Below are 56743 nucleotides of genomic sequence, written 5' to 3'. Positions count from 1 at the left end.
GCGCGGCGTGCTTCGCGGTCCATGGCCCATCCGGGTGCGGCGGCGCGGGCGGTTGCGACCGCCAGCTCAACATCCTGCTCGGTGTTCTCAGGGGCCCGGCCTACAACCTCGAGCGTCGCCGGATCCAGTACCTCGTAGTGGGCTGCCGTCATCGTCCATCCTTTCGGCGCGGAGGGGAATTCTTATCCCAGTGTCATGGCAGCCGTCACACCCCGGTAGACGTTTTCCATCCAACGGAAAGTTGACCCGGATGTGGCAGAAGGCTTGCCACCATGGAGTGAAGCACATCATGCACAACGAGGAGCGCCCATGACCCAAGAGCAACTGCCTATCGTCCTGACCGGGGTTTCGTCCGGCATTGGTGCCCGCACAGCGCAGATCCTGGCCGAACGCGGAGTGCCGCTCATCGGCATTGACCGCAACGCACCCGCGGCGTTCAGCGGCACCTTCGTACAGGCGGACCTGTCCAGCCAGGACGGCATCGACGCGGCCGCGGCCGCCGTCGCAGCGGCCGCACCGCACGGCATTGCCGGTTTGGCCAACATCGCCGGTGTCCCGGGCACGGCACCATGGCGTGTGGTGCTTTCCGTCAACGTCTGCGGCGTCCGCGGTCTGGTCCGGGCACTGGCCCCGCTCCTGGGAGAGGGCTCCGCCGTCGTGAACCTGGCGTCCAACGTGGCCGTGCAGTGGCGCACTGTCAAGGCCCGCTGCGCCGCGTTCGCACTCGCCGAGGACCAGGCTGCGGCGCTGGACGCGCTAGCAGGCGATGCCGAAATCACCGGGGAGTCCTACCTCTTCTCCAAGCACTGCGTCCGGTTCCTCACCGAGCACCTGGCCGCCGAACTGCTGCCCAAACGCATCCGCGTGAACAGCGTCAGCCCTGGACCGGTGGCCACTCCCATCCTCGAGGACTTCAAGAAGGACCACGGCCGGGACAAGGTTGAATGTGCCGGTGCGCTGCTGGGCCGCTTCGGGGACCCGGACGACATCGCCCCCGTCATTGACTTCCTGCTTCGCCCCGAGTCCCGCTGGATCAACGGATCCGACATCCGGGTCGACGGTGGCCTCGCAGCCTACCGCGGCTCAGCCCTCACGTCGGCCACCACATAGCTTCATGACGCACGATGCCGGGACCTCACCTTTCGTCAGTGAGCAGGTCCCGGCATCGGGCATTAAAATGACAGGAGACGGCGGCCGCCGTTGGTGTTCGGTTCCGGGGCAGGAGGATGGTGCTGCATGGCCAACGCTGCGCCCAATGGACGAGAGCCCAGGACGCCCGGCAACGCTGCCGTGCCCGTAGGGGTCAAAAAGGGCGACAGCGTTGCCGCTGACCGGCAGGCGGCCAGCGTGACATCACGCGCACTGGCACTGCTGGGCACCTTTGACGTCGAGCACTCCGTCCAGACCCTCAGTGCCATGGCGCGCCGCGCCGGCCTGCCGGTGGCCACGGCGCATCGGTTTGCGGGCGACCTTGTTGCCTGGGGTGGGCTGGAAAAGGTCCCCGGCGGGTACCGGGTGGGCCAGCGCATCTGGCGACTTGGCCTGCTGGCCCCTGCACGGCAAAACATCGCCGAAGTGGCGGCCCCATTCATGCAGGACGTGCTCTTCGTCACCCACAACGTGGTCAACCTTTTCATTTTGGACGGGACGGACGTCCTGCTGGTGGAGCGGATGTCCGGCACTGGTGCGGGCCAGCCTTTCAGAAGGGTGGGCGCACGCCTGCCGCTCCACGCCAGTGCCGCAGGCAAGATCATGCTGGCCTACGGCGCAAAGGAGCTTTTGACCTCCGCCGCCCAGCGCCTTGATCCGCATACGCCCCGGACCATCACCAACCCGACCGTGTTGGCGGCCGAAGTCGAGCGGGTCCGGACCAATAGATACGCCACCACGGAGGAAGAAGCAGGCCCGGACAACTATGGCCTGGCCGTCCCGGTGTTTCTGCCCAACAACCAGTTGGTCGCGGCGCTGGGCATCGTCACCCGCGGCCGGCCCGCACCGGTCGGGACCGTAGTTCCCGTGCTCAACATTGCCGCCCGCGGCATCGCGCGCAGGCTCGGTGTCGAGCACCTGCCTCAGTAGCCTTCGTTTGGGCGGACTTTTCAAGTTTTCCATTGGACAGAAAGCGTCCCGTCTGATGTGTTGTGGAACACCTAACCTGAGGTAAGTCCTTATTCTGGCTTGACCGCCGGCCGCGGCCTGTGCGGCATGCGAGCTTTTCCAAAGGAAGTGAAGACCTTCATGACTGCACCTGCAGGAACCACCATCGACGCCGTCGTCGACCATGTGGACGTCGTGGCGGACCAGGTGGTCTCCCTTGTCCTGCGGCGGGTGGACGGCCGGCCGTTCCAGCCTTGGCAGCCTGGAGCGCACATCGACGTCCATGTGGGCGACGGACTGGTGCGCCAATACTCGCTGTGCTCCTCGCCCGAGGAGCTGGACCATCTGCGGATCGGTGTACTCCATGTGCCCGATTCCCGCGGTGGTTCAAAGGCCGTGCACGCGCTGTTGGCCGGCTTCCAGCTTGCCATCTCGGAGCCGCGCAACAACTTCCCACTGCGCGAGTCCCGCCGCTACCTATTCCTCGCCGGAGGCATCGGGATCACCCCGCTGATGCCGATGATCGAGGCAGCCGAGCGTGCCGGGAAGGAATGGACGCTGATCTACGGAGGCCGCAGCCGGGGCACCATGGCGTTCGCCCGGCAGTTGGAAGACCGGTACGGGACGGACCGCATACGCATCTTTGCCGAGGACGAGGTCGGGCGACTGGACCTTGACTCGATCCTCGGCATGCCGCGGGCGCACATGCTGGTTTATGCCTGTGGTCCCGGTGGCCTGCTGAACGCCGTGGAGGAGCGCTGCATGGGCTGGCCTCCCGGTGTCCTGCACACTGAGCGCTTCGTGGCGTCCACGCTGGGTGCCGCTGCGGCCAATGCTCCGTTCGAAGTGGAGCTTGCACGCACCGGGAGCACGATTGCTGTGCCGAACGACAAAACCATCCTCGAGGCCGTCGAAGGGATTGGCGTGCGCGTCCTCTCCTCCTGCCGCGGAGGACTGTGCGGTACCTGCGAAACCCGGATCATCTCCGGGGAACCGGAGCACCGTGACGCGGTGCTGACGGAGGAAGACCGGGAAGCCGGTGGGATCATGCTGGTCTGCGTCTCGCGCGCGGCTGCCGGCTGCCCCCGACTTGTCCTGGATCTCTAGCCCAGCTTTCCGACCGTGACCTTCCCGGCCGTCCGCCACGGCCACGCCATCCAACCAGGAGCACTGCAATGACCGCCACCACGCATGAAGCCAACGTCCTGGGTGACGACCCCTTCGCTACCGAAAACCTGCTCGACCCGTACCCTTTCCTTGGCCGGCTCCGAGAGGCAGGTGCCGTCTCCTACTTGGAGAGCACAGGGAGTTACGCGGTGGCGGGATACGAGGAGGTGTACGAGGTCCTCACTGATTTCGAAACCTACATTTCCTCTGGCGGCCTCGGCCCGCGCGACATCCGGAAGGACTCGGGGTGGCGACCGCCCAGCATCCTCGAATCGGACCCGCCCATCCACACCGTTATGCGCCGCGCGCTGACCGGCGTGATCAACCCCGGCACCGTACGTGCCCTCCGGCAGCCGTTCACGCCGCCGGCCGTCGAACTGGCGGAGCAGCTGGCGCGCCGGGACCGCTTCGACGCGGTTACTGACCTCGCCGAGAAATACCCCCTCCGTGTCTTCCCGGATGCGGTGGGGATTTCCGACGGCGGCCGCGAACACCTCCTGCCCTACGGCAACATGGTGTTCAACGCCTTTGGCCCGGAGAACTATATATTCAAGCAGGCGTTCGCCCAGGAGGACGAGCACGCCGCCGCGGTGATGCGGAACTGCCAGCGGGAGAATCTGGACGACACTGGTTTCGGGGCGCAGATCTGGGACCGCGTCAACGAAGGCATCATCACAGAGCAGCAGGCCACTTTGCTGGTCCGGGCGCTGCTCTCCGCCGGAGTGGACACCACCATCTTCGGCATCGGCAACACGCTTTCGGTGCTGGTCCGACACCCCCAAGCCTGGGCCAGGCTGCGGGAGAACCCCAAGCTGGCAAAATTCGCCGTGGACGAGTCGCTGCGCCTGGAGTCGCCGTTCCAGAAGTTCCACCGGACTGTTGCCGTGGACACAGTGTTGGGCGGCGTGCACCTCCCGGCCGGCGCGAAGGTGTTGGTATTCCTCGGCGCCGCGAACCGGGACCCGCGCAAGTGGGGCGACAATGCCGACGAGTTCGATCTGGACCGCAATGCCTCCGGTCACGTGGCCTTCGGGATGGGCCTGCACCAGTGCGTGGGGCAGCCCATCGCCCGTCTCGAAATGGAGATCATCCTGCAGCAGCTGGCCGAGCGGGTGGCCGCGATCGAGCCAGACGGTGCTCCCGTGCCCATCCTGCACAACGTTCTCCGTGGCTTCGAATCCTTGCCGGTGCGCATCACCGGGGCATAGCTGCAGCAACTGCGGCACTAGTGTCGCGTTTTGCGTCGTTGCCGCGCGCACGGCAATGATGTCATTGGAGCCAGCGCTAGGGTTGGATGCGGTTGACGAAGCGACCGGGCAGCACTTTCCACCCTTACACATGCGAAAGGATCCCGGTGACCACGCCGTCAGGCACTCTCGCGCAACCGGTTCTCGTCCCGGGTGCTCACCGGAGGCACCGAGCGTGGCGGCCGATTCACCCGGACCACCGAATGTACTTTTCTGGGTGAAACCCGCTCGCCCGCAGCCTTCCTGGCCCGCGGCCTTCCTGGCCGGCGGGCTCTGGCAGGTTGCCTCCGCGATCGAGTCCACTTCCGAGCCCTCGCACAAGGGGTAAATCCGGCCGGCTGCCTAGGCAACCGTCGGGGTGCTCGGGGCGTCCACTGCGGGTTCCTTGTCAGGGTGTGGGCGCGTTTGATTCGTTGCGAAGTTGTTTGGTGAGTTCGTGGGCATGGTGCATGAGCAGCGTTCCCATTTCCTGGCGGCGTTCGGGCGTGAAGCGTGATTCGATGCCGGTGAGGCTTAGTGCCCAGGCTGGCTGGGCGGCCTGATCGAAGACTGCTGCTGCCATGCCCCAGCTGCCTTCCACGATGAGTCCGGGGTTCAGTGCCCAGCCGCGTTCGCGGGTTTCGGCGATGCGGTGCCGCAGCGGGGCCTGCCCGTGGGCGTTGCCGTGTGTGGCGTCCAGGTCGTGGTTTTCCAGGTATCGTTCGATGCTTTTTTCGGGCAGGAAGGACAGGATGGCCAGTCCGGCCGATGCCACGCCCAGGGGGAATCTTTTGCCCTCGTAGAGCACGAAGGAACGGATGGGGAAGGCGCCGTCCAGGCGCAGCAGGCACACCGTTTCATCTCCGCGCCGGACCGAAAGGAAGGCGCTTTCGCCGGTGGCGTTGGCCAGGGCGGCGACATGGCCGCGCGCAAGGTCGGTAATGTCGTAGCGTTCCGCGGCCACAGTGCCCATGAGGTACAGTTCCGGGCCGAGCATCCAGAACCCGGTGGCGTGGTCGTGGTCGCAGAAGCCTTCGTTTGTCAGGGCCGCCAGGAGGCGGTGGACGGTGGGGCGGGCCAGCCCGGTGGCCCGTGCCGCGTCGGTGGTGGTGATGCCCCGGGGCATTGCTGTGCTGACCGTGCGCAGGACGGCGGCCATTCTGCCGACCATCTGCGCACCGGGAAACGAAGTGTTCATGTTCATATTATGGACGATTATGGTGATCCGGGTCATCATCCGAGCAATCAAGCTTCATCATCAATGTTTCGTTGACCTGGAATCGGCGGAATGGTTACCGTCGGGATCAGGAACGGCTGATTTCATATTGTGAACGGGAAAGGACGGAATTGTGGTGACAAAAGTGTTGGCAGATGCCGCGGGGGCACTGGCTGAGTGTGTGCGTGACGGCATGACAGTGGCCGTCGGCGGCTTCGGCCTGAGCGGGATCCCGAGCCGGCTGATCACGGCGCTGCGCGACTCCGGCGCGAAAAACCTGACGATCGTGTCGAACAACATGGGAGTGGACGGCAAGGGGTTGGGCCTGTTGCTGGAGAACCGGCAGGTCTCCAAGGTGATGGCCTCCTATGTGGGTGAGAACAAGCTTTTTGCGCAGCAGTTTTTGAACCATGAGCTTGAGGTTGAGTTCGTTCCGCAGGGCACGCTGGCTGAACGGTTGCGGGCTGGCGGGGCCGGGATTCCGGCCTTTTACACGCCGACGGGTGTGGGGACCCCGGTGGCTGAGGGGAAGCCGGTCATGGACTTCGACGGACGTCCCGCGATTTTGGAGCGCGGCATCGTCGCAGACATTTCGCTGGTGCGCGCCCATGAGGCCGATCCGGAGGGGAACCTCCGCTACCGGATGACGGCCCGGAACTTCAACCCGTTGGCCGCCGCGGCGGGCCGGATTACCTTCGCCGAGGCTGAAATCATCCATGAGGGTTTCCTGGATCCCTCCCTTGTGGAAACCCCCGGCATCTTCGTGAAGCACGTGGTGGCAACGGACGGCACCAAGGACATCGAACAGCGGACCGTGCGCGTCCGTCAGGAGGCATGAGGACCATGTGGACACGTGATGAAATGGCGGCCATTGGCGCCAGCGAACTACAAGACGGCCAGTACGTCAACCTGGGCATCGGCATCCCGACGCTGGTGGCCAACAACCTGCCCGACGGCGTGCGCGTCACCCTGCAAAGCGAAAACGGGCTACTGGGCATGGGGCCGTTCCCCTACGACGGGGAGGAAGACGCGGATTTGATCAACGCGGGCAAGCAGACCGTCACCCTGCTGCCCGGGGGCAGCTACTTCGACTCCGCCACCTCCTTCGGCATGATCCGGGGCGGTCACGTTGCCACGGCCATCCTCGGCGCCCTGCAGGTCGCGGCCAACGGGGACCTGGCCAACTGGACCATTCCCGGGAAACTGGTCAAGGGCATGGGAGGCGCCATGGACCTGGTCGCCGGGTCTCCTCGCGTCATCGTCATCACTGACCATGTGGCCAAGGACGGCACCCCGAAAATCGTCGAACACTGCAACCTGCCGCTGACCGGTGTCGGCGTGGTGGACCGGATCATCACCGACCGGGCCGTGTTCGACGTCGTTGACTCCGCCCTGGTTCTGCGCGCCGTGGCGCCGGGCGTCACCATCGAATCCCTGGTCGATTCCACCGGGGCCGCCTTCAGCATTGGCTTAGAGGAAGAGGAAGCAGCATGAACGCATTGATCGCCGGGTACGCCCGCACCCCGTTTGCCCGGTTCAACGGGGCACTGGCCACCGTTTCCGCCACGGCCTTGGGAGCCCACGCCGCAGCTGCCGCGCTTGGCCGGGCCGGGATCGACGCCGGGGAGGTGCAGCGGGTCTTTGCCGGGCACGTCCTGCAAGCAGGTGCCGGGCAGAACCCTGCCCGGCAGTCCGCCGTGGGCGCCGGGATCGGCTTCCACGTCCCGGCCCTGACGTTGAACGCCGTCTGCCTTTCGGGCACCGAAGCCGTGGTCGCCGGTGCCCGCATGATTGTCGCCGGCGAGGCCGACGTCGTCGTGGCCGTCGGACAGGAGTCCATGTCCCAGGCCCCCCACGTGCAGCGCGCCCGGGCCGGGACGAAGCACGGTGCCATCGAGATGCTCGACACCCTGGAGTTCGACGGGCTCACCGACGCGTTCGAGGCCCGCTCCATGGGGTCCTCGACGGAGGAAGGCAACACCGAGCTGGGCATCGGGCGGGCGGAGCAGGACGCGTTTTCCGCCCGCTCGCACCAGCTCGCCGCGGCGGCAGCGGACTTCCACGCCGCGGAGATCGCACCGTTCACCATCACCTCCCGACGCGGGGACACCGTCTTCTCGGCGGACGACGGCGTGCGCGCCGAGACCACGGTGGAGTCCCTGGGCAGGCTGCGCCCGGCCTTTAGCCGGGACGGCACCATCACGGCGGGCAACGCCTCCCAGATCACCGACGGTGCTGCCGCCCTGGTGCTGGTCAGCAAGGCGGCCGCCCAGAGGTTGGGGGTCACGCCGCTCGCCGAGATTGTTTCCCACGCGCTGGTCGCCGGCCCGGACGTGCGCTTGCACGAGCAGCCGGCCAATGCGATCCTCGCCGCCCTGGATGGCACCGGCCTGGCAGCGGCGGATTTGAGAGCCGTGGAAATCAACGAAGCCTTCGCGGCCGTGGGCGTGCGCTCAACAGCCAAGCTCGGCATCGACCCGGGAATCGTCAACACCAAAGGCGGAGCCATCGCCCTCGGACACCCCATCGGAGCCTCAGGTGCGCGGATCGTCGGCACGCTCGCCCGCCAACTGGCCGAACTCGGCACCGGAGCCGTGGGCGCCGCCGGCATCTGCGGTGGCGGAGGCCAGGGCAGTGCCGTCATCCTGCGGGCACTCTGAGCAAACAGCCGTAACGCCCGCACGACTGTGAAGGCACGACGCAGGCCTGGGTCCCTCCCCGGCGTCCGGGCCTGCCCGGCCATCCGATCCAGACCGGCCATGTCATGAGATGCCGCCGGTCATTTCCGGATGAGACTCGAAGTGGTGAACGACTGGCCGTGTTGACAGTGCCACCACGCTGTCGTGAACACATTTTCCTCCGGACTGGCCCGGGCCGGGGCCAGTCCGGGCCGGGTTCCATATGGTTCGGCGGGAGGCCAGTGTCTGTCCAAGGGTTGCCCGGGTTTGAGCCTCGCTTGTGGCACATCGGGCACAGTGTTACAGATGGCCGGCGCACTTCGAGCATTTAGTTGGTGTGTGCGCAGCCTACGCGCCATGGACAGCGGACCAGGCGGGTATCCAGCGCAGGTTTAGCGGTAGCTCATTCGCCATGGGTCCATGATGCCATCTACGCCGAACCGCCCCTGAGGCGGTGCAGCAGCAGGGCCACGTGGAGGGAGGTGCGGGATTCGGCGTCGTCCAGGTCCACGGCGAGCAGTTCTTCCAGCTTGGCGAGGCGGGCGTACAGGGTGGGCCGGCTGAGGTATCCCCGGCGCGCCAGGGCAGCCTTGTTGCCGCCGGATTCAAGGTAGTGGCCGAGCAGGTCCAGGAGCCCGCCCTGTCCCTGTGCCTCGGCGTCAAGGATGCCGGCGAGTTCGGATTCGGCGAACTGCTGGACGCGCGGGTCATTGCGCAGGAGCGCCAACAGCCCGCGGAGCCGAACGTCCGTGGCGTAGTAGTAGGGGCGCCCGGGGCCGCGCAGCGTTGCTGCTGTTTCGGCCACGTGGGAGGCTTCCTCGATCCCCGCTGCGGCCTCCAGAAGCGTTGCCCGTACGCGCCCGACACCGATTCTCCAGCGAGGGGTTCCCCCGCCGGCGTGGGCAGCGAGCGTGTCTGCCAACCGTTGCAGGGTGGCGTCCTGAAGTTGCTTGGCCGGCAGGGCCAGGACCATGCCGACCGAGCCGGATTGGATGCTTGCTGTCAGGGCGCTTCCGGAGATGGATTTCAGGGTCCGCGCCAGCAGGTCGAGCAGTTCCCGCTCTTCCTGCTGGCGCGCGAGCGGATTGCCGGCGTCGGCCGTGGTCCCGCGGCCGGAGCCCAGGGGCTGGATGGTGCGGAAGACTGCCGGCAGGTAGAACGGGGCGCGTTTAAGGCCGAGGGATCCGGCGCGTGCCAGGGCGTCGGCTTCGCTGAGGCCGCGCGGGTTGCGCAGGATGTTGAGCAGGCCTGCCTGGGCCTGGTGGGCGAGTTCACTGTGGTCGCGTTCAGCCAGGCGGTTGATCGCGAGGGTCTGGGCGGCCCGTTCCAGGACCGTGGCGGTGAAGTCGTCATCTCCTGCGGCGGACGGTGCCACGAGCCGGCCCCAGAGCTGGGTGCGCACGCCGACAGGGACCTGCAGCCAGCCTTCGGGGCCGGTGCGGGCTGTGCGGGCGGGGCTGGGTGTGGTGCGGGAGCGCCGTTCCCAGTCGCTAAGCAGTTCCGTGGTGGCCAGGGGGTTGGCGGCGTAGGCGATCACCAGGTGTTGGAGGTCTTCGAGGACGACCGGCGCGCCGATCATTGCCGCGGCCTGTTCGACCACTTGCTGGGTGTCGGCGCTTTCCAGGCTTAGCAGGGTAAAGGCCTCGTGGACGTCACGGGCCCTTTCGACCTGTTCAAGCTGTTCGGCGACGATCCTGCGGTGCACGGTTTCGGTGATCTCCACGAAGCGCACGCGGTGCTTGAGCGTGATCACGGGTAGTGGTGAGTGCCCGGCTGCCGAGCGCAGGGCCGCAAGGCTGCGCTCGCGCGGGCCGGCCAGCTCCACGATGAGCCCCGCCGCACCTGCCTTTTCAAGGGAGCGGATGTATGACGCCGCCCGGGCGGGTTCCTTTTCCAGCTCCAGTCCGGTGGTCAGGACCAGCTCGCCGCCCGACAGCAGGTCGGTGATGTCCAGCAGTTCGCTGACGTGAACCCAGCGCACCGCCGTGTCCAGGGAGGCGGGCCCACCCAGGAGGGTGGGCCCGGCGTCGTGCACGATGGGGAGGGCGAGGATGGAGTGGAGCGTGGGCAGCATTTACATAGTGTAAATCTGATCACCGTTTTATTTACAGTTTGCCAATTACGGCCCGGCGGCCCGGCGGACAGACTGGGATCAATCGTTCCACCAACCACAGGAGAAGCATTGAACACCATCGGGCACTGGATCAACGGCAGCTACGCTAGGGTTGGGCCGCGCACGGCCCCGGTCACCAACCCGGCCACGGGCAAGGTCACCGCCGAGGTTGCCCTGGCGGGCGTGGAGGACGGCAACGCTGCCGTCGCCGCGGCCAAGGCAGCCTTCCCGGCCTGGCGGGACACGTCGCTGACGCGCCGCACCCAGATCCTGTTCGCCTTTCGGGAACTGCTGAACGCCCGCAAGGGTGAGCTGGCCGCCATCATCACCTCCGAGCACGGCAAGGTCCTCGACGACGCCCTCGGCGAGGTCAGCCGGGGCCAGGAAGTCGTCGAGTTCGCCTGCGGCATGCCGCACCTGGTCAAGGGAAGCTACACGGAGAACGCCTCCACGAAGGTGGACATCCATTCCGTCCGCCAGGCCCTGGGCCCGGTGGCGATCATCAGCCCGTTCAACTTCCCGGCCATGGTGCCCATGTGGTTCTTCCCCCTGGCCATCGCGGCAGGCAACACCGTGGTCCTCAAGCCAAGCGAGAAGGTCCCCACCGCCGCGAACTGGATGGCTGAACTGTGGAAGGAAGCCGGGCTGCCCGACGGCGTTTTCAACGTCCTGCAGGGGGACAAGGTGGCCGTGGACACCCTCCTGACGCACCCCGACGTGAAGGCCGTTTCGTTCGTCGGCTCCACTCCCATCGCCAAATACGTCTACGAAACGGCAACCGCCCACGGCAAGCGCGTCCAGGCCCTGGGAGGGGCAAAGAACCACATGATCGTCCTGCCCGACGCCGACCTGGACCTCGCCGCCGACGCCGCCATCAACGCCGGCTTCGGCTCGGCAGGGGAGCGGTGCATGGCCATCTCGGCACTGCTCGCCGTCGGCGGGATCGCCGATGAACTGGTCGCCAAGATCGCCGACCGCGCCAGGGCCCTGCGCACCGGCGACGGGCTGCGCGGCTGCGACATGGGCCCGCTGGTCACGTCGGCACACCGGGACAAGGTCGCCGGCTTTGTTGATGCCGGCGAGGAGTCCGGTGCCACGCTCGTCGTTGACGGGCGCACGATCGATGCGGATGCCGAAGGTGAAGGCTTCTTCGTCGGCCCGACCCTGTTCGACCATGTCACCACGAACATGTCCATCTATCAGGAGGAAATCTTCGGCCCGGTCCTCTCCGTCCTGCGCGTCAACAGTTTCGACGAGGCCCTTGCCACCATCAACGCCAACCCCTATGGCAACGGCACCGCCCTGTTCACCAACGACGGCGGGGCCGCCCGGCGTTTCCAGAACGAAGTCGAAGTGGGCATGGTGGGCATCAACGTTCCCGTGCCCGTCCCCATGGCCTACTACTCCTTCGGCGGCTGGAAGAACTCACTCTTCGGGGACACCCACGCCCACGGCAGCGAAGGCGTGGCCTTCTTCACCCGCGGCAAGGCCGTCACCACTCGCTGGGTGGACCCCAGCCACGGCGGGATCAACCTCGGCTTCCCGCAGAACGCCTGAGCGGCATCCCTTGCGGACAATTACAACGAAGGAAACAGCCATGACTTCCATGATTGACAACGCGGCCCTTCCCTACGCGTTCGACGGCGCTCCCGCCATCGACGCTGCCGCCGCCCGTCGGGCCTACGAACTCGACCGCAAACACGTCTTCCACTCCTGGTCCGCCCAGGACCTGCTGGACCCCATGGTCATCTCCGCCGCCCGAGGCTCCTACGTGTGGGACGGGGACGGCAAAAAGTACCTCGACTTCTCCTCCCAGCTGGTCAACACGAACATCGGACACCAGCACCCGGCCGTCGTGGCCGCGATCGCCGCCCAGGCCGCCAAGCTGTGCACCATCGCCCCGGGGTACGTCAACGAGGCCCGGTCGGAGGCGGCCCGCCTCATCACCGGGCGCACCCCGGGAGACCTGAACAAGATCTTCTTCACCAACGGCGGAGCCGACGCGAACGAGCACGCCGTGCGCATGGCCCGCCTGCACACCGGCCGGACCAAGGTGCTCTCGGCCTACCGCTCCTACCACGGCGGCACCCAGCTGGCCGTCAACATCACCGGTGACCCGCGGCGGTGGGCCAACGACACCGCCAGCACCGGCACGGTCCACTTCTTCCCGCCGTATCTTTACCGGACCAGCTTCCACTCCACTACCGGGCAGGAAGAAAGCCAGCGGGCCCTGGAGCACCTCGAACAGCTCATCTGCTTCGAAGGACCCGAAACAATCGCGGCCCTGGTGCTGGAATCCATCCCGGGCACGGCCGGCATCTACGTCCCGCCCGCCGGGTACATGCAGGGGGTGCGGGAGCTGTGCACGAAGCACGGAATCGTCTTCATCGCCGATGAAGTCATGACCGGATTCGGCCGCACCGGCAAGTGGTTCGCCGTCGAGCACTTTGACGTCATCCCCGACCTGATGACGTTCGCCAAGGGCGTCAACTCCGGCTACGTGCCATTGGGGGGCGTAGCCATTGGCCCGGACATCGCGGCCACCTTCGGCAAACGTGTCTACCCGGGCGGTCTGACCTACTCCGGACACCCCCTCGCCACCGCCGCGGCCGTCGCCACCATCAACGCCATGGAATCAGGGAACATGGTGGAGCATGCCGCGACCCTGGGATCCGACGTCATTGGCCCTGCCCTGCACGGATTCGCCGAACAACACAAATGCGTAGGCGAAGTCCGCGGCATGGGTGTCTTTTGGGCGATCGAACTGGTCAAGGACCGCCAAACGCGCGAACCGCTGGCGCCGTACGGCTCCTCCAGCCCCGAAATGAACCAGCTCATCACAGCCTGCAAGTCCCGCGGGCTCCTGCCCTTCGCCAACTTCAACCGGATCCACGTGGTCCCGCCCTGCAACACCGGCGTCGCGGAGGCCACGGCAGGCCTGGCGATCCTCGATGAGGTCCTCGACATCGCCGACGGGTTCACCGCAAACCCTTGACCGGCCACGGCGGGTACCAAGGTGGCCTCGGGGCGTCACAACAGGGCCGGGGATGGCGGTCACTGACCGCACCTCGGATTCCCCGGATCGGACCCGATCAGCGGCTGCTTCGACCGGCTGCGGCCTGGGACGGCGTCGTCAGTGCCTTTGCCGAAGCCGCCCGATCGCTGGGGAACCGTTCACGTCGAGTCGCTGCACCGCTGCACCGCTGCAGCGTGCCGGCGCTGCTTCAGCGGCCTTCAGCGTGTGCAGGCCGGTGGTTCTTCCGCATCGTGCGGGTCTGTACGCCCGTGCCGGCCCGCGCGATGATGGGGCCATGCGGAAACTTTGCTTTGGCATGAACGTGAGCCTGGACGGCTACATCGATGCACCCGGCGGCGGCCTTGGCTGGAGTGTGCCGAGCGAAGAGCTGTTCCAGTGGTGGTCCGACCGGGTCGGCGCGACGGGCCTGGCGCTGTACGGGCGAAGGCTGTGGGAGGCGATGGGCTCCCACTGGCCGACGGCGGACCAGCAGCCGGGGGCCACGGCGGCGGAGATCGTTTTTGCCCGCCGTTGGCGGGACATGCCGAAGGTCGTGTTCTCGTCGACTGCCAGGGCGGTTGATTGGAACACCCGCCTGGTCACCGGCGACGCGGTCGCGGAGATCACGCGGCTCAAGGCCGGGGACGGAGTCCCCATGGACATCGGCGGTGCAACCCTGGCAGCGGCGGCCATGCGGGCCGGGCTGATCGACGAGTACGTGCTGGCCACCGCACCGGTCCTGGTGGGAGGCGGCACGCCCTTTTTTACGGCCCTGGACAACTGGGTCAACCTGCACCTGGTGGAAACCCGGACCTTTTCCGGCGGTGTGGTGCTGACCAGGTATGAAACCAGGCGCTGAGTTCCACCCGCCGTACTTGGCCCCTGTCAGCCCCAGGGTCCACTGACGGTATCGGGCTGTAACAAAGCCCTACCGGATCTATTGGGGGACGATCCGGTAGGGCTTCTGAGTTGATAGTACACCGCCATCTACAACTGCGCAGGTGGTGCACGCGCGATGCCTTGGACGGGACGCGCAGCCAGCTGCGCCGACTGCCCATTCAGGATATCCGGCAAGTAACCAGTCGGGACAAAGCCCTGGAGACGAAGGACCCCCAATGGTCCTTCGTCTCCAGGCAGGATTGGAGGTCGCTAAGGTTTGTTGTTTGAGACGTGTGCCGCTCGCGTGGGCCGTCCACGGCTTAGCGGATCAGGCGGGCGGCCCCTGGCCGGATGGTCCTCCAACGCAAGGACCTGGACCCGACGTGGATGAACCGGGGTGAGTAGAACTCCCGCCGCCAGGACCCCGCCAGGCCCGTGAAAGCGGACTTTCAGGCGGGAGTTGTCGATGATGGAGACCTGGCAGCCATCCGGAGCCAACGGGCCCACGTGTGTTTTCAGGTAGGCCAGTTCATCCCGTCGCTCCTGCCACGACCTGTCGAGGGCGACACAGGGAGAGAAGACCCCGGCGGTGACTTCGCCGTGGAGCATGAACGATCTGACGCCGGCGACGATCCTGTCCAAATTGTGGATCTCGAGGGATGTGTCCAATGGCCGTTTTAGAAGGGATTTGAGGGCGAGGCCGGCCGGGGCGCTTACGGGGGCGTAGGTGCTGCCGCCCAATGCGATGACTCCGGTTCCGGATGACTGGTGCCAGCACATGTGGGCCCCATATCCGGGGTAGCCACCGACGTGATGGCTGATCAGCCCAAAGTCCGGGTCCTGTTCGATGAAGATGCCGAGTCCGTAACTGGAGATTCCCCACGGGAAATCCCTTGAAGAGGGGAGACCTGTTGCAGGGTCAACGGTGAACGGAACTGGCGTGATGGGTTGTTGCATTCGACGCCGGAGCGTCGAGGGCAGGGGCCCGTCATCCGTCAGCGTCGACGCGGCCAGGGTGCTGACCCACTTGCCCATGTCGGAGAGACTGCTGAGGACGCCGCCAATGGCCGAAAAGGCGCCTGGGGCGGTCGGTTTTTGTAGTTTCCAGCCGTGTTCAGTGAGCCGGTAGCCGTGGGCGAATCTGTCGTGGGGAACGGTGCGGTGGTCAAAAGTTGTTGACTGAAGTCCCAACGGGCCAAAAAGCAGCTTCCCCACCACTTCCGGGTAGGGCTGTCCCGTCACGGTCTCGACGATGCGCCCAATCATCGCGTACCCCAAATTTGAATATTGGAAGGTTTGCCGCGGACGGGTGGTCCTTACTGTGCCTCCCGCCAACAAGCGGTCAAAGGCTTCGGACGTCATCGTCTCTTGGCGGTCGGCCCAGGCATCATCGGACGGAAAACCTCCGGACATGGACAGGACGTCGTTAAGGGTGGGCAACCTTCCGGACGGTCCCGCGTCCACGAGCCCCGGAAGGTAGTTGGCAACTGGCGCTTCAAGGTCCACGAGCCCGTGGCGCTCCAGGAGCAACGTCGTTGCGGCGGCAAAGCTCTTTGACAGCGATGCGATTCGAAAAACCGTATTCACGTCCGGTCGATGTCCATTGCCGAGCGCGGTTTCTCCGGTTGAGCAGACATGGACCATGGCCCCCTGGCTGACCACGGCCCACGCCAGTGCGGGAGTTCCCGTGGTGTTTCCGGCGATTTCGTTCGCTGTGTGCCTGAAACTATCGTCGATATTCCAGTACGTCCTCCGGGTTTCACTGTCGGGGGCTGTTTCAAAGTGGCTCTTTGGCATTCTCGCCGGCCTCCTTATGCTGGGGACCAGGCGGAGTGGTGGGGCGGACGGGATCCAGCATCAGCATGTGGGTGTGACGCCGGGGACGGAGGTAGATGAGATAGTAGGCCAGGGATGCCGCGACGATGGCACCCGCAATGAAAAGGTCACTTGAAGTCTGCTGTGTCAGAACCACAACTGACATGACGATCGCCAGGACCGGCGCTGCGGGCCAAAGAGGCATCCGGTACGGCCGGTCCGTCGTTTTGTCCCTCAGCCGGCTCACGATCGCGGATGCCGCGACAAGGATAAATTCCACGCAGAGTACGGCGCCGACGCATGTGCTCAATGTGGCAACGTCCGTGAACAGTACGAGAATTGCACCGGCGACGCCGACGACGATCGTTGAAATCCAGGGCGTGCCCCATTGTGGATGAACTGACGCGAGGGCCTTGCTCAGGGGCGCAGGCCAGGCCATGTCCCGGCCGGAACTGTAGAGAATCCGTGCGAAGAACGGCATGAGTGCCACCACGGCATTGAGCACGGCAACGGCAATGCCGAGGCTGATGATCGTATTAAAGGTGTCTCCACCCATTGACGTCAGAAAATACTGCCACGGATTAGGGCTGGCCGAAAGGTCAGCCAGTGACGGCGAGGCAAGGATTGCCATGGCGACCGGCAGTACCTCGCACGCTACCGCGACTCCCAAGGCTATAAAGACCGATCGGGCTACATTGCGGCGGCTCCCCGTTGTTTCCTCCGAGTACAGGAGCGCCCCCTGGAATCCGTTGTAGGCAAAGCTCGCAACGGCGATGCCGGCAACGAGTGCGCCAATGGTCAATGATTGCGTGGTGCCATTGGCATTGGTGATCAACGGATGAAAGAGCGTTCCGATGGGACGCTGGATGTGAAACAGGCCCAGCGCACCCACAAAGACGACTGACAGAAGTTCTATGGCGAGGAGGACGCCGACGGCGATCGCGCTGAGCCGCACACCCAAAATCGCGACGGCCGCACCGAGCAGGATGATGACGGCAGCCAAAATATTGGTATTGACGTTGACGATGACCCCGACGTACTGCCCGATGCCGAGGGCGACGACGGCCGGAATCAAGACGGCTTGGATGGGACCGCTCAAAATGAGCGAGACGAACCCGGCGGGACGGCCAAGGATGCGGGCGACGAAGGTATAGTCGCCGCCCGCAATGGGATACGCGCATCCCAACTCTGCCCAACAGAAGGCCAACGCCAGTCCCATGACGGCCGCGATAACAAAAGTTAGCGGCGCCCCGGTTCCGGTCAGCGTGAACAAGACCGGGGCGATAATGAAGGCGCCCGTCGCGGGTGTTACGGCAGAGACGACCAGCGAAATGTTTTCCCACAGGCCAAGCGAGCGGTGAAGCTCCTGCTTGTAGGCGCGACGTTGCACAGTCACACCGATGTTTTTGACATTCATCGCGTCCTCCACGTGCGGGCCGAAGTTGGGATTTTGACAATCGCTTAGGCAAGCAAACGTCATTGTCCACGGTGATGTCAACAGTGATGACTGAGTTTTTTTGAATTGTTTGTTATGAGACGATGACGTGATGGATCAATCTCGGCTCGACGACGGCGGTCCGGTTCCTGGGGCAACGCCGGCCCACCACGCGCGGCTGGACCGCGACATGATACTTGAGGCATCGCGGGAACTGTGCGATCAGGAGGGTTTGAGTGCCCTGACGCTCCGCCGTCTCGGGAAGGAGCTCGGTGTCGATTCGACTGCCATGTACCGCCATTTCAAGAATAAGAAAGACCTTCTCTCGGCGCTGATCGATCTCCTCTTTGCAGATGTCCCGGAACCGGATCCTGGCCGGCCCTGGCGTGAAAACCTGACGACCCTGATGCGGGCATGGTTCGACATCTATAGGCGCCACGTTGGGCTGGCCGAGGCAATGGCAGGCCAGGCCGATGACCAGCCACGGCTCTTCTCCTTGACGGAATGGACTGTTCACGAGTTGCGGCGTGCGGGAGTTCCTTCCACGGACATCGGATTGTTTCATCAGGCCATCTATAACCACACGGTCGGGTACGGGTTGGTGGCGGCGCTTTCACCGTGGATGACCACGCCCAGCCTCCGTGATGAACAGCGGCGCATTTACTCCGCCTTGGATCCTGCCAAGTTTCCGGACTCCAGTGCGGCCGCTGGATCCCTGTACCCGGACACCGATATATTGTTCGACTTTGGGATGGAACTGCTCCTGGATGCCATTGAAGAACGGGTCCGGGAAGTAGCAACGGAAGCTGACCTGCCAAGGTAACCAAGCCCCAATCGACGTCGGGCTGGCGCTCAACCCTGTAGGATCGCGAAGCACGGACACCACCGTCGAATGCCTTGAACTGGCACCCTTCGCCAGGCTGCTGTATTCCTCCGACGCCTTCGGCCTGCCGGAACTGCCCCTCCTTGGCGCCATCCTGGTTGCAGGGATGACCGCTTCCGGAAAATGCGCGACGGACCTACAAAAGCTGAACCGGCATTAGGGAACTGCTCAGGAAATGGCCGGGGCACAATCGCCGCTTTTTGGAAACAAGGACGGCGGTGTCAAACCCGGGACGGGCCGGCGAGCGGGACCGGTCCGTCACCCGCGTCGAGGGGACCATCCGTCCCCGGCCGCCAGGGACTGGAGAAGCCCGGCTTCCAACTCACGCACGGAGGCCAGTATGGGGGCCAGCGACGCTTTTCCCTTTTCCGTCATCACAATGACTGCCCCGCGCCGGTCCTTGGGGTTTGTCTCCCGGCGGACCAGGCCGGACCCGAGCATTTTCTTCACCCTCTTCGTGCTGGCCGGCGCCGACGTCAGCAGGTCAGCGGCCCGTTCCGTAGGCGTCATGGGTCGTCCGGTCCGGGCCAGCAGGGACAGGATGTCAAATTCGGCCCATGTGACTCCGCGTGAGGCAAGGACCACGTCGCTGCGCATTTGGATGATCCGGGCCAGCCGGCTGACCCGTCCGATCACCGCGCTGGGTGCCGTTTCGATCTCGGGGTACAGCCGCATCCACTGCCCCTGAAGCTGATCCATGTAGTCCTTCATCATCCCAGACTACTTGCGCCGCCCTGTTCCGATGGGGCCGGCTTTCCAGGCCGGCTATTTACTTTACGGGTAAAGTAAATGCAGGGGGACTGGAAGGGTTCGTTGGCCATGGAAGTGTATGTGCGCAATTTCGTCCACGTTCCGCCTGGTCGCGGGCATAGGGTTCCTGCCTTGCGGGTGGCGGCAGGGATCATTGCCCCGCTTCTCTTCGTCGTGGCCATCGGTCGGTTGGATCTGACCGTCTATGGGGCCTTCGGGGCCTTCGGGGCCTTGACGGGCGTCTATGGGCGCATGGAGCCGCACTGGCTTCGCCTCAGGCACCAGGCGGCGGCCGGCACCCTCATGGCTGCCAGTGTCACCGTCGGCGTGGCCTTGTTGGTCGTGGGCCTGTCAGCGTGGGGGATTGTCGCGGCAGCCGCTGCAGCTTCGGGCCTCCTCTCGAGCGTTGCCGATCACCTCCGGCTACGGCCCTCGGGGCCGTTCTTCTTCCTGTTCGCCTTCACCGCCAGCGCAGCAGTTCCATACCCAGGGTGCATCCTCGATGCGGCGATGACAGTGGTGGGAAGTGTCGTCGTGGTGCTCCTGGTCGGTTTTTCGGGCAGGCTCCATGCACGCCGGCGCCATCCCGGTCGGGGCCTGGTTGAGCCGCCCCGGTTCCCGGCGGCCAGGATCCTCAAGCATGCGGGCCGCTATCTTGTCGCCGTGGGCGTCGCGGGAGCGGGCCGTGCATAAGGATTGTTCGCACCTATGGCGGACTGGTCCTCACCGCCCTGCTGTTGCCGGTGTCCCGGCCGCCGGTCGGGCTGGTGTTCCTGCTGGCCGCGCTCCAGTTCTTCGGTGAGGTGTATGTGATCCGGAATTACAGCGTTGCACTTGTGTTCATGACTCCCGTGGCTTTGTTGATGACGGAATTTGTGGCGGGGCAGTCCTCATCCGGGTTGATCCTGGACCGGGCCCTGGGAACCACGGTGGGTGCCGTGACGGCAATTTTGGTCATCTGCTCCACCACCCGCACGCAACGGACCCGGACGCGGCTGGTGGCGTCGAGCATGGTCCCCGGCAACGTGAAACTGCAAGGTGGCGGTGCCGAAGCAATCCTGCGCGCTGTTGCCGTGCCGAACGTCACGACGCGACGCGATCACCCCGGGGGCCTTGGGCGCCATGGACGCACCGGGGAACGCCGATCACACTGGCCGCGGGGCTGTCGGGGCACCGGTGCGGGGAGCATAATGAATGGGTGGAACGTGGACTGTCCGTCCACGGCACCTGAGGAGGTTGCCATGACCGCCAGCTACACCTTCGATGTCTTTACCAGCCTCGACGGATTCGGCTCCGCCAGCCGCAATTGGAGCGGCTACTGGGGCAAGCAGGGCCCCGAGCTTCTCGCCCACCGCCTTGCCCTGTACGGGCCAGGGCAGCGGATGGTCTTTGGTGCCACCACTTTTCGGCAACTCGTGCAGATGCTGGCCGGGAGCACCGACGACCCGGCAGTGCGCGACCCCTGGGTCACCCGGATGGTGGGCATGCCGGCAACCGTGGTGTCGACGACGCTGAAGGAACCGCTCGACTGGCCGGATGCGACCCTCGTGAGGGGCGACGCCGTCGACGTCGTTGCCCGGCTCAAGGAGGAGTCCGAGGTGCCGCTGCGCTCCCACGGCAGCTTGTCGATGAACAGGGCCCTGATGGCCGCCGGCCTGGTGGACCGCATCCAGGTCACGATTTTCCCTGTGATCACGGGACAGACCGGGGAGGGCCCGATCTTCCAGGGTGCGGCCGACTTCGATCTCGAACTGCTCGAGAGCACCACGCTGGACGGCCGTACCCAAGAGCTCATTTACCGGCCCATCCTGCATGCCTGAGGCCGTGCCCCGGGACAGGGGCCGGCGCTGCCGCGTGGACGGCCTGGTCCGATTCTGCGGTAACGAGCGGGTCGGATTCGAGGCGGGGGCCCGTACCGGCCGTGATTACGGGGAATCCGTTCCTTACCCAGTATTCGTAGCCGCCAAGCATCTCACGCACCTCGAAGCCCGCAGCGAGCAGGCGGCGTGCGGTGTGGGTGGCGCCGTTGCAGCCCGGTCCCCATCCGTAGACGATCAGCGTGCGGTCGCGGGGAAGGGCAGCGGGCAGGGAATCGAGTGCGTCCTCGGGCAGGTGCATTGCCCCTGCCACGTGTCCGTGGTCCCAAGACCGGCCTTTGCGGGTGTCGACGATGACCGCGTTGCCGCGGGCTTGGGCCCGGGCGGCAGCCACCACATCGATTTCGTAGGCCAGTCTGGCGTCCACAAAGGCGAGCAGCTCGCTGCGGGGGGCCACTACCGTGCCCCCGTCGTGCCCAGGCCGTCGTTGCCAAGCAACGCTGCGAGTTGGGGCAGTTGGGACGGGTCGTCCAAGGCGGAGCCGACGGCGGCGACGCGCGCTCCGGCGAGCAGGAACCCGCCGGCGTTGCCTGCATCCATGCCGCCGGTGGTGACGAACTTCGCCTGCGGGAAGGGTCCGTGCATGGCCTTGATCCACGAGGGGCCAAGGACCGATGCGGGGAATGCCTTGAGCCAGGTCAGGCCCGTTGCCAGGGCCAACTGCACCTCGGTGGCCGTGGCGACGCCGGGCAGGGGAGGCATGCCGGCCTGGGCTGATGCCCGGACTACCTCAAGGTCCAGGCCCGGGCTGACGGTGAACTGCGCTCCTGCCTGGGCGGCGCTGCGGACGTGCTCGACGGAGACGACGGTCCCGGCACCGACAACCTTGCCCCTTTCGCGGCCGGCTGCGGCGACCCTTTCCAAGGCCCTGAGGTCCTCCGGGGTCTGGATGGGGAGCTCGACGACGTCGATGCCCAGGTCCCAGGCGGTGGTTGCGACGGCAAGACTGCGTTCGGCACCCATTCCGCGAAGGATGGCCATGAGGGGTGCCGCGGCAAAAACCTCGCTGAACTGTTCGTTCCCAATCATTGTCTTTTCGGTCCTTTCAGACGGTGGTGGCCGCGTCCACGGCGCGCGGATCCGGGTCGGTGGGGGTGGCGACAAAATCGCTGGTGGAGAGCAGGACCAGGTGTGCCCGTGCGTGGCCCGCCCGCAGGCGCTCCCGCGTGCCGCCACCCTGAATGGCTGCGGCGAGGTAGCCGGCGGCGAAGGCGTCGCCCGCGCCGACCGCCTCGACCACGTTGGTGGGGATTGCCGGTTCGAACACGGCTGGTCCCGCGCCGAATTCGGTCGCGCCGACGTCGCCGTCCTTGACGATGAGCCGTCCGGGGCCCGGCAGCAGCGTGCGTACTTCTTCCGGCGTGGTGCAGCCCCAGAGCGCACCCGCTTCATCCAGGCCGACAAAGGTGATGTCGGCGCGATTGGCGAGGGCGTGCAGTGCCGGTGCCGCGACGCCGTCGGGCCACAGGGGCGGACGGTGGTTGACGTCGAAACTCAGTGCTGCGGCGCTGGCGGCAACACGTGTGGCCACGGACCCGACCAGCGCGGCGCAGTTTGCCGAGAGCGCCGGCGTAATTCCGGAGAGGTGGACGATGGCGGCGTCTTCGAGGGGAACGGACGCCACGGTGGCCGGGCCCATGCCGGCTGCGGCCGATCCCCGGCGGTAGTACAGCACGCCCTGGCCCGGGTCCTTGAAGTACACCCCCGTCGGTGCCGCCGGGTCACAGGTGACCCAGCGGGTGTCCACGCCGTGGCCCGCGATGTCGTGGAGGATGCGCTGGCCGAGCACGTCGTCGCCCAGCACGCTGACCCACGCGGCCCGAACGCCCAGGCGGGCGGCATGGCTGGCCACATTTGATTCCGCCCCGCCCGGGTGGAGGGAAAGCTGCCGGGCCGTGCGCAGCGGCCCGGCATTTTCGGGCGTGAGCATCATCATGGTCTCGCCGATGGTGATCAGCTGCGGCGCCGCGGCCGCTGGATTGATGGTGTGGGGCACGGGGATCCTTAGCTTTTGCTGTTTTCGTGTCTGAGGCCCAATCCGGGCCGGGCCGCTGCGAGCGCGCCTTCGGCGAGTACCGGCCTGCCGGCCACCAGCACGTCGGCGATCCCTGTTGCTTCACCCAGGGGGCGTTCGTATGTGGCGGTGTCGGCCACCGTGTCGGGGTCGACGACGGCAAGGTCGGCGATCCAGCCGGCAGCCACCGTGCCGCGCCGGCCCAGGCCGAAGCGGGCCGCCGGGGCGGTTGAGAGGTGGTGGACGGCCTGCGGCCAGGACCAGGTTGCCGTTTCACGCACGTACTGCCGCAGGTACCGGGCGAAGGTCCCGCGGGCGCGCGGGTGCGGATGTGCGCCGATGAAAATGCCGTCGGAGCCGCCCATGTGGCCTTTTTGTGAGAAGATGGCGGCCAGTTCGGCGACGGGCCGCTGGTGCCGCACGGCCATGACCGCGTTGACCTCCAGGCGGGAGGCGGCGAGCACATCCAGGGTGAAGTCGATCGGGTCGGTGCCGGCCCGGGCCGCGGCGGCTTCGAGGCTCAGTCCGTGGGCCCAGGCAAATTCGGGTGCGGCGATGTGGGCCAGGGTGATCATCGAGGGCCATTCGGGCCCGAGGCTGGCGTTGCGCTCGATTGTGGGAAACCAGTCCCGGCGCAGGCGGGCACGTTCGGCCGGGTCTGTGATGGTGGCCAGGACCGTGTCCGGCGGCAGGACGGAGAGCCCGGGGGGCAGCAAGGGCATGGCCAGCAGGGTGCAGCCGCGCGTATATGGATACGCGTCAAAGGTCGTGTCAACACCCCTGTCCCGGAGGAGGCGCAGCTGTTCGTCGATGATGTGTGCCTGGGCGTGGAAGTGCGAGATGTGGATGCGGGTGCCCGAGGCCGCGGCAATCCGGCCAATCTCCAAGACCCCGGCAGCGGAATTTGCCTCGTAGCCGCCGCGCATGTGTGTGACGTAGATGCCGCCGGCGCGCGCGACCGGCCTGCACAAGGCCGCAATTTCGCCGGTGCCGGCAAAAATGCCGGGCACATAGTCCAGCCCGGTGGACAACCCGACGGCGCCCTCGCGCAGGCCCTGTTCGACCAGCGACTCCATGCGCGCAAGCTGCGACGCGTCGGCAGCGGCGCTGGAGCGACCGCATACTTCCTGGCGGATGGTTCCGGCGGGGACAAGGTAGGCGAAGTTCAACCGGGACCGTCCCCCCACCGCGGCAAGGTACGCGGCGACGCCGCCACCGGCATAATGCAGGTGGGTGCCGTTGATCGCGGCAAAGTAGCTGCTCGCGTATTTTCCGTTGCCGGGCGCGTAGGAAACACCGTCCTGGCCGGTGATGACCGTCGTCACGCCCTGCCTAAGCAGCGCCCGCTGCACGTCTTCATCCTCTGCACGGCCGTCGGCGTGCGAATGGGTGTCGATGAATCCGGGCAGCACGAAGCGTCCGCGGCAGTCGATGGTCCGGTCGTCCGGTCGTGCGGGGATGGCACCGACCCCCGTGATGGTGTCACCTTCGATTGCCACGTCGGCTTTTCGTAGGCCGTCGTTGTTGACGACGGTTCCACCGCGCATCACCAGGCGCATCATGGGGTCCTTTCAGGAATGTTTCATGGTGTTGGCTAGAAGAAGGTCCGGACCAGTCCGACCACGAGGTCGCTGGATGGGGAGGCCGTGACCGGCAGGTAGCGCCATTTGTCGAAGGTCGTGCACGGGTGCGAGAGCCCCAGTGAGACGACCGCGCCCACGGGCGCATCCCGGCCGGTGAGCCGGAGGTAACTGTGTTGGTCGTTCATGGCCGGAACGGAGGCGCCCGGCAACGTCGTCCACGGGCCGTGGAGGTCCGGGGCAAGTAGGCGGGGGATGGGCAGGCCCTCGTCGAAGGGAAAATCGCGTTTGCCCCCGTCGAGGAGGGCCAGTCCCTGTTCCGGGTGCGAGACCACGCGGGCGATTCCGCGGAGGGCGGAGCGGAACCGCTCCGGGGCCTGCCGGCCCTCCGGACCTCCTTCGTCGAGGGGGGAGATCCGGCGGTAGAAGCCGTCGTCGTGGGTGATATAGGCGCCGCTGCGCAGCGTCCATAAGGTTCGCCCGCCCGCCGCCATGGCGGCGCCGTAAACGTCGGCGACGACGTCGAAATAGGCGCTGCCGCCCGCCGTGACATAAATGTCGCCGTCGTCGTAAAGCCCGGCCAGGTCCCGGTGCAGTTCGACCTGCCGGTGGAGGTAGCTGCGCACGGCCGCCAGTGTTTCCTCCGACCGGTCGTGCCCGAGGGAGCCCTCGTAGCCAGCGACGCCGGCCAGGCGGACGACGTCGGAGGCGGCAACACGCCGTGCCACCTCGACGGCCTCGCCGACGGTGCGGGCACCGGTGCGTCCGCCAGCCGCGCCAAGTTCGACGCAGACGTCCACCGGCCGGGGCGTGCCGGCGTCGCGGAGCGTCCGTTCCATCGCCTCCACCGTTGCAACGGAGTCCACCCAGCACAGGAAGCGCAACTGCGGATCGACAAGCTCACCGGCGAGGTAGCGCAGGGACCGGTCGTCGACGGCGGCGTTGGCGAGCATGATGGAGCTCAGCCCGAAGGTGCGCGCGGTGCGGACCTGGCCCATGGTGGCCAGGGTGATGCCGATGCTTCCCGCGTCGAGCTGGTGCTGCCACAGCTGCGGGGCCATGGTGGTCTTGCCGTGCGGCATCAGCTTGAGCCCGCGGGCGGAGCACCACCGCGCCATCAGGTCCACGTTGGCCTGCATGGCTTCCTGGTCCAGGGCGACAATGGGCGTCCAGAACTCCGGGAGCCTGGGCCCTGTCGCCAGAAAGTCCCGCACGGTCATGCCGGCTGCGCGCACCGGAAGGCCCTTCTCGCGCGGGGAAAGGCGCGCATTCCCCAGCTCCCCGAGCAGCAGCTTGTGTTCCATGGTGTCCGCCCCGGCCCCTACTTGCCTTCCGGCAGGGCGGCGACGACGTCGATCTCAACGAGGATGTCCGCCAGCTGCGACCCGACCGTGGTGCGCACGGGATAGGGTTCGGAGAAGAATTCCTTGTACGCTTCGTTGAATTCGGCGAAGTCGGCCAGGTCCGCAAGGTGCACGGTGGTCTTGACACAGTCGTCCATGGTCAGGCCGCGCTCCTTGAGGATCATCTGGACGTTGCGCAGCACCTGGCGCGTCTGCTCGGCCACGGACGTGGGGACGGCGCCGGTGGCGGGGTCCTGCGGGCCAAAGCCTGCCGTGTAGAAGAAGCCGTTCGCCGCAATGCCCTGGCTGTAGGGTCCCGCCGGCTGCGGGGCGTTGTTGGTCTGGAAGGCGGTCTTGGCTGTTGAATTCATGAATCGTACCTTTGGTCTCTTGGTGTTTTTCAATGTACCGGTGCAGGGCGCCCGGGCCCGGGCGCGGGTCAGGCGTGCAGCCGGCCGGCGTTCTCGACATCGGGCCGGAACGAAGCGTAGGCGGTGGCAATGATGCCGATGAGGCAGATCAGGGCGGCATAGATGATGACCGGCCACACGCTGCCAAATGCTGCGGCGAGGGCCGTCGCGATCAGGGGTGCGAAGCCGCCGCCGATCGTGTTGGAGATCTGGTAGCCGATGTTGACCCCCGTGGTGCGGGCTTCGACGTCGAACATCTCAACGAGCATCGTTTGGAGGGTGCCTTGCATGGCCACGCCCGGGATGACGAAGCCGATGATCATGCCCAGCCAGATGAGCACGGCCGTTTCGGTGCCGTAGAGCAGGAAGGCCGGATAAATGAGCAGGGCAAAACCGACGCAGCCGCCGATGTAGGTCTTGCGGCGCCCGATCTTGTCCGACAGGCTTCCCCACAGCGGTGCCGCGAAAATCTGCAGGACACCCACAATCATCGTCCCCATGAACCCCACCTGGGCGTGGGTTCCCTTGGACACCATGTAGGCAAGCCCGAACGTAAGGATGATGTACCCGGCAATGCTCTGGGGCAGGCCGATGAGAATGCCCAGGATCGCATTCTTCGGGTGGCGGAAGACCTCCTTGAGCGGGGACCTGCGCGTTTCAGGCTTCATGGCCCGGGCTGCGGCGAGTTCCTTGAATTCGTCGGACTCATCCAACTTGGAGCGCAACACGATGGCAATGATCGCCAGCACCAGGGCAAAGACGAACGGGATCCGCCAGCCCCAGGTGATGAAAAACGAGTGCGAGCCCGCTCCCACCGCCACCATCAGCCCGGCCGAGGCTACGTTCGCGATTCCTGCTCCACTGATCAGCAGCGCCCCGAAAAGTCCACGCCGGCCGGCGGGTGCATGCTCGACGACAAGTGTCGCCGCGCCGCCCATTTCCCCGCCCACGAAAAGGCCCTGGCACATGCGGAAGAGGAGAAGCAGGACCGGCGCCGCGATCCCGATCGAGTGCGCCGACGGAATGAGGCCGATGGCTGCCGTGGAGATGCCCATGCCGATGACCGTGATCATCAGCGTCACTTTCCTCCCCATGCGGTCCCCGATGTGGCCAAAGATGAGGCCCCCGACCGGTCGCAGGAGGAATCCAAAGGCAAAGCTGGCAAAGGAAGCCAGCGTACCGACGACTGCGTTGTCGTTGGGGAAGAACACCGTGGGGAACACGGTGGCCGACGCCAGCCCGTAAAGGTAATAGTCGAAATATTCCATCAGGGTGCCGACTGCACCGCCCGCTATGGTGCGGCGCTGCTGCGCCGAAATCCCCGATCTCCACGCTGTTGGCTGCGCCTGCCTTGTTCCTGTCATGGGAGCCTCCTTGCCCGCCGCGAAAAACATGTCCGTGCCGCCGGGAGTCCCGCGACTTCGTCCAAGTTAGCACTCACTTGAACATTTTGTCTACGGCTTTTACAATTTGTCTATAGCGTATCGGACGTATAGGACTGTCTTATGAGTGAGGACGTGACGATGATGAGTGGTGCCCCGCCTGTTGTGGACCACCTGGCGCACATGGGGACCTATGAGTCGGTGAAGGAGATCCTTCTCGCGTTCCGCCCCGTCATGCACGCCATGGCCGCTGCCGTGGGGCCGGGCTGCGAGGTGGTCTTGCACGATCTCTCCGCACCGGAACCGGATCTCAGCCACACCATCGCGGCGATTGAAAACGGCCATGTCACGGGCCGCGAAATTGGCGGCCCGTCCACGAGCTTTGGGGTGGGCGTGATCCACAACCAGGCAGCGGACCACAACGCGTTCGGATACCGCGGCATCACCAGCGACGGACGCCAGCTGCGCTGTTCGTCCGTGTACTTCCGCAACTCGGCCGGCCGGATCATCGCTGCCCTGTGCATGAACGTCGACGTCAGCGCCATACAGCAGGCCAGGGCCCTTCTTGACGGGCTCCTGCCACACGAATCAACCAGCACGCAGGAGCAGCCGGAGGAATACTTTGGACGCGACCTGGTCTCCGTGATGGATGTGATGATCGCCGAGGCGATCGGCGAGATTGGCAAGCCTGTGGACCAGATGAGCCGGGATGACCGCATTGCCGTGCTCACCAAGCTGGACCAACAAGGCGTGCTGCAGATGCGCAAGGGCATCGAGCGGATCGCGGCGCGCCTGGACATCTCGCGGGTCACGGCCTATTCCTACCTTGATGAGGCCCGGACCCAGGCCCCGCTCCCTTAGCCCCGCCGTTTCGTTCAGCCACGGCGCATGAAAGTTTGCCCGGTCTTTGGTGGCGGGGATTGTTTGGGGAATGCCACGGGCCCGTCCGGCGTCCTGTGGTGGGTGCCGGGCGGGCCCGTGGTGTGGTTTGGCGTCTTAGCTGGTGGTGGCGAGTTGGACGGCGACGTCGATGATCATGTCTTCCTGGCCGCCGACGTAGCCGGCTTTGCCGATTTCTTCCAGGATTTGCCAGGCGGGCACGTTGTAGCGTTGGGCGGCGCGTTCGGCGTGGAGGAGGAAGGAGGAGTAGACGCCTGCGTAGCCTTGCATGATGGAAGCGCGGTCCATGATGGGCATGCGGGTGATGAAGGGTTTGACGACGTCTTCGGCGGCGGCCATGAGGCCTTGGACGTCGGTGCCGGTATGGATGCCCAGGCGGTTGAAGGTGGCGGCGAGGACTTCGGTGGGGGAGTTCCCGGCCCCGGCGCCGAGGGCGAGGAGGGTGCCGTCGATTTGCTTCGCGCCGGCGCGTGCGGCGTAGACGGAGTTGGCGACGCCGAAGCTGAGGTTTTGGTGGCCGTGGAAGCCGACCTGGGCGTCGGTGCCGAGCTCGGTAACGAGGGCGGCGACGCGGTCGGAGACGTCTTCGAGGATGAGGGCGCCGGCGGAGTCGACGACGTAGATGCATTGGCAGCCGGCGTCGGCCATGATGCGGGCCTGCTTCGCCAGGTTCTCGGGGCTGGTGCGGTGGGCGAGCATGAGGAAGCCGACGGTTTCCATGCCGAGCTTGCGGGCGTGGGCGAAGTGCTGGATGGAGACGTCGGCCTCGGTGCAGTGGGTGGCGATGCGGGCCACGGAGGCGCCGGCGTCACGGGCCTGGTTGAGGTCGTGGATGGTGCCCAGGCCCGGGAGCATGAGCACGGCGATTTTCGCGTTCTTCGCCTCATCGACGGCGGCCCGGACCAGGTCCAGTTCCGGGGTGAGGGAGAAGCCGTAGTTGAAGGAGGAACCGCCGAGGCCGTCGCCGTGGGTGACTTCGATGACTTCCACGCGGGCGTCGTCGAGGGCGCGGACGACGGAGCGGACGTGGGTGGGGGTGAATTGGTGGCTCATGGCGTGGGAGCCGTCGCGCAGGGTGGTGTCGGTGAGCCGGACGCTGTAGTCCGGCGCTGTGGCGTTAGGGGTGTTCATGCGTGGGCTCCTGCGGTTCTGGCGGTGTTGGCGGCGGTGGTGTTCATGCGTTCGGCGAGAAGGTCTGCGGTGCGGGTGGCGGCTGCGGTGATGATGTCGAGGTTGCCGGCGTATTCGGGGAGGTAGTCGGCGGCGCCGCGGACCTGGATCCAGATGCCGACGCGGCCGTTGCCGTTCCAGTCCTCTCGGGCGGTGTCGAATTGGGGTTCCACGCGCAGGGCGTAGCCCGGGACGTAGGCCTGGATGTCGGCCACGGCGGCATCGATCGCTGCACGGATTTTGTCCTGGAGTCCACCGGGTTCGGCGGCTGCGGCGGGGATGGCGCAGTAGACGGTGTTGCGCATGATCATGGGCGGTTCCACCGGGTTGATGATGATGATGGCCTTGCCGCGTTTGGCCCCGCCGACCACTTCCAGCGCCTTCGAGGTGGTTTCGGTGAATTCGTCGACGTTCGCCCGGGTGCCGGGCCCGGCGGACTTGGAGGCGATGGAGGCGACGATTTCGGCGTACTCGACCGGGACCACGGAGGACACCGCGGCCACGATGGGTGTGGTGGCCTGCCCGGCGCAGGTGATCATGTTTACGTTCAGCACGTCCTGGAGGGAGTCCAGGTTGACCACGGGGCACAGGTAAGGGCCCACGGCGGCCGGGGTCAGGTCGATCGCGTGGATGCCGGCGGCCTTGTACCGGGGAGCGTTGGCCTCATGGGCCTTCGCGGAGGTGCATTCAAAGACGAAGTCGGGCAGTTCGTCCTGGGCCAGGAGCCAGTCAACGCCTTCGGCGGAGGTCGTGATGCCCAGCCTTGCGGCGCGGGCCAGGCCGTCGGAGGCGGGGTCGACGCCGATCATGTACTTCACCTCGACGTTGGTGCTGCGGCGCATGATCTTGAACATCAGGTCGGTGCCGATGTTGCCCGAGCCGACGATTGCGGCTGTTTTCTTTGCCATGGTGGTGTCCTTAGTGCGTGAAGTGGATGGTCAGGGAGCCCAGCGGGCCGAAGTCGGCGGTGGCGCTGCTGCCTGCGGTGACGGGTTCGGCCTGGGTGAAGGAGCCCGGGAGGATCAGCTGCCCGGCTTCCAGGGCAACGCCCTGTTCGCCCAGGACGTTGGCCAGCCAGGCCAGCGGGGCGACGGGGTTGTCCATCACGTCTGCACCGGTGCCGCGGCCCAGGGTGTGCCCGTCGATGACCAGGGCGCATCCGATGCCGCCGAGGTGGGCGGGGTCAATGTCCAGGGGCTCGGTGCCGACGGCGATCGCGCCGCACGAGGCGTTGTCCGCCACGGTGTCCACGAGGGTGATGTCCCAGTCGCTGATGCGTGAATCGATGATCTCGATGGCCGGGTAGACGGCCCCGATCGCCGCGGTCGCCTGTTCGACGGTGATGCCGGGCCCGTGCAGGGTGTCCTTGAGGACGAAGCCGAATTCCGGTTCGACCTTGGGGGAGAGGAAGGCCGTGGCAGGAATCCGGGCGCCGTCGTGGTGGACCATGTCGGTGAAGAAGTAGCCGAAGTCCGGGGAGTCCACGCCGAGTTGTTGCTGCATGGCCACGGATGTCAGGCCGACTTTCCGTCCGGCCAGCACCCGCCCGGCAGCTAGGTGGTGCTCCAGCTGCAGGGACTGGATGGTGTAGGCGTCCTGCAGGTCCATGTCCGCCACCCGGTCCCGCAGGGGGGCGACGGGGACAAGGGTTTCGGTGGCCGTGAGCAGTTCCCGGGCCAGGGACTCCAGCAGCGCGCTGCGTTGGGTGTTCATGGGGGATTCGCTCATTTCCTGGTTACCGCGGTGGTGACGCCGAAGCCGGCGATGTATTCCTTGATGGGTTTGTAGAAGTCATAGGTGACCTCGTAGTCGCCTGCGGCGGCCAGGGCGGAGTAGGCGGCGACCCAGGTGCGGACCTCGTGGGAGGAGTTGCCGGCCGCTGCGGCCATCTCGGCCGGGATGTACGCGTCGAAGCGGGAGACGTCACCGGATTTGCAGGCCTCGATGAAGTTCCGGTCCCAGTCGGGGTTCAGGTCCATGATGTCCGCTTCACCGCGGGCGAAGGCCTTGGCGGTGTCGATGGTGCGTTGTTGGCGTGCGGCGCGGGCTTCGGGGGTGGGGTGGCGGCCGTTGGTGAGGAACGCACGTTGTTCCTGCGTGGCCGTGGCGATCTGCGGCACGGGCGGGTCATGGGAGAGCCCGCCGGAACCGATGAACAACACTCTTTTATCGGTGTCCTTGAAAAAGGAGCCGACGGCGGTGCCGAATTCGCGGATGCGGCTCATCTTCGAGAACGGCGGCGCGACCGAGTTGACGAAGATCGGGATGACGGGGACCTGGCCCAGGTCCCCGAAGATGATTTCCATGGGTTGCACGGCCCCGTGGTCCACTTCCATCTTGCGTGAGATCGCCGTCTCGATGTCACGGGCGATGACGTGTTCGGCAAGGTCCATGGCCAGGGAGGTGGGCACGTTCAACGGCCCGTCCCAGGAATCATAGTCGCCCGTTCCTTCGGCTTCGTAGCCGATGCAGAACGGTGGCATGAGGTCGTAGAAGAAGCCGTTGTAGTGGTCCGGGCCGAAGTTCACGACCAGGTCCGGCTTGAAGTCCGCGGCAAAGGCGCGCACCTGGTCAAAGGCTGCCTCCACGGCGGCTTTGACCTCGGCGGGTGGGTTTGTGTGTTCCAGCAGCGGGCTATGCGACATGCAGATGAGTGCGAGTGGCATCGGTGGCTCCTTCGGTGAATGAGAGTGCGTGAAGAATGGCGTGCAGGGCCCGGGGTGCATCCTGGGCCAGGGAGGCGGCGGCGACGAAGCGGTCCGGGCGCAGGAACAGCACCGGTGTGGGCCGGTCGTCGAACCACGCCTTCAACGCCCCGGTGGTGTCCCCGACCACGACGACGTCGCTCGGGTAGCGTGATTCGGCCCAAGTTCGTTGGGACTCGGGCACCGCGGCCACGAAGGCGGCCCCGAGGGATTCGAGCCGGGCAAGGTCGGCGGAGTTGAACATGCCCTTCGGGTTGTTTCCCCACGCCAGCACCGTCCACCAGCTCCCGACGGCGTCGTCGAGGCGAAGCGCGGGATGGGCCTTCGTGGCGACCAGCGGCTGGATGAACTGCACACCGACCGGGGAGGTGCGGTTGTTGGAGGTCCGGGTCGGGATCAGCCGGCCGGTCAACGTCGCGCCCGCCCGGCCTGGAGTGAACGTCGTCGGGTCCACGACGACGCCGCTGGTGTAGCGGGGCATGGGCTTGAAGCGCATGTCCGAGAAGTAGGACTTCACCGTGGGGAAGAGGTTCAAGGCCGCGGCCAGGGCGTCGCGTCCGGCCACCACGAACGGGTTGGTGGGCTTGATGATGTTTCCCAGGGTCAGGGACAGGTCGATCATGGCCTTGGCATGGTCGCGGCGCTCGGCGTCATAGCTGTCCAGCAGCCGTTCGTCGGCGTCGCCTCGGAGCACGGTGGCCAGCTTCCAGGCCAGGTTGGTCGCGTCGCGGACCGCGGAGTTCCAGCCCTGCCCCATCCATACGGGCATGAGGTGGGCGGCGTCGCCGGCGATGAGGCAGCGGCCCTTCCGGAAGGACCCGGCGATGCGCCCGTGATGGGTAAAGACGCGTTCGCGGATGATCTCCAGTGCCGAAGGGTCGGGCACGTGGTCCTTGAGGAGTCCGTGGATGAAGGCCTTCTCCATGACCTGGGCGTCGGTTTCGTGGTCGAAGATCATGAATTCCCAGCGGCGGATCGCATGGGCCAGGCCAATGGAGACGTACGGGCGCTTGGGGTCAGCGCCCAGGAACACGTTGGGCGTGCCGAGGGGGTCGTTTTCCACATCGACGACGAGCCAGCGGGTGGAGGGGGACTGCCCTTCGAAGCTGACCCCCATGCGTTTGCGGGTTCCGGACTTGCCCCCTTCGCAGCCCACAATGTATTTGGCGCGGACCTGCCGGGTCAGCGGTGTTCCGGTGCCGTTGTCGACCTCGACCGTGGCGGTGACGCCCGCGGCCGTTTCGAGAACATCGACCACGCGGTGGTTGAAGTGCATGGAAACACGGGGAAAGCGCTGCAGGCCCTCGTGCAGGGCCTTGTCGACCAGGGGCTGCACGAATCCGTTTTTGCGCGGCCAGCCAAACTCGTCGGCCTTGGGCTCGTTGGTCATGATGACCTTGCCGCGGCCGTTGACCAGGCGCATGATGTGCTGGGCGGTGGTGTGCGGCAGGACGGTATCACTGAGGCCGGTGGTTTGCACCGAGCGCAGGGACTCGTCGTCAATGCCGACGCCGCGCGGGTAGTCGATGAGCTCGGGGAGCTGTTCGAGCAGGGTGGCCTCGTGGCCATACAGGCCCAGCAGGTTCGCCAGCATCAAGCCGGCCGGTCCTGCCCCGACTATGAGTACCTCGGTGTCGATTGCTTGTGGTGTCATTGGTTTTCCTTCCACCGCGGGTGGTCCTTCCGGTGGCGCTTAGCGGTCCAGGAGGAAGTCGAGGATGATCTTGTTGAACGTTGCCGGGTCCTCGTACTGGGGCCAGTGCCCGCAGTTCTCCATGATCGCCAGTTCCCCATTGGGGATGAGGGAGGCGATCCGGCGCCCTTCATCGACAGGACCGGAGGGGTCCTTGGTGGTCCACAGGACCAGGGCCGGGGCCTTGATCTGGCCCAGGGCCTCATCGGTGAGCATGTTGCGCTTGCGCGTGGCCAGGTCCTGCAGGGCCATGTTGGACGTGCAGGCCTTTAGCCAGTCCGGCTGGGAGAAGATGGCCTGGCGGGTCTTGATGAGGTCGTCGGTGACCATGGACGGATCAGCCATCAACCATTCCAGACGGGCCTTGACGCGCTCCCAGGAAGGATCCTTCGCCGCCTCCATCGACAACGTGAACAGCCGTTCCATCACGGCCGGGTTCGCCATCGTCCCGCCCATCGTGTTCAACAGGATCCGCTCCACCTTCTCGGGATGGTCAATGGCGAACCGTGCCGCCACCCAGCCGCCCAGCGACTCGCCCGTGAAAAAGGCCTTCTCAGCACCGATGGCGGCCATGAACTCCAACAACTGTTCAATGTAGTCCTTGATTTCCAAGGGGCGGTCCGGCTTGGAACTGTAGCCGTGGCCGATGAAATCGATCGCCCAGACCGAGAAATGCTCCGACAACGCCTCCAGGTTGCGAACATAAGCCTCCGCGTGGCCCGTAATGCCGTGCATGGCAATCAACGCCGGCTTCGACGGATCCCCCGCATGAAGATAGCGGGTGCGGTACTTCGGGGCCTGGATGAAACCCTGGCTGAACTCAAGCTGCGCGAGATCGGACCAAACACTGGTGAACGAATTTTCGGACACGAAGACTCCCTTGGATTGTGTAAATAATGCACGTGAATAAACACTAAGTGCACGGCGATGATTAGTATCACACCATGTGGGAGTGATCCATGTCAAGGGACGGCGGCGCGCAAGGCGCCGGCCGGAAGGGCTAGGCCATGCGGCTGGAAATACGTGCGGCTGCGGCCATGACGGCGCCGGTGGCCGATTCCGCCAGTTCCTTGCGGGTGGTGATGAGGTTGACGCAGGCCGGGCTTTCCCAGGCAACTCCGCGCAGCGGTGCGGCCAATCCATACATGTTGGGCTCCACCTCCCCGTAGGTGAGCGAATATCCGTTGGCCCGCGCCAGCCGGACCCCTTCCGGGTCGAGCGGAGACGGCGGGAGGCAGGAGCTGATGGCATGGCCGGCCGCACCGAGGTTCAAGGGGTGGCGGCTGCCTTCGGCGAAGGAAATCCGGTAGGTGCGGTTGCGCGGCTCAACCACAGCCAGCGCGACGGCGTCGGGTCCCTCCTGGACGATGAGTGAAACCGTTTGGCCAAGCTCGTTGGCAAGCTCGGCCAGGACGGGCATGGCGGCCTCACGCATGGCCGAGTGGCCGGCGCTGGAGAGCTGCAGGAGGCCCGAGGCCCCGCGGTACCGGCTGTCGCTGCCCTTGTGGATGAGCTGTGCGTCGCTGAGCGTGTTCAGGATGCGGTAGGCGATGGTCCGGTGGACGCCGATCTGGTCGGCCACGTCCTGGATGGTCATCCCTTCCCTTGCTGACGCGACGGCCTTCAGGACCGTGATGCCACGGGCCAGCGTCTGGGAACCGGCCGTCCGGGAAGCTGGAACTGCTGCGTTTTCACTCACCTGGCCATCCTATCCAGTAGTTCGGCGCAGCCCGGACTGCGCTTGCCACCCCCGTGGCAGTCCGCCGAATTTCCCCCCGGGATTGACAGAACCGGGTGACTTCACTCACAGTAGAATTATTATCGCCTGCGGCCATGCGTTATTTACACAACAGCTGCCTGGATAATTCCTCCCTTCCTCTCGAACGATGGAGTTCCCATGAGTATCACCCCCACCCCGCAGCGGGGCCCCGACGCCGGGGCCAAGCGGCTCAGCGATGGCAAGGACCGCCGTCGTGCGCTCGTTTCCGGCTACCTGGGCTCGACCGTGGAGTTTTACGATTTCCTGCTGTACGGGACCGCGGCGTCACTGGTATTTCCCGAACTGTTTTTTAGTGGCGTGCCGGAGGCCGTCGGCGTTGTCCTTTCCTACGTCACCCTGGCCGTGGGATATGTCGCCCGGCCGCTGGGCGGCGTCATCTTTGGGCACTTCGGTGACAGGTACGGCCGCAAAAAGATGCTGTTTGTGACGATGGCGCTGATGGGGGCCGCCTCCGTGTTGGTCGGCGCCCTGCCCGGCTCGGCACAGATCGGTGTGCTTGCGCCCGTCCTGCTGGTCACGCTGCGCGTGATCCAGGGCATCGCCGTCGGAGGCGAATGGGCAGGGGCCACGCTCCTGGGCATGGAACACTCCAAGGCAGGCAAACGCGGATTCAGTGCGAGCATCGCCGTCAGTGGCGGTCCCTCCGGATCGGTCCTGGCAACCATTGTGTTGGCCCTTTTCACCATGCTGCCGGCAGGCCAGTTCCTGGCCTGGGGCTGGCGTGTGCCGTTCCTGCTCTCCGGCATCCTCGTGGTCATTGCCTTGTGGCTGCGTTACCGCGTGACGGAGTCCCCGATCTTCCTCAAGGCACAGCTAGCCGCCGAAGCGGCTGGAACCGTGCGGGCCGGCGTTCCGGTTGTCACCGTGCTGCGGAACCACTGGAAGGCTGTGCTCGTTTGTGTCCTCGCCGGCCTGGCGCCCTTGTTCCTGCAGTCGCTGATGGCCACCTTCACGCTGACCTATGCCGTCAAGTCGGGCCAACCGCAGACACAGGTCCTGCTGATGATGACCATTTCAACATTCCTGCACATTTTTGCCATCCCCGCGTGGGCGGCACTTTCGGACCGGGTCGGCCGCCGGCCGGTCCTGATCGCCGGAACCATCGTTGGGCTGGTGGTCATCTGGCCGATCTTCGCACTTGTCGGAAGCGGCAACATTTGGCTGCTGCTGTTGGGCTACATCATGGCCAACCCGATCGCGCAGGCCATGATGTACGGACCGATCGGCGCCTTTATCAGCGAGAAGTTCCCGACCAAGCTCCGTTACACCGGCGTCTCCCTGTCCTATCAGCTGGCCACCACTCTGGGCGCGGGCTTCGCACCACTCATTGCAGCGGGCTTTTTGGCCACCGGCCACGGCTCGACGTGGATGTTGTCAGCCTTCTTTGGCGTCCTGTGTGTTGTCAGCGGGCTTGCCTTCTTCGTGGCCAAGGAAACCGGGCGGTCCAACGGCGCGGAGAGTGACCCTGCCAGCTTCGAATCCGATGGGCTGGTCAAGGCGTGACTTCAATGGTGGCCGGTGTGTCGGCCTTGAACCCCAGGGTCGTCACGCTGGGCACTGCCGGCGGCCCCATGTGGTGGACCGGGCAGGGGGCCGGAGCACGCAGCGGCATAGCCACGGCAGTATTGGTCAAGGACCGCTGCTACCTTGTTGACTGCGGGCATGGGGTCGGGCGGCAATTGATGCTCGCCGGCATCGGCATCTCCTCGATCTCCGGGATCTTCCTGACACACCTCCATTCGGACCACACGATCGACCTTGGGTCCCTGGCGATCTTCGGCCTCTACGACCTGAAACGGGGAGACAAGATCAAGCTCATGGGCCCGGGGGACCGCGGCATGTTGCCCCGGCCATCCGGGCGGCCCGCGGAGGCGCCCGTGCCGGTGTTTCCGGACCGGCCCACCCCGGGGACGGTGGCCTTGTTTGATGCCATCCTGGGAGGTTATGCCACCGACCTCAATGACCGGATTTTCGACACCCTGCGGCCCTCGCCCTACGATTTCCTTGACGTGGAGGACATTGCCCTCCCGGAAGGGATTGGCTACCACCCCAATGACAACCCGGCCCCGGACATGGAACCGTTTGAGATTTTCTCCGACGAACTGGTGACCGTCACGGCGATTCTGGTCCGGCACGCGCCGGTGGCGCCCGCCTTTGCCTTCCGCTTCGACACTGCCGAGGGGTCTGTGACCATCTCGGGGGACACCGGGCGCTGCGGCAACGTGGTGCGGCTGGCGCGCAATACCGACCTGCTGCTCCATGAGGCCATTGACCTGGACTGGGTGCATCGCGACCGGCCCGGGGTTCCGGCGGAATCGTTGCAGGCCGCGATCGACCACCACACCCACGCCCACACATCCGTCGCGGACTGTGTTGCGGTGGCCACGGAAGCGGGCGCGAAGGCGCTGGCACTGCATCATTTGGTGCCAGGCACGGCTCCCAAAGCGGTGTGGTGGCGCGGGGCGGGCGGATTTGCCGGCGAGTACCTGGTCCCCGACGACCTCGAGGAGATTTCCTTCGCAGGCACGGCTACGCGGGGGTAGCTGCGGCGAAGCCGACGGGCGGCAGCGCCGGCAAAACCTCCCGTGGGGCGGGCGGACGCTGTACGGCTGGTTCGGCGCGCAGCGATAAATTGGGGCGGGCCTGCGGGTTCAGGCGCCCCGACTTGCCCGGCGGATCCTTCCAGGAAATGACGGGGCCGGGTGCGAAGGCTGCACCGTTGCGGACCGCTGCCGGCCCTCCGCGTTTTAGCAGCTGTCACGCCGGAGTTCATATTGGACGGCGTGCCTGACGGGGGCGTTGGGTGCCCCGTATCCGTCGTAGCTGCCGGCGGGGGCGTCCTGTGGGCGCCGGCCAACCGCCCCGGACTCGAGGCCGGCTACTCCGACAGCCGCGACCAGGCGATCAGCTACCTCACGGCCGCCGGCCAAGGCCGGCTCACGGGGGACGAGGCCGCCTGGTACGTGGACGGCGCTGCGCGTGCCGTCGACTACCTCACCGGGCACACGCACGTATCCCTGACGCCGCTCGCCCGGCCCGACTACCGGCTGGAGTTCCCCGGTGCCACGCAGGGCGGGCGCAGCCTGGACAACGACGCATTCGACGTCGGCTCCGTGGACGGCCTGGGCGAGGCGTTGCGACCCTCCAGCTACTTCCCCTTGCTGACGATGGCGGAGCGCGACAACCTCAACGGCTCCGCACCGGACCCGGTATTGCTTGCCTCGCGGGCCGAGTCCGGCGTGCGGACCATGGGCGGCGCCCTCGTCGCGAGCCTGCTTGTCTCCGCCCTGGAGCGCGGCGTCAAGGTCGCCTCGGAAGCCAGGGTCACCTCGCTCAGGCCCGACGACGGCGCCACCCCGGCCCGGACCGGGCCCCGCTGGCGGTTGATCGCAGGTGAGGGGGAAGGAGCCGTGGAAATCGTGGCCGACGCCGTCGTCATCGCCTCCGGGGGTTTCGAATGGAGCCCCGCGCTGCAGCGCGCGTTCCTGGCGCACCCGGTCACCCCGATCTCCGCCCCGTCCAACGAAGGCGACGGGCTGCGCCTGGGCCTGCAGATCGGCGCCGCCGTCGAAGAGATGACCGCGTTCTGGGGCGTCCCCGTGATCACGTCCCCGGAGCATGTCTACGACGGAAAGCCGTCGGGCCGCATGGGCAATGTCGAGATGACACTGCCCGGATCCCTGACCGTCGGGGCCGACGGCCGCCGCTTCGTGGACGAGGCCCTGAACTACCACGACGTCTCCCACGTCATGGGCGCCATCGACGAGCACCGGCTCACGGCCAAGGGCATGCCCGCCTGGCTGATCTTCGACCGCCGCTACCTGGAGTCCTACCCCGTGGCCGGATCCACGCCCGGCACGCCCCCGGAATGGATGGCCGAGGGTGCCACCGTTGAGGACCTTGCCCGGTGCATCGGGGTGGACGCGGCCGCGTTGGCCGGGCAGGTGCGCGAGTTCAACGAAGCTGCCGCGCGCGGGGAGGATCCAGTGTTCGGCCGGGGGGATACCCCGGAGGACCGCTTCCTCGGTGATGCCTCCGTCACCCCGAACCCGTGCCTGCGCCCGCTCACCGAGCCGCCGTTCCATGCCGTTCCGGTGCACTGCGGAGCCCTGGGCACCGCCGGCGGGCTGGCCACGAACCTGAACGCGCAGGTAGTGCGCTTTGACGGCTCGGTCATCCCCGGCCTTTACGCAGCCGGCAACGTCTCGGCCACGCCGTTCCGCGGTGCCTATCCGGCCGGAGGCGCCACACTGGGCCCGGCCGTGACCCGCGCCTTCATCGCCGGGGAACATCTGGCGGCCACCCTGTCCAGGCGCCGTGACACCGGGATTACCGCCTTCCGGCCTGCCACATCCACCCGCGAACCCGAACAGGTCAACGCATGAGCACCCGAGCCACCCAGAAGGTCCTACCCGCCGGCACCAGCATCCCCTACGCTTCCGGGGAGGCGGCCGCGGCGTTGTACGACGGGGACGTCCTCGATGTCCTGGTGGTCGGCGGCGGCGGGGCCGGGATGTCCGCGGCCGTGTTTGCCTCCATTGCCGGCCTCCGCACGGCGGTCGTCGAGCGCACCGGGCAGGTTGGGGGGACGACGGCCTACACGGCCGGGACCACGTGGGTGCCTGGGACGTACCACGCGGCCGAGGTGGGCGCCGTCGACACCAAGGCTGAGGCGCGCGCATTCCTCGACGCCGCCTTCGGGCCCCATGCCCCGGCCGGGCTGCGCGAGGCCTTCCTCGAGCTCGGCCCCGAGGCCGTGGCGGTGATGGAGTCCGGGTCCCACGTGGACTACGTGGCACGCCCCCTCCACCCCGACTACCTCACGCAATTGCCCGGTTCGCGGATGTCGGGGCGCGCGCTGGAACCGCGGACCTTCGACGGGACCGTCCTGGGGGAGCGGCTGGCACTCGTGCGCCCGCCGCTGCCGGAGTTCACCGCGTTCAACGGCATGTCCATCGAGCGCGACGACATCGGGCACCTGGCGGGAGCCCACCCCGCCAAGGAATCGCGCACCCACCTGCTGGGCCTGCGCCGCCGTTACCGCGATGCCGTCAAGGTCCATGGGTGTGACACGCGACGGACCATGGGCAACGCACTCATCACCGGTCTGTTGCACACGCTCGACGAGGCACGCGTGCCCGTGCTCACGCGCAGCGAAGTCATCTCCGTGGCACGCGACGGCGATGCGTGGCAGGTGGGCGTGCGGGAAGACGGCCACGACCTCACCATCACCGTCTCCCACCTCATCTTTGGATCGGGCGGCTTCAACCGCGACCCGCAGCGCCGCGCTGCGTTGCTGCCGGGGCACCGGATGGAATGGTGCCCCGGAGCACCCGGCCACACCGGCCAGGCCCACGACATTCTCGACGGGCTTGGCGGCCACTACGGCACGGGCGGATTCGCCAACGCCTTCTATGCGCCCGTGTCGACTCGGCGGCGCGAAGACGGGTCCTGGGCCGTGTTCCCGCACTTCGTCATGGACCGCGCGAAGCCGCACATGATCGTGGTGGACCAGCAGGGGCGCCGCTACCTCAACGAGGCCACGAGCTACCACCTCTTCGGCAACCAAATGATCATGCAAAACCACGAGGACCCGGGTACGGCCTCGCCGTCCTTCCTGATCACCGACGCCACCGGGATGCGAAGGTACGGCCTGGGCATGGTCCGCCCGTACCAGCGGGAGCGGCAGCTGCGCCGCTACCTGGACGACGGCTACCTGCTGCGTGGCGACTCCCTGGCGGAGCTGGCGGCGCTGCTGGGGGTGCCCGCCGGCCAGTTGCAGGAGACGGTCGCCCGGACCAATGCCTGGGCCGCGAAGGGTGAGGACCCGGAATTCCACCGCGGGATGAACGAGTACCAGCGCTTCAATGGGGACCCGGGTTCCGAGACCGGGGCCCCTAACATCGCGCCGGTGGACGGATCCCCATACTTCGCAGTGCGGCTCTTTCCAGGGGACATTGGAGCCTCGACCGGTTTCATTACGGATGCCGCGGCAGCGGTCCTGGGGGGCGAGGGCGAACGGCTGGGCGGGGTCTACGCAGTGGGCAACGACATGCAGTCCATGATGGGCGGGACCTACCCGGCACCCGGCATCACGATCGGCCCCGGCCTGGTGTTCGCCTACGCCGCCGTGCGCGACATCGTGGGGAGGGCCCTGCCGGGGGCGGCTACGCTGAAGGCAATGGCGGGCTGGTGAGCAGCGTGGGAGGCCGGTGCGGCGGCCCGCCTGCACCGGCACGTCGGCTGGATGTCCGGTCACTTGTGCGGTCCCTTCACCCTTCGCCCAGGCTGGCCGACGCTGCCGGACCACGGTGCGGGGCCACGAGCGTGCGCCAGAGGTGGTGGGCCATGCCGGAGAACGTGGCGAGGAAGGCCGCGGTGGCGAACCACAGTTCCGCCCGTCCGATGGCCAGGACAATGGGCAGCCTGTCCGCCTGTCCCAGAAAAATCCCGGACACGGCGTACATCCCCAGGGGGAAGATGACGCTCCACATTCCGGCCTCGTACACGAGGGGCACCCGTTTGACGAAGTGCCGCCAGCAGCCCGCCGCGATGAGGACCGGCAGCAGCCAGGACGCGAAGGCCCAGAGCACAACCGCCATGCCCGCGACGAGTTCGTGGACCGCCACGGCCACCGGGGCGTCGGTCATCTCAACGATCCGGGCCCCCGCGACGACGCCGATGGCCAGTGCCCCCATCGACACGAAGTACGGTGGGCCGAGGTCCCGGGCACGCACGGGGTACACCATGAGACGGAGGGAAACGAAGATCCCCACCGCCGCATAAAGGATGAGGCCCACTGACCATGCGACGACCGCCAGCAGCGCCAGTCCCGCCTCCCACTGGCCGCCCAGTGGCTCGAGTGTGGCCGACGCCGCCGCCACCGACTGGCTCGCGACACACCAGATGAACCAGGTCCCGTTGGCCTCCTTGAAGATCGGCCTCTCCTCCCGGCCGAGCACGGCAATCCACGGGATCACGTAGCCGAGCCCGACCCAGGCAAGCCCGGAAACGGCCAGCAGCACCGCCGTCGCCACTTGGGCGCCGGCCAGGTCCAGCCGCACGCCAAGGACGTTGGTGCCGGCAACGAAGGTGAAGAAGCCGAACGCACGGCCCGGGTGCAGAAAGTCAGCGCGGATGGCCCCCCGGAAGGCGCCCAGGCGCACCACGTTCAGGACAAGGAGCACCACGTACGCGGTCAGGCACAGCCCCAGCAGGACGGCGGACAGCGTGCCGAAGCCCTCCAGTTCGAGCCCGACGGAGATGATGCCGCTGGCCATGACCAGTGCAAAGTACCCGGGGGCGAGGGTCGAAACCGCCTCGGACAGCCGGGTCGAGAACTTCCCGTAACCCGCATTCACGCTGCCATCCTACGGGCACCGGTGCAGCGGAAGCCATGGGGCGGCCGGGTCAGTCCCTGAGCCGGCTCGTCAGGACTTCATAGCCATCCACGCCGAGAATTTCCATGTGCTGCTGTGCGCTGGTCACCGAGCGGATCCGCTCCGAATCCTGTTGGCTGACGGCCATCGCATTTTCGTCTTCCCACAGCGTTATGGACAGGGACGTGCCATCCTTGCCCACAAGGTAGTAGAAGCCCTTGCAGCCCGGCATGTCCAGGAACTGGTTGACGGTGTCGGCTGACGGCTCGCCGGTGCTCCCGGGGCCGGGGTGGTAGCTGCTGACTCGAGCGAACATTGGTTCCTCCCGTACGGGGTGTTGTTGGGGACCTGCCTTGTCGGGGACCTGAAACAGGATGCCGCCGGTCTGCGGCGCCACAGGTTGATTTCGGTCCTGCAACAAGTAAGGACCCTGTTGCCGCCGGGCGCAAGACTCCGCTCGGCGGGTTCCTGCCTACACGCCACGGGCCGATGCGCGCCGGTGGATGGATTTGTAGGAAAGGTAGGCGTTCAGCCCCTCAATGCCATACTCCGTGCCGAGCCCCGAGTCGTGGCGCCCGCCGAAGGGTGCCGAGTGGTTGGAGGCAAAGAAATTGATGCCAACGGAGCCGGAGTCAATGCGGTCCGCCACGGCCAGCGCCGCCGTGGGGTCGGCACCGAAGACGAGCCCGCCCAGGCCAAACCCGGTGTTGTTGGCCAGCGCAATGGCCTCCTCGATGCCGTCGTACTTCAGGATGGACAGCACCGGGCCGAAGATTTCCTCCCGGGAAATTTTCATGGCAGGCTCGACGTCGGCAAAGACGGTGGGTTCCACAAAGCAGCCGTTCTCCAGTCCGCCGCCCAAAACGGCCGCCCGGCCGCCCGTCGTGGCCCGCGCGCCCTCGGCATGCCCTGACGCGACGTACTCCATGACGGTCTTGAACTGCGCGGGCGTGGCCGCAGGGCCGAACACCGTTGCCGGATCCAGCGGGTCGCCCTGGCGCCCGGCGGCGATCGTGGTGGTGGCCATGTCCACCACCTCGCCGTAGCGGGAGGCCGGTGCGAGGATGCGGGTGGAGATGTAGCAGGTCTGTCCGGTGTTGCGCATGCAGGAGCGCACCAGCACGCCGCCCATGGCATCGAGGTCGGCGTCCGGCAGCACGATCGCACTGGACTTGCCGCCCAGTTCCAGTGTCACCGGGCGGAGCAGGGCGCCGGCGGCCGAGGCGATCTTTCGCCCGACCGGTGTAGAGCCCGTGAAGGCAACCTTGTCCACCAGGGGGTGCCTGACCATGGCATCGCCCAGGCGCCCCGACCCGGTCACCATGTTGACCACGCCGGCCGGCACGCCCGCCGCGGCGACGGAGTCGACGATCAGGCGCAGCGACAGCGGGGTGGGGGAGGCCGGCTTCATCACTACGGTGCAGCCGGCCAGCAGGGCGGGCGCCAGCTTGATGACCATGAGGTTGATCGGGAAGTTCCACGGGGCAATCAGGGCGCACACGCCCACGGGGTCGCGCCGGACCACGGACTCGCCGACGCCGGACGGGAACGGGCGGACGTCCTCGCGTCCGAGGTAGCCGGCCAGGGTTGCGAAGTAGCGGAAGATCCCGGCCGCATTGGCCGCGGCGCCGCGAGATTCGGCGATGGGAGAGCCGTTCTCCCGGGTGTTGGTCAGGGCCAGCGCGTCGGCCCGGCGTTCCACCTCGTCCGCGATGCGCAGCAGGTATTTTGCCCGCTCCTCGGGGGCCAGGCGTGGCCACGGCCCGGTGTCGAAGGCCCGGCGCGCGGCTCCGGCCGCGTTGTCCACGTCTGTGTCGGAGCCGTCCGGCACGGAACCCCAGACCTGGCCCGTGGCGGGGTCCGTGACCTGGTTGCGGCCGGCCCCGTCCGCCGCCACCCAGTTCCCGTCGATGAACATGGACTCGACATGGGTGTACGGAAGGGTGAGGGCGGCCCTGGCGGCGAGCGCGGGTGAGGTCATCGGATCACTTTCGTCTGGAGCAGGGCCGTGGATCGGGAGAGGTCGGTGGTGCCCATCTCAACAGCCGCCTGCGTGATGAGTTCGGGGATGATTTCACCGGCCAGGCGGTCGGTGTAGGTGGCCGGGTCCATGCCGAACCAGGACGACGCCAGCGCGATGCCGGCCTGGTCGAACCGCCACAGCCTGTCGGCGTCGCGGACCAGTGCATCCTCGAGGGAGTAGGCGACGTGCCGGGTGTCATGGCCGTCGATGATCTCGCAGACCCGGTCGATGAACGGCCCGGAGTATTCCAGCGGCGGCAGCACCCGCCGGGCCACCTTGCAGCCCTCGGCTTCGTGCTCGTACCGGATGGCGGCCGTGCGCCAGTCCCCGGAAAACCCCTCGGAGATGATGCGGGATTCGTCCACGTGCGCCCAGCCGGTGTCGTGCAAGAGCACCGCCACGAGCACCAGTTCGCGGTCCGCCTCCGGGTGGGCGTCGCACAGCCGGGCGGCGAAGGCGAGCGAGATGGGCAGGTGGATGTCGTTGCCGCGGGTCCGCGTTTCCGGCACGACGGCACCCCACAAGGCCTCGAGGCCGGGGGCGGGGGTGCCCGCTATGGGTGTGGTGTCCACCGGTCCGGTGGCCGGGATGGGCCGGACCGGGTGCGCCGCGGCGAACGCCAGCGCGCGGGGGTCCCGGGCGTCAAGACCGGGTTCCGGCGGGCTCCACGCCGGGGCCTGGCTGCCCGCGGCGGTGCTGTTGTGGTTGTTCATGGTGCTCCTTGGGGGAATCAGGTTCAGGCGTCCGTGGTGATGGACTTAAGTGCAACGGCCGGGTCGGCAGCCGCGCCGGCCGGTATGTTCTGGCCCTTCGCCAGGGCGCTCTTCACGGCCATGAAGTCAAGGGGGGTGTTCACGCAGTCGACGGCGATGACCTGCCCCCCGCGGTAATAGAGGACGGAAAACTTGCCGCGTTCGTCGTCCCGCCGGACCACGGTGGAGTCGTAGCCCAGGGACAGGCCCGCGATCTGCAGTTTCAGATCGGCCTGGTTGGACCAGAACCACGGAATGCCCGCATAGTCCTCCCGCCGCCCCATGAGGGAATACGCGGCCACCTTGGCATGTTCGATGGCGTTGTTGACGCTCTCCAGGCGGATGCGTTCCCCTGCCGGGGCGCCGGGCAGCGGGTTGGGCATGTTGGCCACGTCCCCCACGGCCACTGTGGTGCCGTCCGAGGCCAGCGCGTTTGAATCGACCACGACGCCGTTTTCCACGGCCAGGCCCATCTGTTCGGCCAGTTCGGTGTTGGGGATGACCCCGATGCCGATCAGCACAATCTGCGCCGGCACCACGGTGCCTTCTTCCAGTTCGACGCCGGAGACGGCGCCTTCCCCGGAATCCACCAGCCGGGCGATCCTTGCGTTGAGGCGGATGTCGATCCCGCGCCCGCGATGGGCGTCCAGGAAGTACTCGGAGGTGTCCGTACCCACGGCCCGGCCCACGAGCCGTGGGCCGTATTCCAGGACGGTCACACGCTTGCCCATTTTGTGCATGCTGGAGGCTGCCTCGAGCCCGATGAAGCCGCCGCCGACCACCACCACGTCCGTGGCCTCCGGGGCAATGCGCTTGAGGTTCAGCGCGTCGTCGGCATTGCGCAGGTAGACCACCCCGGCCAGGTCGCCGCCGGGCACGTCCATGTGGCGCGCCCGCGCGCCAACGGTCAGCGCCAGGCGCTTGAATGCAAACGACTCCCCGGAGGCTGCATGGGCCACCCCGGAGCCGTCGGCGCCCTTTTCCACCCTGACGATCCGGGCTCCCTTGACCAGGGTGACGTTGTGCTCGTCCCAGTAGTCGTTGGAACGGAAGATCAGGGACTCGCTTTCCACCGTGCCCTGCAGGAATTCCTTGGACAGGGCCGGGCGCTGGTAGGGGCGGTGGTCCTCGTCGCCCAGCAGCTTGATGTGCCCCTCGAAGCCCAAAGCGCGCAGGGAGATGGCCAGCTGCACCCCGGACTGGCTGGCGCCCACAATCAGGAGGTCGGTTTCCTTCCCAGCCATGGTCCTACACCTGGGTTTCGGGGGTCGTCACGTGCAGTTCCTGGCCTTCGTGCAGGCGCAACTGGCAGGACAGGCGCGAGTTGTCCTCGCGGTCCACGGCTGTTCCGTAGAGCATTTCGTCCTCCATGTCCTCCATGGGCGGCAGGGCGGCGAAGTCGTCATCGCGGACAAAGACGTGGCAGGTGGCACAGGACAGCGAGCCGCCGCATTCGGCAACGATGCCCGGTACGCCGTTGCGTACGGCGGTCTCCATGACCGAATCGCCGACGTTGCCCTCGATGTCGCGGACCGTTCCCGCCGTGTCGGTGAAATGAACCGTTGGCATGGCTCCTCCTTCAGGTGGTGTGGGTTAGATGAACTGCCGGCCGCCGTCGACGACCAGGGTTTGACCGGTGATGTACGAGCTGTCCGGGCCGGCAAGGAACAGTGCCGCGCCCACAATGTCCTGGGGCTGGCTGGCCCGCTTTAGCGCCCCGCGGTCAACCCCGTAGTTTTCGGCGTTGTCCATGAGCCCGTAGCTGGCCTCGGTGAGGGTGAAGCCCGGGGCGATCGTGTTGACGGTGATGTTGCGCCTCCCCAGCTCCTTGGCCAGGACGCGGGTCATGGCGACCACTCCGCCCTTGGAGGCCACGTAGTGCAGCCAGTTTTCCGAGCCGGAGAAAACGGTGGCGGAGGAGAGGTTGATGACGCGTCCGCCGTCGGGGAGGTAGGGGCTCGCCGCCCGGGTCACCAGCCAGGGGCCCTTGAGGTTGACGTTCATGACAAGGTCCCACTCGGCCGGGTCGATGTCCTCGAACGGCGTCCTGGTGACGGTGGCGTAGATGGCTGCGTTGTTGAGGACGACGTCGATGCGGCCGCCGCCGAATTCGGCGGCGCGGGCGGCGAGCGCCTCTGTGGACGCCGCGTCCGTGACGTCGGTCTCCAGGGCCAGGGATTCGGCCCCGCCGGCCCTGAGCTGTGCGGCCGTTTCCTCGGCGCCGGCAAGGTTCACGTCGGCCACGACCACGCGGTGGCCGCGGGCGCCGAAGCCGGACGCGAAGGCCCGGCCCAGCCCGCCCGCGGCACCCGTGATGAGCACGGTCCGGGCGGCCGGGGCGGCAGCAGTAGGATCAGGCATCGATCTGCTCCCCGTGTGTGTGGCTGTGGGCGCCGGGTCCCGAGACCGGGGGGTGGTCGAGGATTTCGACGGTGCCCTTGGTGCCGTTGACGCGCAGCCACTGTCCCGTTGTGATGGTGGTGGAGGCCGATCCGGTGCCGGTGACGGCGGGGAGCCCGTATTCGCGGCAGACGATCGCTGCGTGGCTCATCATCCCGCCAATGTCCGTCACGGTGGCCTTGATCTTGCCAAAGATGGGGCCCCAGCTGGGTGCGGTCACGGTCGCGACCAGGATTTCGCCCTGCTGCACCTCGGCGAGCTGGTCGGAGCCGTGGATGACGCGGGCCCGGCCCTCGACGATGCCGGGGGAGGCGGCCATGCCGCGCAGCCCGCCGCCCTCAACGGCCTCGCCGGCGCCGAGCCACTGCTCCACCTGTTCGGTGGTGATGCCCCAGAGCATGCGGGTGAACGGTTCGGTGATGGATTCCGGCGGTGTGTTCAGCGCCGGCTGTGGCCGGGCGGTCTTCAGTGCGTCGACAATGATGCGGCGGCGTTCGATTTCCTCGGGCCAGTAGATGGGGCCGATGGGTGCCTTGGCGCCGACGCCCCAGCCGGTCACGAGGTCGAAGAGGGCATCGCGGACCTCGTTGCGGCTCAGGTAGAGCAGGTCGTCGGGCCCGTTCCAGAAACCCTCGGCATGCAGCATGCGGGAGAGTTCGCGGATCTTGCGCCAGAACACGCCCATGGTCCAGTGCTCAATGTAGAAGTTGTGGTTCTCCACATAGGGGTAGGCCGTGGCGGCAAGGCCGCGCTTGGCGTCAAACACTGCCTGGTTGTCGGCGTCGAGCAGTTCGCGGTACTCCTCGATGATCCGCTCCTTTTCGGCGATCAGCGCCTCCTTGGGCCGCATGATCTCCTGGCCGTCGTCGAGGCGGCGGATGTAGTCGGCAATGTAGCCCAGCGGAATCTCCTGGTACTCGTACCAGTACTTGTCGTGCCCGTAGAAGCCATTGCCGACGGTGAAGTTGAACCAGGGGTCCTTGGCTTCCTCGTAACGGGCCAGCCAGCGTTCGCCGCCGGGAACCGCAGCGAGCCCGGCCAGGGTGGCGGCGGCGTCGTCCGTGTTGGTGAAGGATGGCTGCAGGCCGAGTTCGACGGCGAGGGCGGCCAGCTCCTTCAATTCGTCGTCGGGGCGGAACAGCTCCATGTCCACGCCCTGGACCATGGTGGCGATGGACTGGTCGGGGATGTTGGGGAAGACCGCCTTGGCAAAGTTGAAGAAGTCCAGGTAGGCAATGTAGCCCAGGTTCAGGAATTCGAAGTGGTACTGCCAGTTTTGGTAGGCCAGCTGGATCAGCCGGTCGTAGTTTTCCAGCAGCACCTCCGAGCCGTCCTTGGCCTTGCCGGAGAGGATGTCCGCCATGGGGACCAGGTCCGGCAGCTTGGCGAAGCCCAGGGATTCCATTTCGGTGATGGTGCCGCGGACCTTTGTGTGCCACTGGGCCAGCTTTTCGTTCCAGTTGGCAAAATAGTGGCCGACCCGCTCCTCGAACAGCGGCACGCGCGCGGCGATCTGCTCCTCCGGCACCGGGATGGGGGACATGTACAGGTAGCCCAGATGGATGCGGAACTCGATCCCGTTGGCGTTGGGGATCATCAGGTGGCGGGCGTTGTACTGGCCCAGGCACTTGACCGCGAACTCCCCGCCAATGGTCTCGAAGGGCTTGAAGACGGTGGGCCAGTGCTGCGAATCGCAGAACCAGAACTTGGCGTCCTCTTCATCCTTGAGGCTTTCCTGGAAGGTCAGGTAGTACGGGTACAGCTTTTCCCAGCCTTCGGCGCCGGCGGGGACGGCCAGCTCCGAGGGTTTCGGGAAGGATTTCATGGACATGTCATGCCCTTTCGTGGTGGCTCAGCACTGAGCCGGGTTGATGTGGTGAAGTGCCGGTAAACGGGGCGGACGGGCCGCGTCAGGCAGGGAGCTTGGGGGTGAAGCCGAAGGTGGCGGCATAGCCACCCGTCACGATCGGCGTAGGGGCGGTGGCCGGCTTGGAGGAGTGGACGGTCTCCGGGCGGGATTGGAGCAACAGCAGGTTTTCGCCGTCGGGCAGGTCGGCGTCCAGGGCCCATTCAATGTCCTGCGGGCACTTGTAGTGCTTTTCGGCCCGCTTGGCCATCCGGGCCACGGCTGCCAGCTCGGTGTCGGTGAGGCTGCGGACGGACCGGCGGGACTCGTCCACCTCGCGTTCGACGAGGCAGTGTGAGGCGGCGTCGGGGACCAGTTCGGCATGCTTGGTGCCGAGGGATTCGTGGATGAGCGCCAAGGTGACCTTGTCCAGCTGGATGTTGTCCGGGGTGACCTGCCCGGAGACCACCATTTCGCCCACCCCGTAGGAGGAATCAATCGTGATCTTGGAGCGGTCGCCCGTGGCCGGGTCAAGGGTCATGGCGACGCCGGCCACCTTGCTGTTGACCATCTTCTGCACCACGACGGCCATGGACAGGCCTGCGTCGGGGATGTTGTTCTTCAGCCGGTAGATGATGGCGCGGGAGGTGTACAGCGACGCCCAGCAGCGGCGGATGTGTTCGCCCACGGAGTCGAATCCCTCCAGCCACAGGTAGGTGTCCTGCTGGCCGGCAAAGGAGGCATCGGGCAGGTCCTCGGCCGTCGCAGAGGACCGCACGGCGACCGGAACGGGGGCCTCGAAGCGGGACATCAGCGACTCGTAGGCACTCCGGGTCAGCTCGCGAAGCTCCTCGGGGATGGGGCGGGAGCAGATGTCCGTGCGAATTGCCTCGGAGAGGCGGTCCACCTCGGCGACGTCCTCCGGGTCGAGCCCCTTCAACCTTGCGGCGATCTTGTCGGCGATCCCCGCAGCCGTCATGAAAGCGTCAAACTCGGCCGTGGTGACGACAAATCCGGGCGGGACCGGCATGCCGGCCTCCGTCATGGTGACAAGGGATGCACCCTTGCCGCCGAGGTTGTCCAGCGTCGGTTCAATGCCGCCGTCGAAGAATTGGATGTAGCTGTTGCTTTTCATGGCCTAGGACTCCCAGGTGACGGGGACGGTTTCGGGAACGCGGAAGGAAAGGTTTTCGCGGAAGGTGATGGACTCCGGGGCCACCAGTTGCAGGGTCGGGGCCAGGCGGACGATCTCCTCCAGGGCGATCTTGGCCTGCAGCTTGGCGAGCATGTTGCCCAGGCAGTAGTGGATGCCGAAGCCGAAGGAGAGGTGTTCGCGGGCGTTGGGGCGTGAGATGTCGAAGGCCTCGCCGTCCTCGAACCGTGCTTCGTCCCTGTTCGCCGAGCCCATCAGCAGGAGCAGGCCGGCGCCTTGGGGGATGTCGACGCCGCCGACGGTGGTGTCCCTGAGCGCCTTGCGCCGCCAGCCCACAATGGAGCCGGAATACCGCAGGATCTCGTCTATGGCGGCCGGGATCTTCTTGGGGTCGGCCACGACCTGGCCCCACTGTGCGGGGTGCGCGAGGAGGACGCGGACGCAGTTGGAGATCAGCGTGGTGGTGGTCTCGTGGCCGGCGAACAGGAGGCTGTACAGCACGGATGCGATCTCATGGTCGGAGATCGCGGCTCCCTCGGCCTGCGCCTGGACCAGGTCCGCCGTGAGGTTGTCGCCGCCGGATTCCTTGGCGGCACCGACCAGGTGGAGGCATTCCTGCCAGTACTCCACGAGGTTGTGGGCGTGTGGGACCTGCTCCTCGTCGCTGAGGTTTCCCCAGGTCATGGCTGCGCGGGAATCCGACCAGCGCTTGTAGGTGTCGATCTTTGAGGTGTCGGCGCCGATCAGGGTCAGGATGGTGATGGTGGGAATGTCGTAGGCCAGGTCCCGGACCATGTCCCCGTCGCGGCCGGGCCGGGCGAGCATGGTTTCCAGGCGTGTGACCACGTTTTCGCGGATGGCCGGTTCCAGGGCCTTGTAACGGCGCGGGGTGAAGGCCTTCTGGACGATGGCACGCATCCGGGTGTGCTCCGGGGGGACCCGGGCCGAAAGGCCGGAATATGCCGTGAAGCCACCATCGAGCATGATCTTTTTGGCTGCCTCGCCGCGCTCCCGCACAGGGGCCTGGGCGTTTTCGCTGGAGAAAGTCTCCCAGTCGTCGAAGACGGCCTTGATGTCGTCATAGCGGGTGGCGACGTAGTAGTTGATGCGCTCATCAAACATGAGCGGTTGTTCGGCGCGCATTTCGGCGTAGGCCGGGAACGGGTCCTTCATCTGGAACGGTTCGTAGCCGTGGTGCCCGGCCGGTGCCTCTGCGCCGTGGCCGAACGGGCAACCGGGGGCGTTTTCCGCGGGGGAGGACATCTGGACTCCTTTGATTGACCACCGGCCGTGCGGCTTGCGCCGCCACCGGATTTCTTCCCCCAGTGTTGCCCCCATCACAGCCCGGTGTAAATACCTTTCTTCCACTGAGCGGAAGTCAATCATGGTACCGGCGCTGCCGCCGTCAGTCGTGCCCGCTCAGATGGACGCCCAGCAGCGTTTCCAGCGGGATGTGTGCGGTCGCGCGCTCAATTTTGGCCGAAACCCCCCTCAAAGCGGCCAGGTGCCGCGTCATGCCGGGAGCTTGTGCCGACGGCAGCACCAGGCCGAGTCCTGCGCCGACCCTGCCGGTGTGAAGGACGGGAACGGCGATGGAACACGCGCCAAGGCGCATCTCGTCCACGGTGGTGGCATAGCCCTGCTCGCGCGCCCTGTCGAGTTCGGCGGCCAGCAGCCCGGCGTTCGCGTGGGTGAAGGCCGTGGGCCGTTCCAGCTCGCGGTTGAGGTAGGCGGTGCGTACCCAGTCCTCGCCGAAGGCAAGCAGGACTTTCCCCACGGCGGTGGCATGCATGGGCAGGCGTCCGCCCACGCGGGAGGCGCGGGGAACGCGTTTGGTGCCGTAGATGCGCTCGATGTAGAGGACTTCGTGGCCCTCCCGAACGGCGAGCTGTGCGGTTTCGCCGGTCAGCGAGAAAAGGTCCTGGACATGGGGCCTGGCGGCTTCCCGAAGCTGCCTGCCGGTGTTTTGGGCCAGTTCCCACAACCGGATGCCAAGCTGGTAGCGTCCGTTGGCTCCACGGGACAGCAGCCCCCAATCGGTCAGCTCGCCCATCAGCCTGTGGACGGTGCTCATCGGCAAACCGGACTGCCCGCAAATCTCGGTCAGGCTCAACGGCCCCCGGGATTTTTCGAAAACCTCCAAGATGGCCAGGACTTTCGACGTCACCGAACGCCCGGCGTCGCGCCCGCCTCCGGCCATGGCTGCCTCCTGCCAGCTGGGGGGACTGGGGGTCCCCGATCTGGATCGAGTCTAGTGTCGGGGACCGGCCAGGCTAAAGGCAGGGCCGCATCTGGGGCGAAACCGTGATCGACTCCAAGGCGATCAGGGCCCCTTCAATGGTCCGGGCCCCTTCGGTAAACCGGTGGGTGGGCGCGCGCTCCGAGCACAGCTGCAGGGCCTGTGCCCGGTCAAGGCCAAACCAGTCCATGACGGTGTCAAGGCCATCCGGGGCCAGCCGCCGGGTCTTGTCGGCCTCCTGGACAATCCGGTCCTCAATGGTCAGGGCCGTGGGGCGGGAATCGTGGCCGTCGATGATCCCAATGATGCGTCCATCCGTTGCGGGGGTGTAGCCGGCGTCGGCCTTCCGGATACATCCCCAGCAGCGGCATGTCCCCGGCAGCGCCATGGCCAGGCCTGAGGCATGGAGTGGGTGGGCGTCATTGCCGCGAACCCAAAGCAGGGGAGCTGTCCCTGTCCAGGGGTGGGCCGGTGCGGGTGTCATCGTGGCGGCACTTGGCGAAGCGGGCGGCAGGTGCGCAGTTACGGGGCGGCCACACTGGCTGGCCAAGGGCTGCATCGTGGGCATGCAACCAGCATGGTCCGCCCGTGGCTGCCGCGACAATGCGGGCCTTCCACTGCACGCGAATCACGGTATGCCCGCACATGGGAACATTGCCCCATGGCAAATTCCAAGTCGGGGGACTCGTCGCTGGACCGGCTGGTGCGGATATTGGGCGCTTTCGACGCCGACGTCCCCTCCATGAGCGTTGGCGTCCTGGCGGTCCGTGCCGACGTGCCGCTGGCCACCGCCTACCGTCTGGTGGACCAGCTGGCCGCCCATGATTTCCTGCGCAGGGATTCCTCGGGCGCAGTGCGCCTGGGGTACGGGCTGTGGGAGCTGGCCAGTAGGAGTTCGTCGGCACTGACCCTGCGCGAGGCCGCCATGCCGTTCATGGAGGACATCCAGGCGGTGGTTGGCCAGCATACGCAGCTGGGGGTCCTCCAGGATGACGAGGTGCTGTTCATCGAGCGGCTGTCCGGACGCGATTCGGTGGTGAACCAGGCCCGGGTCGCAGGCCGCCTGCCGGTGCACCGCACATCCTCCGGCCTTGTGCTGCTCGCCTTTTCCCCCGCGCACGTGCAGGAGGCCTACCTGCTCCGCCACCCGGCGGCCACCGTGCCCGGCGACGCGGGGGCCGGCGACTTCAGGCGGGTCCTGGCCCGCATCCGGGCCCAGGGCTACGCCGCCCTCGAGGGGCTGGTGGATGAGGACACCACGGGAATTGCCGTGCCGGTGCTCGGGCCCGGGCGCACGGCCATTGCCGCGCTGGGCGTGGTGGTGGCCCGGCAGGCAGTCTCCGTCCACTCCTTCCTGCCAGCCCTCATGACCGGGGCCAGGGGCATAGCCCGGGCCGTGGGGGAGCGGCGGGGCTAGGGAGTGGCGATGCGGGCACTTTTATCATTCAATGAGAATGCTTGAGGGCTTTGGGTGTTGCCGGTGCCACAGTGGTGGGAGACCCGCAACACATTTCCCAAAGGAGATCCCATGCCAGCAGCCACACAGGTCATCAAGACGCAGGTTGGCATTGTCGGCGGCGGCCCGGCCGGGCTCATGCTGTCCCACCTGCTTTCACGGGCCGGCATTGCGAGCATCGTCATCGAAAAGCGCGACCACGAAACCATTCGGCACACCCACCGCGCCGGCATCCTGGAAGCCGGGTCCGTGAAGATGCTCACCGAGTCCGGCGTCGATGGCCGCGTCCTGACCGAGGGCCACCGGCATGACGGCATTGACCTGCGTTTCAACGGGACCAGCCACCGCCTGGACTTCCAGGACCTGGTGGGGGAGTCCGTGTGGCTGTACGCGCAGAACGAGGTGTTCGTTGACTTGGCTGCCGCCCGCAAGCGCGACGGCGGTGACGTGCGGTTTTCCGTTACGGACACCGAAGTCCTGGACCTCGAGACGGACGTTCCGAAGATGCGCTTCACCGACCCGGCCGGACAGCGTTTCGAGGTGCAGGCAGACTTCATCGTGGGTGCCGACGGTTCCCAGGGGATGTGCAAGCGCGCCATCCCGGCGGAAAAGCGCAGTGACCACTTCATCGCCTACCCCTTCGCCTGGTTTGGCATCCTGGTTGAAGCGCCGCCGAGTGCACCGGAACTGATCTATGCCAATTCCGAGCACGGCTTTGCCCTGATCAGCCAGCGCAACGACCACGTTCAGCGCATGTACTTCCAGTGCGACCCGGGCGAGGACGCCGCTGCGTGGAGCGACGAGGCGATTTGGGCGGAGCTGCAAAGGCGCGTTGACGGACCGGACGGCTTTACGCTCAAGCGCGGCCCGATCTTTGAAAAAATGGTCCTGCCCTTCCGCTCCTACGTCTGCGAACCCCTGCGCCACGGCAACATGTTCCTCGCCGGCGACGCCGGGCACACCGTCCCGCCCACAGGGGCCAAGGGCCTGAACCTGGCACTGGCCGACGTCAGGGTGCTCTTTGAGGCCCTCGGGCAGTTCTATGCCACCGGCTCGCCGGAACTGCTGGACGGCTACAGCGACACGGCCCTGGAGCGGGTCTGGAAGGCACAGAACTTCTCCTTCTGGATGACCACCATGCTGCACTCCCGGGAGGACCAAACCAGCTTCGAGCGCAAACGCATCCTGGGCGAACTGGCCGGGGTGGCGTCCTCACGCTACGGACAGCAGTACCTTGCCGAGGCCTACACCGGCTGGCCCCACAGTTGAGCACCGTTACACCGAAGACAGAAAAGGGAGGGCATGCCATGGAAGAAACCGAGGCATTCGAGAACAGCCATGTGCTGGAGGCGCCCGGCGCCGGCAT

53 protein-coding genes and 1 pseudogene (1 of these 54 cut by a window edge) are annotated in these 56743 nt (G+C 66.5%); 21 read left to right on the top strand and 33 right to left on the bottom strand.

The annotated features are described in order from the left end of the window. Positions 1-152, bottom strand: partial view of an aldehyde dehydrogenase family protein gene (locus G6035_RS08410; RefSeq protein WP_176616631.1) — the 5' end (the start) only. It extends 1228 nt beyond the left edge of the window; only the first 152 of its 1380 coding nucleotides appear in the window; it begins with the start codon at positions 150-152; the stop codon falls past the left edge of the window. Between the two features lie 157 nt (positions 153-309). On the opposite strand from G6035_RS08410, the gene G6035_RS08405 reads away from it, so the two are divergent. From G6035_RS08405 to G6035_RS08390, 4 genes are all read left to right on the top strand, one after another. Beyond that, positions 310-1110: an SDR family oxidoreductase gene (locus G6035_RS08405; RefSeq protein ID WP_176616630.1), complete on the top strand. Its 801-nt coding sequence runs from the start codon at positions 310-312 to the stop codon at positions 1108-1110. 237 nt (positions 1111-1347) lie between these two features. Then, positions 1348-2079, top strand: coding sequence for an IclR family transcriptional regulator (locus tag G6035_RS08400; RefSeq protein WP_371130924.1), 732 nt, complete (start codon positions 1348-1350; stop codon positions 2077-2079). Between the two features lie 159 nt (positions 2080-2238). Then, complete coding sequence (locus G6035_RS08395) at positions 2239-3204, top strand: PDR/VanB family oxidoreductase (protein WP_176616628.1); 966 nt, start codon at positions 2239-2241, stop codon at positions 3202-3204. A gap of 68 nt (positions 3205-3272) precedes the next feature. Next, entirely contained in the window at positions 3273-4472 is a 1200-nt protein-coding gene (locus G6035_RS08390) for a cytochrome P450 (protein WP_176616627.1), read from the top strand. Positions 4473-4899: 427 nt separating this feature from the next. Here the strand turns inward: G6035_RS08390 and G6035_RS08385 are convergent, their stop codons facing one another. Next, positions 4900-5688, bottom strand: a complete 789-nt coding sequence (locus G6035_RS08385) for an IclR family transcriptional regulator (protein ID WP_176616626.1) — start codon at positions 5686-5688, stop codon at positions 4900-4902. A 154-nt stretch (positions 5689-5842) separates the two neighbouring features. Between G6035_RS08385 and G6035_RS08380 the strand changes: the two genes are divergently transcribed. From G6035_RS08380 to G6035_RS08370, 3 genes are read left to right on the top strand one after another with little or no spacing between them, the layout of a single operon-like run. After that, a complete protein-coding gene (locus tag G6035_RS08380; RefSeq protein WP_176616668.1) occupies positions 5843-6544 on the top strand; it encodes a CoA transferase subunit A in 702 nt (233 codons plus the stop codon). A 5-nt stretch (positions 6545-6549) separates the two neighbouring features. Next, positions 6550-7200: a CoA transferase subunit B gene (locus G6035_RS08375; protein WP_176616667.1), complete on the top strand. Its 651-nt coding sequence runs from the start codon at positions 6550-6552 to the stop codon at positions 7198-7200. Further along, the gene (locus tag G6035_RS08370) at positions 7197-8366 is read left to right on the top strand and encodes an acetyl-CoA C-acyltransferase (protein ID WP_176616625.1); all 1170 of its coding nucleotides are present in this window, start codon (positions 7197-7199) and stop codon (positions 8364-8366) included. The genes G6035_RS08375 and G6035_RS08370 overlap by 4 nt, the downstream gene beginning before the upstream one ends. A gap of 448 nt (positions 8367-8814) precedes the next feature. Here the strand turns inward: G6035_RS08370 and G6035_RS08365 are convergent, their stop codons facing one another. After that, positions 8815-10458, bottom strand: a complete 1644-nt coding sequence (locus G6035_RS08365) for a PucR family transcriptional regulator ligand-binding domain-containing protein (RefSeq protein ID WP_176616624.1) — start codon at positions 10456-10458, stop codon at positions 8815-8817. A 108-nt stretch (positions 10459-10566) separates the two neighbouring features. On the opposite strand from G6035_RS08365, the gene G6035_RS08360 reads away from it, so the two are divergent. The 3 genes from G6035_RS08360 to G6035_RS08350 all read left to right on the top strand — a co-directional run bounded on the left by G6035_RS08360 (position 10567) and on the right by G6035_RS08350 (position 14372). Then, the gene (locus G6035_RS08360; protein WP_176616623.1) at positions 10567-12054 is read left to right on the top strand and encodes a CoA-acylating methylmalonate-semialdehyde dehydrogenase; all 1488 of its coding nucleotides are present in this window, start codon (positions 10567-10569) and stop codon (positions 12052-12054) included. A 49-nt stretch (positions 12055-12103) separates the two neighbouring features. Further along, the gene (locus G6035_RS08355; RefSeq protein WP_218063049.1) at positions 12104-13492 is read left to right on the top strand and encodes an aspartate aminotransferase family protein; all 1389 of its coding nucleotides are present in this window, start codon (positions 12104-12106) and stop codon (positions 13490-13492) included. A gap of 316 nt (positions 13493-13808) precedes the next feature. Next, entirely contained in the window at positions 13809-14372 is a 564-nt protein-coding gene (locus G6035_RS08350) for a dihydrofolate reductase family protein (RefSeq protein ID WP_176616621.1), read from the top strand. Between the two features lie 290 nt (positions 14373-14662). Here G6035_RS08350 and G6035_RS08345 read toward each other — a convergent pair whose 3' ends face one another. Together G6035_RS08345 and G6035_RS08340 are read right to left on the bottom strand one after the other, a co-directional pair. Beyond that, positions 14663-16189: a serine hydrolase gene (locus G6035_RS08345; protein ID WP_176616620.1), complete on the bottom strand. Its 1527-nt coding sequence runs from the start codon at positions 16187-16189 to the stop codon at positions 14663-14665. After that, the gene (locus G6035_RS08340; protein ID WP_176616619.1) at positions 16170-17624 is read right to left on the bottom strand and encodes an APC family permease; all 1455 of its coding nucleotides are present in this window, start codon (positions 17622-17624) and stop codon (positions 16170-16172) included. Before G6035_RS08340 ends, G6035_RS08345 begins: the two co-directional genes overlap by 20 nt. A 130-nt stretch (positions 17625-17754) precedes the next feature. Here G6035_RS08340 and G6035_RS08335 point away from each other — a divergent pair, with 130 nt between their 5' ends. Continuing rightward, positions 17755-18465, top strand: a complete 711-nt coding sequence (locus G6035_RS08335) for a TetR/AcrR family transcriptional regulator (RefSeq protein ID WP_256127848.1) — start codon at positions 17755-17757, stop codon at positions 18463-18465. Positions 18466-18783: 318 nt separating this feature from the next. Here the strand turns inward: G6035_RS08335 and G6035_RS08330 are convergent, their stop codons facing one another. Next, on the bottom strand, positions 18784-19224 hold the full coding sequence (locus tag G6035_RS08330; protein WP_176616617.1) for a MarR family winged helix-turn-helix transcriptional regulator: 441 nt from the start codon (positions 19222-19224) through the stop codon (positions 18784-18786). A 183-nt stretch (positions 19225-19407) separates the two neighbouring features. Between G6035_RS08330 and G6035_RS08325 the strand changes: the two genes are divergently transcribed. Together G6035_RS08325 and G6035_RS20560 are read left to right on the top strand one after the other, a co-directional pair. Next, complete coding sequence (locus G6035_RS08325; protein ID WP_176616616.1) at positions 19408-19968, top strand: hypothetical protein; 561 nt, start codon at positions 19408-19410, stop codon at positions 19966-19968. Between the two features lie 50 nt (positions 19969-20018). Continuing rightward, a pseudogene (locus G6035_RS20560) lies at positions 20019-20171 on the top strand (FUSC family protein); the annotation flags it as partial. Here the strand turns inward: G6035_RS20560 and G6035_RS20070 are convergent. Next, positions 20096-20299: a hypothetical protein gene (locus tag G6035_RS20070; protein ID WP_256127843.1), complete on the bottom strand. Its 204-nt coding sequence runs from the start codon at positions 20297-20299 to the stop codon at positions 20096-20098. The pseudogene G6035_RS20560 and the gene G6035_RS20070 sit on opposite strands and share 76 nt — an antisense overlap. Positions 20300-20516: 217 nt before the next feature. Between G6035_RS20070 and G6035_RS08315 the strand changes: the two genes are divergently transcribed. Continuing rightward, positions 20517-21095 (top strand): dihydrofolate reductase family protein, encoded by a 579-nt coding sequence (locus G6035_RS08315; RefSeq protein ID WP_176616615.1) that lies wholly within the window; start codon positions 20517-20519, stop codon positions 21093-21095. Here the strand turns inward: G6035_RS08315 and G6035_RS08310 are convergent. From G6035_RS08310 to G6035_RS08280, 7 genes are all read right to left on the bottom strand, one after another. Beyond that, positions 21067-21549: a rhodanese-like domain-containing protein gene (locus tag G6035_RS08310; RefSeq protein WP_256884053.1), complete on the bottom strand. Its 483-nt coding sequence runs from the start codon at positions 21547-21549 to the stop codon at positions 21067-21069. The genes G6035_RS08315 and G6035_RS08310 overlap by 29 nt on opposite strands. Next, on the bottom strand, positions 21549-22181 hold the full coding sequence (locus G6035_RS08305; protein ID WP_176616614.1) for a bifunctional 4-hydroxy-2-oxoglutarate aldolase/2-dehydro-3-deoxy-phosphogluconate aldolase: 633 nt from the start codon (positions 22179-22181) through the stop codon (positions 21549-21551). Before G6035_RS08305 ends, G6035_RS08310 begins: the two co-directional genes overlap by 1 nt. 16 nt (positions 22182-22197) lie before the next feature. Continuing rightward, positions 22198-23148, bottom strand: coding sequence for a sugar kinase (locus G6035_RS08300; RefSeq protein ID WP_371130921.1), 951 nt, complete (start codon positions 23146-23148; stop codon positions 22198-22200). Positions 23149-23156: 8 nt separating this feature from the next. Then, complete coding sequence (locus tag G6035_RS08295) at positions 23157-24728, bottom strand: amidohydrolase family protein (protein ID WP_176616613.1); 1572 nt, start codon at positions 24726-24728, stop codon at positions 23157-23159. A gap of 32 nt (positions 24729-24760) precedes the next feature. Next, entirely contained in the window at positions 24761-26050 is a 1290-nt protein-coding gene (locus G6035_RS08290; RefSeq protein WP_176616612.1) for an alanine racemase, read from the bottom strand. Positions 26051-26067: 17 nt separating this feature from the next. Then, complete coding sequence (locus G6035_RS08285) at positions 26068-26460, bottom strand: RidA family protein (RefSeq protein WP_176616611.1); 393 nt, start codon at positions 26458-26460, stop codon at positions 26068-26070. Between the two features lie 68 nt (positions 26461-26528). After that, positions 26529-27863, bottom strand: a complete 1335-nt coding sequence (locus G6035_RS08280; RefSeq protein ID WP_176616610.1) for an MFS transporter — start codon at positions 27861-27863, stop codon at positions 26529-26531. 141 nt (positions 27864-28004) lie between these two features. Here G6035_RS08280 and G6035_RS08275 point away from each other — a divergent pair, with 141 nt between their 5' ends. Then, positions 28005-28742, top strand: coding sequence for a transcriptional regulator (locus G6035_RS08275; RefSeq protein WP_176616609.1), 738 nt, complete (start codon positions 28005-28007; stop codon positions 28740-28742). Positions 28743-28877: 135 nt separating this feature from the next. Here G6035_RS08275 and dmpG read toward each other — a convergent pair whose 3' ends face one another. The 7 genes from dmpG to G6035_RS08240 form a co-directional block, all read right to left on the bottom strand. Continuing rightward, positions 28878-29912: a 4-hydroxy-2-oxovalerate aldolase gene (dmpG, locus tag G6035_RS08270; protein ID WP_176616608.1), complete on the bottom strand. Its 1035-nt coding sequence runs from the start codon at positions 29910-29912 to the stop codon at positions 28878-28880. Continuing rightward, positions 29909-30859, bottom strand: a complete 951-nt coding sequence (locus tag G6035_RS08265) for an acetaldehyde dehydrogenase (acetylating) (RefSeq protein WP_176616607.1) — start codon at positions 30857-30859, stop codon at positions 29909-29911. The genes dmpG and G6035_RS08265 overlap by 4 nt, the downstream gene beginning before the upstream one ends. A gap of 10 nt (positions 30860-30869) precedes the next feature. After that, the gene (locus G6035_RS08260) at positions 30870-31679 is read right to left on the bottom strand and encodes a 2-keto-4-pentenoate hydratase (RefSeq protein WP_256127841.1); all 810 of its coding nucleotides are present in this window, start codon (positions 31677-31679) and stop codon (positions 30870-30872) included. After that, a complete protein-coding gene (locus G6035_RS08255) occupies positions 31676-32617 on the bottom strand; it encodes a 3-carboxyethylcatechol 2,3-dioxygenase (RefSeq protein ID WP_176616606.1) in 942 nt (313 codons plus the stop codon). Before G6035_RS08255 ends, G6035_RS08260 begins: the two co-directional genes overlap by 4 nt. Continuing rightward, positions 32586-34310 carry a bifunctional 3-(3-hydroxy-phenyl)propionate/3-hydroxycinnamic acid hydroxylase gene (locus G6035_RS08250; RefSeq protein WP_176616605.1) on the bottom strand — a complete coding sequence of 575 codons (1725 nt, stop codon included), beginning with the start codon at positions 34308-34310 and terminating at the stop codon, positions 32586-32588. The genes G6035_RS08255 and G6035_RS08250 overlap by 32 nt, the downstream gene beginning before the upstream one ends. A 39-nt stretch (positions 34311-34349) precedes the next feature. After that, on the bottom strand, positions 34350-35219 hold the full coding sequence (locus tag G6035_RS08245; RefSeq protein WP_176616604.1) for an alpha/beta fold hydrolase: 870 nt from the start codon (positions 35217-35219) through the stop codon (positions 34350-34352). Between the two features lie 130 nt (positions 35220-35349). Continuing rightward, positions 35350-36048, bottom strand: a complete 699-nt coding sequence (locus tag G6035_RS08240; protein ID WP_176616603.1) for an IclR family transcriptional regulator — start codon at positions 36046-36048, stop codon at positions 35350-35352. Positions 36049-36246: 198 nt separating this feature from the next. Between G6035_RS08240 and G6035_RS08235 the strand changes: the two genes are divergently transcribed. From G6035_RS08235 to G6035_RS08220, 4 genes are all read left to right on the top strand, one after another. Then, complete coding sequence (locus G6035_RS08235; protein WP_176616602.1) at positions 36247-37632, top strand: MFS transporter; 1386 nt, start codon at positions 36247-36249, stop codon at positions 37630-37632. A 17-nt stretch (positions 37633-37649) separates the two neighbouring features. Continuing rightward, positions 37650-38672, top strand: coding sequence for an MBL fold metallo-hydrolase (locus G6035_RS08230; protein WP_371130920.1), 1023 nt, complete (start codon positions 37650-37652; stop codon positions 38670-38672). 240 nt (positions 38673-38912) lie between these two features. Next, complete coding sequence (locus G6035_RS08225) at positions 38913-40514, top strand: FAD-binding protein (protein WP_176616600.1); 1602 nt, start codon at positions 38913-38915, stop codon at positions 40512-40514. Beyond that, positions 40511-42325 (top strand): FAD-dependent oxidoreductase, encoded by a 1815-nt coding sequence (locus tag G6035_RS08220; protein WP_176616599.1) that lies wholly within the window; start codon positions 40511-40513, stop codon positions 42323-42325. The genes G6035_RS08225 and G6035_RS08220 overlap by 4 nt, the downstream gene beginning before the upstream one ends. Before the next feature lie 76 nt (positions 42326-42401). Here G6035_RS08220 and G6035_RS08215 read toward each other — a convergent pair whose 3' ends face one another. The 12 genes from G6035_RS08215 to G6035_RS08160 all read right to left on the bottom strand — a co-directional run bounded on the left by G6035_RS08215 (position 42402) and on the right by G6035_RS08160 (position 54405). Continuing rightward, positions 42402-43490, bottom strand: a complete 1089-nt coding sequence (locus G6035_RS08215; protein WP_371130919.1) for a tellurite resistance/C4-dicarboxylate transporter family protein — start codon at positions 43488-43490, stop codon at positions 42402-42404. 49 nt (positions 43491-43539) lie between these two features. Beyond that, a complete protein-coding gene (locus tag G6035_RS08210; RefSeq protein WP_176616598.1) occupies positions 43540-43824 on the bottom strand; it encodes a hypothetical protein in 285 nt (94 codons plus the stop codon). A gap of 156 nt (positions 43825-43980) precedes the next feature. Next, on the bottom strand, positions 43981-45489 hold the full coding sequence (locus G6035_RS08205; RefSeq protein ID WP_176616597.1) for an aldehyde dehydrogenase family protein: 1509 nt from the start codon (positions 45487-45489) through the stop codon (positions 43981-43983). Continuing rightward, positions 45486-46244 carry an HD domain-containing protein gene (locus G6035_RS08200; protein ID WP_176616596.1) on the bottom strand — a complete coding sequence of 253 codons (759 nt, stop codon included), beginning with the start codon at positions 46242-46244 and terminating at the stop codon, positions 45486-45488. Before G6035_RS08200 ends, G6035_RS08205 begins: the two co-directional genes overlap by 4 nt. 23 nt (positions 46245-46267) lie before the next feature. Beyond that, entirely contained in the window at positions 46268-47527 is a 1260-nt protein-coding gene (locus tag G6035_RS08195) for an NAD(P)/FAD-dependent oxidoreductase (protein WP_176616595.1), read from the bottom strand. Between the two features lie 4 nt (positions 47528-47531). Continuing rightward, positions 47532-47852, bottom strand: a complete 321-nt coding sequence (locus G6035_RS08190; protein WP_176616594.1) for a 2Fe-2S iron-sulfur cluster-binding protein — start codon at positions 47850-47852, stop codon at positions 47532-47534. 24 nt (positions 47853-47876) lie between these two features. Continuing rightward, on the bottom strand, positions 47877-48644 hold the full coding sequence (locus G6035_RS08185; RefSeq protein WP_176616593.1) for an SDR family NAD(P)-dependent oxidoreductase: 768 nt from the start codon (positions 48642-48644) through the stop codon (positions 47877-47879). Continuing rightward, complete coding sequence (locus tag G6035_RS08180; RefSeq protein ID WP_176616592.1) at positions 48637-50514, bottom strand: PEP-utilizing enzyme; 1878 nt, start codon at positions 50512-50514, stop codon at positions 48637-48639. Before G6035_RS08180 ends, G6035_RS08185 begins: the two co-directional genes overlap by 8 nt. A 79-nt stretch (positions 50515-50593) precedes the next feature. Next, positions 50594-51664, bottom strand: a complete 1071-nt coding sequence (locus G6035_RS08175; protein ID WP_176616591.1) for a PEP/pyruvate-binding domain-containing protein — start codon at positions 51662-51664, stop codon at positions 50594-50596. A 3-nt stretch (positions 51665-51667) separates the two neighbouring features. Next, positions 51668-52945 carry a cytochrome P450 gene (locus G6035_RS08170; RefSeq protein WP_176616590.1) on the bottom strand — a complete coding sequence of 426 codons (1278 nt, stop codon included), beginning with the start codon at positions 52943-52945 and terminating at the stop codon, positions 51668-51670. Positions 52946-53087: 142 nt separating this feature from the next. Next, positions 53088-53882, bottom strand: coding sequence for an IclR family transcriptional regulator (locus tag G6035_RS08165; protein ID WP_176616589.1), 795 nt, complete (start codon positions 53880-53882; stop codon positions 53088-53090). A 73-nt stretch (positions 53883-53955) separates the two neighbouring features. Then, positions 53956-54405: a hypothetical protein gene (locus G6035_RS08160; RefSeq protein ID WP_256127838.1), complete on the bottom strand. Its 450-nt coding sequence runs from the start codon at positions 54403-54405 to the stop codon at positions 53956-53958. Positions 54406-54582: 177 nt separating this feature from the next. Between G6035_RS08160 and G6035_RS08155 the strand changes: the two genes are divergently transcribed. After that, on the top strand, positions 54583-55338 hold the full coding sequence (locus G6035_RS08155) for an IclR family transcriptional regulator (RefSeq protein WP_176616587.1): 756 nt from the start codon (positions 54583-54585) through the stop codon (positions 55336-55338). 111 nt (positions 55339-55449) lie between these two features. Next, entirely contained in the window at positions 55450-56646 is a 1197-nt protein-coding gene (locus G6035_RS08150) for a 4-hydroxybenzoate 3-monooxygenase (RefSeq protein ID WP_176616586.1), read from the top strand. Positions 56647-56743 lie beyond the last annotated feature (97 nt).

It is taken from the genome of Arthrobacter sp. SDTb3-6, assembly GCF_013376095.1.
GTDB lineage: Bacteria > Actinomycetota > Actinomycetes > Actinomycetales > Micrococcaceae > Specibacter.
Note: the sequence above shows the minus strand (reverse complement) of the source record. Positions and strands in the feature narration are given on the sequence as shown.

Bases quoted from the DNA above. Each gene is read 5' to 3' on its own strand.
- G6035_RS08165 (WP_176616589.1), bottom strand. From the start codon at position 53,882: ATGGCCGGAGGCGGGCGCGACGCCGGGCGTTCGGTGACGTCGAAAGTC.
- G6035_RS08285 (WP_176616611.1), bottom strand. From the start codon at position 26,460: ATGAATTCAACAGCCAAGACCGCCTTCCAGACCAACAACGCCCCGCAG.
- G6035_RS08315 (WP_176616615.1), top strand. From the start codon at position 20,517: ATGACCGCCAGCTACACCTTCGATGTCTTTACCAGCCTCGACGGATTC.
- G6035_RS08260 (WP_256127841.1), bottom strand. From the start codon at position 31,679: ATGAGCGAATCCCCCATGAACACCCAACGCAGCGCGCTGCTGGAGTCC.
- G6035_RS08375 (WP_176616667.1), top strand. From the start codon at position 6,550: ATGTGGACACGTGATGAAATGGCGGCCATTGGCGCCAGCGAACTACAA.
- G6035_RS08280 (WP_176616610.1), bottom strand. From the start codon at position 27,863: ATGACAGGAACAAGGCAGGCGCAGCCAACAGCGTGGAGATCGGGGATT.
- G6035_RS08220 (WP_176616599.1), top strand. From the start codon at position 40,511: ATGAGCACCCGAGCCACCCAGAAGGTCCTACCCGCCGGCACCAGCATC.
- G6035_RS08350 (WP_176616621.1), top strand. From the start codon at position 13,809: ATGCGGAAACTTTGCTTTGGCATGAACGTGAGCCTGGACGGCTACATC.
- G6035_RS08290 (WP_176616612.1), bottom strand. From the start codon at position 26,050: ATGGAACACAAGCTGCTGCTCGGGGAGCTGGGGAATGCGCGCCTTTCC.
- G6035_RS08405 (WP_176616630.1), top strand. From the start codon at position 310: ATGACCCAAGAGCAACTGCCTATCGTCCTGACCGGGGTTTCGTCCGGC.
- G6035_RS08210 (WP_176616598.1), bottom strand. From the start codon at position 43,824: ATGTTCGCTCGAGTCAGCAGCTACCACCCCGGCCCCGGGAGCACCGGC.
- G6035_RS08340 (WP_176616619.1), bottom strand. From the start codon at position 17,624: ATGAATGTCAAAAACATCGGTGTGACTGTGCAACGTCGCGCCTACAAG.
- G6035_RS08305 (WP_176616614.1), bottom strand. From the start codon at position 22,181: ATGATTGGGAACGAACAGTTCAGCGAGGTTTTTGCCGCGGCACCCCTC.
- G6035_RS08335 (WP_256127848.1), top strand. From the start codon at position 17,755: ATGGATCAATCTCGGCTCGACGACGGCGGTCCGGTTCCTGGGGCAACG.
- G6035_RS08190 (WP_176616594.1), bottom strand. From the start codon at position 47,852: ATGCCAACGGTTCATTTCACCGACACGGCGGGAACGGTCCGCGACATC.
- G6035_RS08200 (WP_176616596.1), bottom strand. From the start codon at position 46,244: ATGAACAACCACAACAGCACCGCCGCGGGCAGCCAGGCCCCGGCGTGG.
- G6035_RS08160 (WP_256127838.1), bottom strand. From the start codon at position 54,405: ATGACACCCGCACCGGCCCACCCCTGGACAGGGACAGCTCCCCTGCTT.
- G6035_RS08355 (WP_218063049.1), top strand. From the start codon at position 12,104: ATGATTGACAACGCGGCCCTTCCCTACGCGTTCGACGGCGCTCCCGCC.
- G6035_RS08255 (WP_176616606.1), bottom strand. From the start codon at position 32,617: ATGCCACTCGCACTCATCTGCATGTCGCATAGCCCGCTGCTGGAACAC.
- G6035_RS08155 (WP_176616587.1), top strand. From the start codon at position 54,583: ATGGCAAATTCCAAGTCGGGGGACTCGTCGCTGGACCGGCTGGTGCGG.
- G6035_RS08170 (WP_176616590.1), bottom strand. From the start codon at position 52,945: ATGTCCTCCCCCGCGGAAAACGCCCCCGGTTGCCCGTTCGGCCACGGC.
- G6035_RS08175 (WP_176616591.1), bottom strand. From the start codon at position 51,664: ATGAAAAGCAACAGCTACATCCAATTCTTCGACGGCGGCATTGAACCG.
- G6035_RS08185 (WP_176616593.1), bottom strand. From the start codon at position 48,644: ATGCCTGATCCTACTGCTGCCGCCCCGGCCGCCCGGACCGTGCTCATC.
- G6035_RS08345 (WP_176616620.1), bottom strand. From the start codon at position 16,189: ATGCCAAAGAGCCACTTTGAAACAGCCCCCGACAGTGAAACCCGGAGG.
- G6035_RS08295 (WP_176616613.1), bottom strand. From the start codon at position 24,728: ATGATGCGCCTGGTGATGCGCGGTGGAACCGTCGTCAACAACGACGGC.
- dmpG (WP_176616608.1), bottom strand. From the start codon at position 29,912: ATGAACACCCCTAACGCCACAGCGCCGGACTACAGCGTCCGGCTCACC.
- G6035_RS08330 (WP_176616617.1), bottom strand. From the start codon at position 19,224: ATGGATCAGCTTCAGGGGCAGTGGATGCGGCTGTACCCCGAGATCGAA.
- G6035_RS08395 (WP_176616628.1), top strand. From the start codon at position 2,239: ATGACTGCACCTGCAGGAACCACCATCGACGCCGTCGTCGACCATGTG.
- G6035_RS08365 (WP_176616624.1), bottom strand. From the start codon at position 10,458: ATGCTGCCCACGCTCCACTCCATCCTCGCCCTCCCCATCGTGCACGAC.
- G6035_RS08385 (WP_176616626.1), bottom strand. From the start codon at position 5,688: ATGAACACTTCGTTTCCCGGTGCGCAGATGGTCGGCAGAATGGCCGCC.
- G6035_RS08195 (WP_176616595.1), bottom strand. From the start codon at position 47,527: ATGGCTGGGAAGGAAACCGACCTCCTGATTGTGGGCGCCAGCCAGTCC.
- G6035_RS08250 (WP_176616605.1), bottom strand. From the start codon at position 34,310: ATGACACCACAAGCAATCGACACCGAGGTACTCATAGTCGGGGCAGGA.
- G6035_RS08205 (WP_176616597.1), bottom strand. From the start codon at position 45,489: ATGACCTCACCCGCGCTCGCCGCCAGGGCCGCCCTCACCCTTCCGTAC.
- G6035_RS08390 (WP_176616627.1), top strand. From the start codon at position 3,273: ATGACCGCCACCACGCATGAAGCCAACGTCCTGGGTGACGACCCCTTC.
- G6035_RS08150 (WP_176616586.1), top strand. From the start codon at position 55,450: ATGCCAGCAGCCACACAGGTCATCAAGACGCAGGTTGGCATTGTCGGC.
- G6035_RS08180 (WP_176616592.1), bottom strand. From the start codon at position 50,514: ATGTCCATGAAATCCTTCCCGAAACCCTCGGAGCTGGCCGTCCCCGCC.
- G6035_RS08265 (WP_176616607.1), bottom strand. From the start codon at position 30,859: ATGGCAAAGAAAACAGCCGCAATCGTCGGCTCGGGCAACATCGGCACC.
- G6035_RS08370 (WP_176616625.1), top strand. From the start codon at position 7,197: ATGAACGCATTGATCGCCGGGTACGCCCGCACCCCGTTTGCCCGGTTC.
- G6035_RS08275 (WP_176616609.1), top strand. From the start codon at position 28,005: ATGAGTGAGGACGTGACGATGATGAGTGGTGCCCCGCCTGTTGTGGAC.
- G6035_RS08235 (WP_176616602.1), top strand. From the start codon at position 36,247: ATGAGTATCACCCCCACCCCGCAGCGGGGCCCCGACGCCGGGGCCAAG.